This is a genomic window from Micromonospora sp. BRA006-A (assembly GCF_033433935.1).
In the GTDB taxonomy this organism is placed as follows: domain Bacteria; phylum Actinomycetota; class Actinomycetes; order Mycobacteriales; family Micromonosporaceae; genus Micromonospora; species Micromonospora aurantiaca.
The window spans coordinates 2,376,669-2,432,579 of record NZ_JANCLW010000001.1; the positions used below are offsets into that span (position 1 = coordinate 2,376,669).

The 55,911-nt window shown below is 72.7% G+C and carries 51 protein-coding genes (2 of these 51 running past the window's edge); 27 read left to right on the forward strand and 24 right to left on the reverse strand.

Annotated features, from left to right (window positions below):
* Both NMK34_RS11325 and NMK34_RS11330 read right to left on the reverse strand, forming a co-directional pair.
* On the reverse strand, positions 1–175 hold the 5' end (the start) of the coding sequence (locus tag NMK34_RS11325) for an isoquinoline 1-oxidoreductase (RefSeq protein ID WP_318333351.1). Its footprint begins 398 nt before the window's first position; 175 of the gene's 573 nt are visible here — the first part of the coding sequence; the start codon lies at positions 173–175; its stop codon lies off the left edge, out of view.
* A 22-nt stretch (positions 176–197) separates the two neighbouring features.
* Positions 198–1,421, reverse strand: coding sequence for an oxygenase MpaB family protein (locus tag NMK34_RS11330; RefSeq protein ID WP_318333352.1), 1,224 nt, complete (start codon positions 1,419–1,421; stop codon positions 198–200).
* A 137-nt stretch (positions 1,422–1,558) separates the two neighbouring features.
* Here NMK34_RS11330 and NMK34_RS11335 point away from each other — a divergent pair, with 137 nt between their 5' ends.
* Both NMK34_RS11335 and NMK34_RS11340 read left to right on the forward strand, forming a co-directional pair.
* A complete protein-coding gene (locus tag NMK34_RS11335) occupies positions 1,559–2,326 on the forward strand; it encodes a 3-oxoacyl-ACP reductase family protein (RefSeq protein ID WP_318333353.1) in 768 nt (255 codons plus the stop codon).
* Positions 2,327–2,531: 205 nt separating this feature from the next.
* The gene (locus NMK34_RS11340; protein ID WP_318333354.1) at positions 2,532–4,394 is read left to right on the forward strand and encodes an AMP-dependent synthetase/ligase; all 1,863 of its coding nucleotides are present in this window, start codon (positions 2,532–2,534) and stop codon (positions 4,392–4,394) included.
* On the opposite strand, the gene NMK34_RS11345 is transcribed toward NMK34_RS11340, so the two are convergent.
* Complete coding sequence (locus tag NMK34_RS11345) at positions 4,302–5,273, reverse strand: oxygenase MpaB family protein (RefSeq protein WP_318336322.1); 972 nt, start codon at positions 5,271–5,273, stop codon at positions 4,302–4,304. The genes NMK34_RS11340 and NMK34_RS11345 overlap by 93 nt on opposite strands.
* A gap of 153 nt (positions 5,274–5,426) precedes the next feature.
* Between NMK34_RS11345 and NMK34_RS11350 the strand changes: the two genes are divergently transcribed.
* On the forward strand, positions 5,427–6,644 hold the full coding sequence (locus NMK34_RS11350; RefSeq protein ID WP_318333355.1) for an oxygenase MpaB family protein: 1,218 nt from the start codon (positions 5,427–5,429) through the stop codon (positions 6,642–6,644).
* A 12-nt stretch (positions 6,645–6,656) separates the two neighbouring features.
* Here the strand turns inward: NMK34_RS11350 and NMK34_RS11355 are convergent, their stop codons facing one another.
* Positions 6,657–7,850 carry a TetR/AcrR family transcriptional regulator gene (locus tag NMK34_RS11355; RefSeq protein ID WP_318333356.1) on the reverse strand — a complete coding sequence of 398 codons (1,194 nt, stop codon included), beginning with the start codon at positions 7,848–7,850 and terminating at the stop codon, positions 6,657–6,659.
* A 63-nt stretch (positions 7,851–7,913) separates the two neighbouring features.
* The gene (locus NMK34_RS11360; protein WP_318333357.1) at positions 7,914–9,116 is read right to left on the reverse strand and encodes a TetR/AcrR family transcriptional regulator; all 1,203 of its coding nucleotides are present in this window, start codon (positions 9,114–9,116) and stop codon (positions 7,914–7,916) included.
* 164 nt (positions 9,117–9,280) lie between these two features.
* Here NMK34_RS11360 and NMK34_RS11365 point away from each other — a divergent pair, with 164 nt between their 5' ends.
* The gene (locus NMK34_RS11365; protein WP_318333358.1) at positions 9,281–10,495 is read left to right on the forward strand and encodes an acetyl-CoA C-acetyltransferase; all 1,215 of its coding nucleotides are present in this window, start codon (positions 9,281–9,283) and stop codon (positions 10,493–10,495) included.
* A 9-nt stretch (positions 10,496–10,504) separates the two neighbouring features.
* Positions 10,505–12,652, forward strand: a complete 2,148-nt coding sequence (locus tag NMK34_RS11370; protein ID WP_318333359.1) for a 3-hydroxyacyl-CoA dehydrogenase NAD-binding domain-containing protein — start codon at positions 10,505–10,507, stop codon at positions 12,650–12,652.
* Between the two features lie 54 nt (positions 12,653–12,706).
* Here the strand turns inward: NMK34_RS11370 and NMK34_RS11375 are convergent, their stop codons facing one another.
* A complete protein-coding gene (locus NMK34_RS11375) occupies positions 12,707–13,858 on the reverse strand; it encodes an acyl-CoA dehydrogenase family protein (RefSeq protein ID WP_318333360.1) in 1,152 nt (383 codons plus the stop codon).
* Positions 13,859–13,934: 76 nt separating this feature from the next.
* Here NMK34_RS11375 and NMK34_RS11380 point away from each other — a divergent pair, with 76 nt between their 5' ends.
* Positions 13,935–15,425, forward strand: a complete 1,491-nt coding sequence (locus NMK34_RS11380) for an aldehyde dehydrogenase family protein (protein ID WP_318333361.1) — start codon at positions 13,935–13,937, stop codon at positions 15,423–15,425.
* A gap of 1 nt (position 15,426) precedes the next feature.
* On the opposite strand, the gene NMK34_RS11385 is transcribed toward NMK34_RS11380, so the two are convergent.
* Positions 15,427–16,107: a GntR family transcriptional regulator gene (locus NMK34_RS11385; protein WP_318333362.1), complete on the reverse strand. Its 681-nt coding sequence runs from the start codon at positions 16,105–16,107 to the stop codon at positions 15,427–15,429.
* A 16-nt stretch (positions 16,108–16,123) separates the two neighbouring features.
* Here NMK34_RS11385 and NMK34_RS11390 point away from each other — a divergent pair, with 16 nt between their 5' ends.
* From NMK34_RS11390 to NMK34_RS11405, 4 genes are read left to right on the forward strand one after another with little or no spacing between them, the layout of a single operon-like run.
* Entirely contained in the window at positions 16,124–16,930 is an 807-nt protein-coding gene (locus NMK34_RS11390) for an enoyl-CoA hydratase-related protein (protein WP_318333363.1), read from the forward strand.
* Positions 16,927–18,087 carry a CaiB/BaiF CoA-transferase family protein gene (locus NMK34_RS11395; protein WP_318333364.1) on the forward strand — a complete coding sequence of 387 codons (1,161 nt, stop codon included), beginning with the start codon at positions 16,927–16,929 and terminating at the stop codon, positions 18,085–18,087. The genes NMK34_RS11390 and NMK34_RS11395 overlap by 4 nt, the downstream gene beginning before the upstream one ends.
* Positions 18,087–19,115 carry an LLM class F420-dependent oxidoreductase gene (locus tag NMK34_RS11400; RefSeq protein WP_318333365.1) on the forward strand — a complete coding sequence of 343 codons (1,029 nt, stop codon included), beginning with the start codon at positions 18,087–18,089 and terminating at the stop codon, positions 19,113–19,115. Before NMK34_RS11395 ends, NMK34_RS11400 begins: the two co-directional genes overlap by 1 nt.
* A 22-nt stretch (positions 19,116–19,137) precedes the next feature.
* Positions 19,138–20,271: an acyl-CoA dehydrogenase family protein gene (locus NMK34_RS11405; protein ID WP_318333366.1), complete on the forward strand. Its 1,134-nt coding sequence runs from the start codon at positions 19,138–19,140 to the stop codon at positions 20,269–20,271.
* Here the strand turns inward: NMK34_RS11405 and NMK34_RS11410 are convergent.
* The 4 genes from NMK34_RS11410 to NMK34_RS11425 form a co-directional block, all read right to left on the reverse strand.
* A complete protein-coding gene (locus NMK34_RS11410; RefSeq protein WP_318333367.1) occupies positions 20,257–20,964 on the reverse strand; it encodes a helix-turn-helix domain-containing protein in 708 nt (235 codons plus the stop codon). The genes NMK34_RS11405 and NMK34_RS11410 overlap by 15 nt on opposite strands.
* A gap of 135 nt (positions 20,965–21,099) precedes the next feature.
* The gene (locus tag NMK34_RS11415) at positions 21,100–21,852 is read right to left on the reverse strand and encodes a succinate dehydrogenase/fumarate reductase iron-sulfur subunit (RefSeq protein WP_013285329.1); all 753 of its coding nucleotides are present in this window, start codon (positions 21,850–21,852) and stop codon (positions 21,100–21,102) included.
* Positions 21,849–23,783 carry a fumarate reductase/succinate dehydrogenase flavoprotein subunit gene (locus NMK34_RS11420; RefSeq protein ID WP_318333368.1) on the reverse strand — a complete coding sequence of 645 codons (1,935 nt, stop codon included), beginning with the start codon at positions 23,781–23,783 and terminating at the stop codon, positions 21,849–21,851. Before NMK34_RS11420 ends, NMK34_RS11415 begins: the two co-directional genes overlap by 4 nt.
* 1 nt (position 23,784) lies before the next feature.
* Positions 23,785–24,468: a succinate dehydrogenase cytochrome b subunit gene (locus tag NMK34_RS11425; protein ID WP_318336323.1), complete on the reverse strand. Its 684-nt coding sequence runs from the start codon at positions 24,466–24,468 to the stop codon at positions 23,785–23,787.
* Between the two features lie 83 nt (positions 24,469–24,551).
* Between NMK34_RS11425 and NMK34_RS11430 the strand changes: the two genes are divergently transcribed.
* On the forward strand, positions 24,552–25,484 hold the full coding sequence (locus NMK34_RS11430) for a LysR family transcriptional regulator (protein WP_318333369.1): 933 nt from the start codon (positions 24,552–24,554) through the stop codon (positions 25,482–25,484).
* Here the strand turns inward: NMK34_RS11430 and NMK34_RS11435 are convergent.
* Entirely contained in the window at positions 25,481–26,059 is a 579-nt protein-coding gene (locus tag NMK34_RS11435) for a TetR/AcrR family transcriptional regulator (protein WP_318333370.1), read from the reverse strand. The genes NMK34_RS11430 and NMK34_RS11435 overlap by 4 nt on opposite strands.
* Positions 26,060–26,126: 67 nt before the next feature.
* Here NMK34_RS11435 and NMK34_RS11440 point away from each other — a divergent pair, with 67 nt between their 5' ends.
* Complete coding sequence (locus NMK34_RS11440) at positions 26,127–26,618, forward strand: FBP domain-containing protein (RefSeq protein WP_318333371.1); 492 nt, start codon at positions 26,127–26,129, stop codon at positions 26,616–26,618.
* 43 nt (positions 26,619–26,661) lie between these two features.
* Here NMK34_RS11440 and hrpA read toward each other — a convergent pair whose 3' ends face one another.
* Positions 26,662–30,657 (reverse strand): ATP-dependent RNA helicase HrpA, encoded by a 3,996-nt coding sequence (gene hrpA, locus NMK34_RS11445; protein WP_318333372.1) that lies wholly within the window; start codon positions 30,655–30,657, stop codon positions 26,662–26,664.
* Positions 30,658–30,797: 140 nt separating this feature from the next.
* On the opposite strand from hrpA, the gene NMK34_RS11450 reads away from it, so the two are divergent.
* Positions 30,798–31,271: a cytidine deaminase family protein gene (locus NMK34_RS11450; RefSeq protein WP_194800957.1), complete on the forward strand. Its 474-nt coding sequence runs from the start codon at positions 30,798–30,800 to the stop codon at positions 31,269–31,271.
* Positions 31,272–31,306: 35 nt separating this feature from the next.
* On the opposite strand, the gene NMK34_RS11455 is transcribed toward NMK34_RS11450, so the two are convergent.
* Positions 31,307–31,666: a YciI family protein gene (locus NMK34_RS11455; RefSeq protein ID WP_013285335.1), complete on the reverse strand. Its 360-nt coding sequence runs from the start codon at positions 31,664–31,666 to the stop codon at positions 31,307–31,309.
* Between the two features lie 4 nt (positions 31,667–31,670).
* Entirely contained in the window at positions 31,671–32,603 is a 933-nt protein-coding gene (locus NMK34_RS11460; RefSeq protein WP_318333373.1) for a MerR family transcriptional regulator, read from the reverse strand.
* Positions 32,604–32,708: 105 nt separating this feature from the next.
* Between NMK34_RS11460 and NMK34_RS11465 the strand changes: the two genes are divergently transcribed.
* The 4 genes from NMK34_RS11465 (at position 32,709) to NMK34_RS11480 (ending at position 36,737) form a co-directional block, all read left to right on the forward strand.
* Positions 32,709–33,755, forward strand: a complete 1,047-nt coding sequence (locus NMK34_RS11465; protein WP_318333374.1) for an iron ABC transporter permease — start codon at positions 32,709–32,711, stop codon at positions 33,753–33,755.
* A 140-nt stretch (positions 33,756–33,895) separates the two neighbouring features.
* Positions 33,896–34,906 carry an iron ABC transporter permease gene (locus tag NMK34_RS11470; protein ID WP_318333375.1) on the forward strand — a complete coding sequence of 337 codons (1,011 nt, stop codon included), beginning with the start codon at positions 33,896–33,898 and terminating at the stop codon, positions 34,904–34,906.
* The gene (locus NMK34_RS11475; RefSeq protein ID WP_318333376.1) at positions 34,903–35,760 is read left to right on the forward strand and encodes an ABC transporter ATP-binding protein; all 858 of its coding nucleotides are present in this window, start codon (positions 34,903–34,905) and stop codon (positions 35,758–35,760) included. Before NMK34_RS11470 ends, NMK34_RS11475 begins: the two co-directional genes overlap by 4 nt.
* A 32-nt stretch (positions 35,761–35,792) precedes the next feature.
* Entirely contained in the window at positions 35,793–36,737 is a 945-nt protein-coding gene (locus NMK34_RS11480; RefSeq protein ID WP_318333377.1) for an iron-siderophore ABC transporter substrate-binding protein, read from the forward strand.
* A 57-nt stretch (positions 36,738–36,794) separates the two neighbouring features.
* On the opposite strand, the gene NMK34_RS11485 is transcribed toward NMK34_RS11480, so the two are convergent.
* Both NMK34_RS11485 and NMK34_RS11490 read right to left on the reverse strand, forming a co-directional pair.
* Positions 36,795–38,054 carry an Nramp family divalent metal transporter gene (locus NMK34_RS11485; RefSeq protein ID WP_318333378.1) on the reverse strand — a complete coding sequence of 420 codons (1,260 nt, stop codon included), beginning with the start codon at positions 38,052–38,054 and terminating at the stop codon, positions 36,795–36,797.
* A gap of 302 nt (positions 38,055–38,356) precedes the next feature.
* A complete protein-coding gene (locus NMK34_RS11490; protein WP_043325072.1) occupies positions 38,357–39,004 on the reverse strand; it encodes a hypothetical protein in 648 nt (215 codons plus the stop codon).
* Positions 39,005–39,190: 186 nt separating this feature from the next.
* Here NMK34_RS11490 and NMK34_RS11495 point away from each other — a divergent pair, with 186 nt between their 5' ends.
* Positions 39,191–40,834 carry a peptidase gene (locus tag NMK34_RS11495; protein WP_318333379.1) on the forward strand — a complete coding sequence of 548 codons (1,644 nt, stop codon included), beginning with the start codon at positions 39,191–39,193 and terminating at the stop codon, positions 40,832–40,834.
* Positions 40,835–40,900: 66 nt separating this feature from the next.
* On the opposite strand, the gene NMK34_RS11500 is transcribed toward NMK34_RS11495, so the two are convergent.
* Positions 40,901–43,405 (reverse strand): DEAD/DEAH box helicase, encoded by a 2,505-nt coding sequence (locus tag NMK34_RS11500; RefSeq protein WP_318333380.1) that lies wholly within the window; start codon positions 43,403–43,405, stop codon positions 40,901–40,903.
* A 61-nt stretch (positions 43,406–43,466) separates the two neighbouring features.
* Positions 43,467–44,093 (reverse strand): tRNA (guanosine(46)-N7)-methyltransferase TrmB, encoded by a 627-nt coding sequence (gene trmB / locus NMK34_RS11505; protein ID WP_318336324.1) that lies wholly within the window; start codon positions 44,091–44,093, stop codon positions 43,467–43,469.
* 139 nt (positions 44,094–44,232) lie between these two features.
* On the opposite strand from trmB, the gene NMK34_RS11510 reads away from it, so the two are divergent.
* Together NMK34_RS11510 and NMK34_RS11515 are read left to right on the forward strand one after the other, a co-directional pair.
* Positions 44,233–44,799: a hypothetical protein gene (locus NMK34_RS11510; RefSeq protein ID WP_194800966.1), complete on the forward strand. Its 567-nt coding sequence runs from the start codon at positions 44,233–44,235 to the stop codon at positions 44,797–44,799.
* Between the two features lie 212 nt (positions 44,800–45,011).
* Entirely contained in the window at positions 45,012–45,800 is a 789-nt protein-coding gene (locus tag NMK34_RS11515) for a class F sortase (protein WP_318333381.1), read from the forward strand.
* A gap of 109 nt (positions 45,801–45,909) precedes the next feature.
* Here NMK34_RS11515 and NMK34_RS11520 read toward each other — a convergent pair whose 3' ends face one another.
* Genes NMK34_RS11520 through NMK34_RS11530 form a run of 3 tightly spaced genes read right to left on the reverse strand, consistent with a single transcriptional unit; the run spans position 45,910 to position 48,005 of the window.
* Positions 45,910–46,224, reverse strand: a complete 315-nt coding sequence (locus tag NMK34_RS11520; RefSeq protein WP_318333382.1) for an antibiotic biosynthesis monooxygenase — start codon at positions 46,222–46,224, stop codon at positions 45,910–45,912.
* Between the two features lie 25 nt (positions 46,225–46,249).
* The gene (locus NMK34_RS11525; RefSeq protein WP_318333383.1) at positions 46,250–47,047 is read right to left on the reverse strand and encodes an exodeoxyribonuclease III; all 798 of its coding nucleotides are present in this window, start codon (positions 47,045–47,047) and stop codon (positions 46,250–46,252) included.
* Between the two features lie 37 nt (positions 47,048–47,084).
* Positions 47,085–48,005: a proteasome assembly chaperone family protein gene (locus NMK34_RS11530; protein WP_194800969.1), complete on the reverse strand. Its 921-nt coding sequence runs from the start codon at positions 48,003–48,005 to the stop codon at positions 47,085–47,087.
* Between the two features lie 392 nt (positions 48,006–48,397).
* On the opposite strand from NMK34_RS11530, the gene NMK34_RS11535 reads away from it, so the two are divergent.
* From NMK34_RS11535 to NMK34_RS11545, 3 genes are all read left to right on the forward strand, one after another.
* On the forward strand, positions 48,398–49,249 hold the full coding sequence (locus NMK34_RS11535; protein WP_318333384.1) for a peptidase M23: 852 nt from the start codon (positions 48,398–48,400) through the stop codon (positions 49,247–49,249).
* Between the two features lie 95 nt (positions 49,250–49,344).
* Positions 49,345–49,491, forward strand: a complete 147-nt coding sequence (locus NMK34_RS11540) for a hypothetical protein (protein WP_318333385.1) — start codon at positions 49,345–49,347, stop codon at positions 49,489–49,491.
* 39 nt (positions 49,492–49,530) lie between these two features.
* Entirely contained in the window at positions 49,531–50,274 is a 744-nt protein-coding gene (locus tag NMK34_RS11545) for an EcsC family protein (protein ID WP_135239299.1), read from the forward strand.
* On the opposite strand, the gene NMK34_RS11550 is transcribed toward NMK34_RS11545, so the two are convergent.
* Together NMK34_RS11550 and NMK34_RS11555 are read right to left on the reverse strand one after the other, a co-directional pair.
* A complete protein-coding gene (locus NMK34_RS11550) occupies positions 50,251–51,105 on the reverse strand; it encodes a GDSL-type esterase/lipase family protein (protein ID WP_318333386.1) in 855 nt (284 codons plus the stop codon). The two genes, NMK34_RS11545 and NMK34_RS11550, sit on opposite strands and share 24 nt — an antisense overlap.
* A 98-nt stretch (positions 51,106–51,203) precedes the next feature.
* Positions 51,204–51,797, reverse strand: a complete 594-nt coding sequence (locus NMK34_RS11555) for an antibiotic biosynthesis monooxygenase (protein WP_318333387.1) — start codon at positions 51,795–51,797, stop codon at positions 51,204–51,206.
* A gap of 162 nt (positions 51,798–51,959) precedes the next feature.
* Between NMK34_RS11555 and NMK34_RS11560 the strand changes: the two genes are divergently transcribed.
* The 4 genes in view from NMK34_RS11560 to NMK34_RS11575 are tightly spaced (at most 41 nt apart) and all read left to right on the forward strand, a layout consistent with a single transcriptional unit that may run on beyond the window.
* Positions 51,960–52,223: a DUF6343 family protein gene (locus NMK34_RS11560; RefSeq protein ID WP_262012294.1), complete on the forward strand. Its 264-nt coding sequence runs from the start codon at positions 51,960–51,962 to the stop codon at positions 52,221–52,223.
* 12 nt (positions 52,224–52,235) lie between these two features.
* Positions 52,236–53,648, forward strand: coding sequence for an NADP-dependent succinic semialdehyde dehydrogenase (locus NMK34_RS11565; RefSeq protein WP_318333388.1), 1,413 nt, complete (start codon positions 52,236–52,238; stop codon positions 53,646–53,648).
* Positions 53,649–53,689: 41 nt separating this feature from the next.
* A complete protein-coding gene (locus tag NMK34_RS11570) occupies positions 53,690–54,655 on the forward strand; it encodes a TIGR03885 family FMN-dependent LLM class oxidoreductase (RefSeq protein WP_318333389.1) in 966 nt (321 codons plus the stop codon).
* Positions 54,656–54,692: 37 nt separating this feature from the next.
* Positions 54,693–55,911, forward strand: partial view of a Na+/H+ antiporter gene (locus NMK34_RS11575; RefSeq protein ID WP_318333390.1) — the 5' portion only. 362 nt of this gene lie beyond the right edge of the window; only the first 1,219 of its 1,581 coding nucleotides appear in the window; it begins with the start codon at positions 54,693–54,695; its stop codon lies off the right edge, out of view.

Genomic DNA, 55,911 nt, shown 5'->3' on the forward strand with positions numbered 1-55,911 from the left:
TCAGTGCCGCCCCGGGCAGGGCCGCCGCCGTCATGATCTCGCCGAGTCCGAGCAGCCCGGCCACGTCGGGCGACGGCGTCCGGGCGGCCGGGTATGCGGCGGTGAGTTCGGCAGCGGCCACGAGGACCGGCGCGGCCAGCACGTACCCCAGGAACGGGGGGAGGGGCGCGGTCATGGTGCTCACCGCGGCCCAGTGGTCAGAACTCGCGGTTGCCGAGCGGGATCTCGATGTTTATCGACTGCCCCTCGGACAGGAACAGCAGGGCGAGCTTGCGGAGGAACTCGTCGAACAGCCAGTAGCACTCCGGTGCGAGCGGGAACGGCAGCAGCGCCTCCCGGACCGCGATGAACGGGCCCCAGCTCGTCCGCAGCAGCGTGTCCCAGAGCAGGTCGCGCGGGATCTCCAGCCAGTTGGCGATCTGGTTGCCGAGCATGAACCGGGTGAACGAGCCGAGGATGGGCTTGCTGAGCAGCCCGGCGTCGATCTCCTTGCCGAGGCCGAGCAGGATGTCGGCGAGCGCGTTGCCCTCGCGGGTGGGCGCGAGGATCGGGTCGAGGACCTCGCCGGCCTGGGAGTTCGCCTCGCTCCAGGTGGCCGGGATGTACTCGTCCCTGATGCCGAGCATGTGCGCGGCCACCTGCCACAGGTGCAGGAAGGCCGTCGACTCGGCGGCGGGGATCGGCACCCGCCAGTCGGTCAGTTTCCGCATGACTGTGGTCGGCAGGCTGTGCCAGGTGACCATCATGTCCCGCTGGCTGATCGGGATGTCCTCGGGCGCGACGTCGGCCCAGTCGGGCGACTGCGGCAGGAGGTGACGCACGCCGGCGTGCGCGAGCCGGGTCTTCACGGCGGTCACGATCATCGAGCCGTCGGGCTGGTACGCGTTGGCGGTGCCGATGTCGTACCCGAGCTTGGCGGTCTTGGAGATGCGGTCCTTCATGTCCGCGCCGCCCTTGGAGTAGTAGACGGCGCGCGCCTCCTTCGGGATGACTGTGCTCATCATGCCGCTGGCCAGGCCGTAGAGCACGCCGAGGTAGAGGCCGCGCTTCTCGTTGAAGCGCACGGCGGTGGCCAGCTTGCCCTGGTCCACCCAGGACGGCAGCACGCGTGCGCGTTCGATGAACGCGCGGACGTCCGCCGGGAGGCCGGAGGGCAGCGGCTGGCCGTTCTTCGTCCACGTCCGCAGCAGTTGGTTGACCAGTGGTGCCTCGCCCCGGTCCAGGAGCGAGGCGACGAGCGGGTCGGCCTCCTCGTCCCACACCCAGCGGGGGTCCACGCCCGCGCCCGCGCCGGCCACTGATCCGGTCGGAGACCAGGTCCACGCCGACCGGGCCTGTGCCGGCGCGGCGACGCTGAGCGCGCCGAGCGCGCCCAGTGCCCCACCGGCCTTCAACATCTTGCGCCTGCTTACCGGTTCCACGTTCACTCCTCGGGGTCGAGGCCGCTGATACGGTGAAACAAATGTTGCGCCCGTGTATCACATGAGAGCACGTGGTAACGGTGTCCACAAGGCTCATGACGACAACTGTCGATGTTTCGCGATGAGGGGAGTCCACGGTGGCGCTGGTCGAGGGGATGCTGTCGGGCAGGGTGGCGTGGGTGACCGGCGCCAGTCAGGGCGTCGGCGCGGCGATCGCCGAGGGGTTGGCCCGGGCCGGCGCGTCGGTGATCCTCCAGTCCCGGCGGACGGACGCGCTGGACGAGGTGCGCGACCGGATCGCGGCCGGCGGCGGCACGGCGGAGGTGGTCGCCGGGGACGTCGCCGACGAGTCGGCCGCGAACGCCGTGGTGGCCCTGGCGCGGCGGCGGTGGGGGCGGCTCGACGTCCTGGTCAACAACGCCGGCATCAGCCCGGCGCTGCACCGCAGCGAGCGGCTCAGCCTCGGTGACTGGCAGCAGGTGATCGACACCAACCTGTCCGGGGTGTTCGTCTGCGCTCGCGCGGCCGGCGCGCTCATGGTCGAGCAGGGCACGGGCAGCATCGTCAACATGTCCTCCGTGCACGGTCAGGTCGGCTTCCCGCGCCTGGCCGCGTACAGCGCCAGCAAGGGCGGCGTCGAGCAGCTCACCCGCACGCTGGCGCTGGAGTGGGCGGCGGCGGGCGTACGCGTCAACGCGGTCGCGCCCGGCTACCTGGAGACGCCGATGACCGAAGGGCTGCGCGGCCACGAGCAGTGGTCGAAGCGGCTGCGCGACCGCATCCCGATGGGCCGGTTCGGCCGTCCCGAGGAGGTGGTCGGCGCGGTGCTGTTCCTGGCCTCGGACGCCGCGAGCTACGTCACCGGCAGCGTGTTGCACGTGGACGGTGGCTGGACCGCGCAGTGACCGGCGAACCGTTTGGTTAGTCGGCGTTCGTCGCCAGGTCGCCGTCACGGCGCGATGCCGCGCCGGATCACGGCCACTCCTTCCCAGAAAGTTAACCCTCGTTTACAGTGCTGCCATCGGCTGCGGAAACCCGCGCGGGCACCACGGCGAGGGGTGCGGCCAGCCCTGCCACCACCAGGCCCGGTTGCGTGTGAAGGAGTAGCCCATGGACCCCGCCCACGTCCTCGCCGAGGACTGCGCCAAGAAAGCCGCCGACCTGACCGTCCCGGCGCTGCTGCACCGCAACGCCACCGAGTACGCCGACCGGCCCGCCCTGACCACGCTCGGCCGCGACGACACCCGCACCTGGGCCCAGCTGCGCGACGAGGTCGCCGAGCTGTCCGCCGGCCTGGCCGAGATCGGCCTGGAAGCCGGGCGGCACATGCTGATCATGATGGCGGGCCGCACCGAGCACTGGCTCGTCGACCTCGCCGCGGTCCACCTGGGCGCGGTGCCGTCCACGATCTACCCGACGCTCAGCGCCGAGCAGATGCGCTACCTGGCCCGGCACAGCGCCGCCCAGGTGCTCGTGCTGGAAGGGCCGGCCGAGCTGGAGCGCTGGCGGCCGATCCTGGCCGAGCTGCCGGACCTGCTCCGGGTGGTACTGGTGGACGAGCCCGCCGAACCGGCCGGCGACGCGGTGCCGCTGTCGCGCGTGCGTACCCTCGGCCGGGCCGCCCGCGAGGCGGACCCGGACGCCTTCGAGCGGCGCTGGCGCACGATCCGGCCCGAGCAGCCGGTGACGCTGCTCTACACCTCCGGCACGACCGGTAACCCGAAGGGCGTCGTGCTCAGCCACCACAACGTGATCTACCAGGCGGTGGCGCTGGACGCGATGGTGTCCGTCCCCGACCACGCGCCGACGGTGGCCTACCTGCCGCTCGCGCACATCGCCGAACGGTTCCTCGGCATCTACAACCCGATCTACCGCGCCGGGCACGTGACCATCTGCCCCGACGCCACGCAGCTCGTCGCGGCGCTGCGCACCGTCGGCCCCGCCTCGTTCTTCGGGGTGCCGCGGGTCTGGGAGAAGATGGCCGCCGGTGTCCAGGCCCACCTGGCCACCGCCGACCCCGCGGTCCGCGCCGCCGTCGCCGCCGCGAGCGCTGTGACACTGGAGGCGTACGAGCTGCGCGCGGCCGGAGAGCCGGTGCCGGCCGAACTGGCCGCCCGGGTGGCGCAGGCCCGGGACACCGTGCTGCGGCCGTTGCAGGCCACCCTGGGTCTGCAGAACATGACCTGGCCCGGCAGCGGCGCCGCCCCGATCCCGGTGGACGTGCTGCGGTTCCTCGCCGGGCTCGGCGTCGACGTGCTGGAGGTGTGGGGTCTGACCGAGACCACCGGCACCGCCACCCTCAACACCCCCGACCGCTTCCGCACCGGCACGGTCGGCCGCCCGAACGTGGGCATGGAGGTACGCCTCGCCGACGACGGCGAGATCCTCGTCCGGGGTTCGCTGGTGTGCTCCGGCTACCTGCGCGAGGACGGCGGCGTCGAGCCGGTCGTCGACGCGGACGGCTGGCTCGCCACCGGCGACGTCGGGACGCTCGACGACGACGGCTTCCTCACCATCACCGACCGCAAGAAGGAACTCATCATCACGTCCAGCGGGAAGAACATCTCGCCGGCGCAGATCGAGAACCTGCTGCGGGCGCACCCGCTCATCGGTCAGGCGGTCGCGATCGGCGACCGGCGGCCGTACGTCACGGCGCTGATCGTGCTGGACGAGGAGGTCGCTCCGCAGTGGGCGCGCACGCACGGCGTCAGCGACCCGCACCTGCCCGCCCTGGCCTCGGACCCGGTGCTGCTGGCCGAGATCCAGGCCGCCGTGGACGCGGCGAACGCGCGGCTCGCCCGGCCCGAGCAGGTCAAGACGTTCCAGGTGCTGCCGTCGGCGTGGACGCCGGAGTCGGGCGAGCTGACCCCGACGCTGAAGCTACGGCGCCGGGTCATCGTCGACAGGTACGGAGACCGGATCGACGCCCTCTACCGGTCGGGCGACGCGGTGGCGGAGCCCGTCGCGGAGTAGCGCCGGGTCGATGCCGGGCGGGGGTGGCGGCGCGCCGAGGTCGGCGGGCCGGTACCCCCGCGGGTAGCCGGGATAGGTGCGGTTGCGCGGCGCGCGGGTCAGCCGGCTCACGGTCCGCGCGGGCAGCAGCCGCACCACGGCGGCCCGGGCGCGCAGCGCGCCGCCGACCAGCACGGTCAGCGCTCGTGGCGCGGCCGGCAGCCCGAAGGCGGCCCGCATCTCGGGCGGCAGCAGCGCGCGCACCGCGAGCCGCGCGGCCGGGCGCAGCGGTGCCGGGTACCAGGACGCGAACAGATCCAGCGTGTACGACGCGACCCGCTCGTTGCTCGGCGTGCGGCGGAACGTCTCCCGCTCGTACGCGTCCTTGAAGGCGCGGAACGCGTCGAAGTCCGCCGGGACGTCCCGGATGCCCATGCGCGCGCCGACCGCGCGGTAGTAGTGGAACGCGGCCAGCCGCTCGTGCTCGTGCAGCGGGCGCCAGCCGTACCGGTCCAGCCAGTCGATCGGCTCGTAGACGAACGTGGACAGCACGTACCGCATGTCGTCGTTCGAGATCGCGAACCGGCCGTGCGCCCGGTTGACCACCCGCAGCGCCTCCCGGCCGCGCGGTGAGTCGTAACCGTGCTCCAGCAGCTCGGCCATCAGCAGCGCGGTGTCGTCGTAGCGCTGCTGCGCCCGCAGCCGGAACTCGCCGGTCGCGTCGAGCAGCGCGGAGATGCTCGGCACGCAGTACGTGCGCAGCAGCGCCAGCTCCAGCGCCCGCTGGTAGTCGAAGGGGAACTCGTACCCGGCGGAGAGCCGGTAGATCTCGTGGTGGTCGCGGACCGGATCGAGCGTCTCGATCCGGCGCAACCAGCGGTACCGCCCCGCACGAGCCATCGCCACCACCCCCACCGTCCACCCTTGCCGATGCAGTCAAGCTCCTCTATGTTAATAGAAAATCACATCCCCGGATAACTCGAAACCTGCTTGTGCGCACCTCACGGGCCGGTGTTCAGGGCGATGTCCGGTCGAAACCGGGAAGTGGTGCTAATGGAGAATCTCAGTAGACGAAGCGTCCTGACGCTCGGCGCCGCGCTGGGACTGGTAGCGGTGGCGGACGCCCCGAAGGCGTGGGCGTGGTCGTCGTCCGGCTCGATCGCCGGGACCGACACGGTCACCGATCCGTGGGACGTCTGGGACGACGACACCGACCCGCTCGTCGCCTCGATGCTGGACGCCGGTCAGATCCCGGCGGTGAACACCGCGTTCGCGTCCTGGATCCGCAACGGCGACGCGCTGCCCGCCGGCCTGCCCCCGGCGCTCACCACCTACCTGCGACAGGTCAACACGCTGCCCTCCTGGGCCGACCAGGCCAAGCTGGACCGCGCCGCCCAGTTCAACAAGCGCATGAGCATGTACCTGTTCCTGCTCTACGGCCTGGGCAGCGGGATCATGAGCACGGTGATCCCGCGCGAGGCCCGCAACGTCTACTGGTCCGAGGGCGGCGCGGACATGAAGTCGCGTGCCGCGAAGACCTTCACCTACGGCTACGACCTGAGCGCCCCCGACGCGTTCAAGGCCACCGGCAGCTTCGTGGTCACCTCGCACAAGACGCGGCTCACCCACGCGGCCGTACGGCACCTGCTGCCGCAGTCCGCGCCATGGCGCGGCGTCACCGACCACCCGATCCCGATCAGCAACGGCGACATCCTCATCACCTTCCACAGCCTCGGCACGTACGTGCACCGCAAGCTGCTCGACTGGCGTCGCTGGGGACTGCGGATGTCGGCCGCGGAGGAGGAGGCCTACCTGCACATGTGGCAGGTCGCGCTGCACCTGCTCGGGGTCCGCGACGAGTTCATCCCGAACAGCTGGGCCGCCGCCGAGGAGCAGTCCCGGTACGCGCTGTCCCCGCTCCTCGCGCCGACGCCCGAGGGCATCGACCTGGCCGACATCCTGCTGAACCTGACGTCCTCGGTGGACCTGGGCGTCACCCGGGGATTCCAGCGGGAGTTCGCCCGCTACGTGCTCACCGACCGGATCGGCGACTGGCTGCGGCTGCCCCGCGACTACCTCTCCCGGGGCGTGATCGAGGCCGGCTGGCCCACGTACGTGATGTTCCGCGAAGGGCTCTCGCCGCTCATGCCGGAGACGTTCGGCCTGTTCGACAGGTTCATCCGCGGGCTGGCGATGCTGTTCCTCAACAACGGCTCGTCCGCGTCGCACACCCCGATCACGATCCCGGTCATGAACCGGCCGGGCACCTGAGTCCGTGCCGGCTCAGAGCGTCAGGGCGCCGGTGACCAGCGCGGTGACCGCGTCCCGGTGGCCGGGCGAGTCCTGCCAGCGCAGGGCGCGCCCGGCCTCCACCGCCACGCCGAACCCCGCGTGCACGAGCAGCCGGGCCTGCCGCCGGTCCAGGTCCGGCCGGACCGCCCGCAACTGCTGCTCCCAGACCGCGATGTGCTCCCGCTGGGCGAGGATGAGCGGACGCCGGACGTCGTCCGGAAGTCCGGCCACCTCGGCCTCGGCGACGCTGTTGAGGGTGTTGTGCTCGAAGCAGTAGGCCACGTACGCCGCCGCCAGCGCGACCACCGCCTGACGCGGGTCGGCAGCCCGCTGGAGGCTGCGGTCCACCGCCTGGGCGAGCAGCTCCGCCGCCTGGAGGCAGGCGGCCACGAGGATGTCCACCTTGCCGGGGTAGTGGCGGTAGATCGCCGACGGCGCCAGCCCCACCGCCTGGGCGATCTGCGCGTTGGTGACGGTGGCGAACCCGTCCCGGGCGAACAGCGGTACGGCCGCGGCCAGGATCTCCGCGCGCCGGGTCCGGGGCACCGGCTGGGCGGGCAGCTCCACCAGCCGCGCCGTCCCGGCGGCGGTGGCCGGATCGGTGGCGACGACCCGCATCGCGGACCGCAGCACCAGATCCTCGATCCGGCGCTGGGCGATCGAGGTGCGGTGCATGGTCACCGAGCCGATCACCCCGAGCGCGGCCACCGCCCGCAGCCGCTCGCCGGGCAGCGGGTACTCCCGTCGTACCATCTCGGTCACCCGGCCCACGACGTGGCCGAACTTCGCGCGGAGCAGGTGGCGGTCCGCGCGGCCCAGGTAGCGGGCCTCCCACCGGTAGAGGCCGCCGGAGGCGCGGTGCGCGACGGTGACCTTGGTGAGGGCCAGCAGCACGTCGGCCAGCGCCGCGTCGGGCGGCCACTCGTCGACGGCCCCGACCAGGTTGTCCACCATCACGTTGGCGCACTCGGCGAACAACGCGTACTTGTTCGGGAAGTGCCGGTACAGCGCGGGCGCGCTGATCCCGACCGCCGCGGCGATCTCCTCCATGGACGCGCCGTGGTAGCCGCGCTCGCTGAACACCTGCCCGGCCGACTCGACGATGACCTGTCTGCGGTTGCGAGGCCGGGTGGCCGCGGCCGGCCCGGTGGTCACCGGATCGTCCGGGCGGACGCGGACGGGCACGGGACCATGGGTGTCAGTCAACCACAGCGCTTCACGCCGCCCGCGCGCTTGCGGTGACGCCGGTCAGGCGTGCAGGACGGCGAGCGCGAGCCGGGCGGTCTGGTCGTCGTAGCCGGCGGTGCGGTCGAAGCGGCCGAGCCGTCCGACGTCGGTGACCACGTTCAGCGCGGCGTGCACGAGCACACGGGCGTCGGCGGCCGGCAGGTCCGGACGGACCGCCCGGACCAGCCCCACCCACTCCTCGACGTGCAGCCGCTGCGCGCCGCGCAACTGGTGGCGGTCCCGGTCCGGCAGGTTGTTGTTCTCCGCCAGGTACACCGCGATCAGATCACTCTGACCGAAGGCGAAGTCGACGTACGCGCGTACCACCCGGTGCAGCGCGTCGGCCGGGTCACTCGCCTCGGCGATCGCCGCGGTGGTGGCCCCGGTGAGCCGGTCGGTGGCCCGGTAGTAGGCGGCCGCGAGCAGGTCGGCCTTGCCGGGGAAGTAGCGGTACACGCTCGACGCCTGCATGCCCGCGGCGCGGCCGATGTCCTCCACCGCGACGGCGTGGTAGCCGTGCCTGTGGAACAGGCGCATCGCCTCGACGAGCAGCAGTTCGCGCCGCGAGACCGGGCGCACCGGCCCGGTGGCGGGCGTGTCCCGCGGGGCGGGACGCCGCCGGGGCGGCACCGTGGGCGCGCCGGTCCGCAGCAGCGTCCAGGCGACGCGGGTGAGCAGGTGCTCGGTGTCGGCGCCGGCGGTCCGGTACGTGGTCACGCTGCCGAACGCGCTCAGCGCCGCGTTCACCAGCAGGCCGGCCTGCGCGGCGGTCAGCTCGGGGCGCAGCTCGCGCAGCGGCGCGGCGACGCGGCCGACGAGCGTGGCCATCGAGGCGGCGAACTCCTGCCGGTGCTCGGGCGTCAGGTAGCGGCCCTCCCACTGGTACAGCCCGGCCACCCGCCGCCTGCTCACCGCGACCTCGGCGAGCGCGCGCAGCAGTTCGTCGAGCAGCCCGTCCGCGCTGCTCGCCGCCGGCTGCTCGGTCGCGGCGAGCAGGGCGCCGACGACCTCCCGGGTGGCGTGCACGAGGATCGCGTACTTGTTCGGGAAGTGCCGGTAGACGGCCGGCCCGCTGATGCCGACGGCGGCGGCGATCTCGTCCACCGAGACACCGTGGTAGCCCCGCTCGCAGAACAACTCGGCCCCGGCGAGCGCGATGCGGGCCTTGCGGTCCTTGGGCCGCTTGACCGGTGCCGGGGCGGTGTCGCCTGCTGCTCGTCGCACCCGTACACGTTAGCGCTCCCTCGCGTGCCCCAGGTGACACCCCTCGGCGGTTCTCGTCGCCCAGGTTCGGAGCCGGACAGCGCCTGACGCTTCTTGACAAGCGGCGGCAGGCTCAAGAAAAGTTAGGCGAAATTCGCATGCGGGTGAGCGATGAGGAGCTTGGCATGACGACCGATGCGTTCATCTACGACGCGTTGCGCACGCCGCGCGGGCGGGGCAAGCCGACCGGATCGCTGTACGGGGTGAAGCCGGTTTCGCTGATCACCGGCCTGATCGAGGAGACCCTGCGGCGGATGCCCGGCCTCGATCCGGCGCTGATCGACGACATCGTGCTCGGGGTGGTGTCCCCGCTCGGCGACCAGGGCGCCGACATCGCCCGGACCGCCGCCGTCGCCGCCGGCCTGCCCGACACGGTGGCCGGCGTGCAGCTCAACCGCTTCTGCGCCTCCGGCCTGGAGGCGGTGAACATCGCCGCGCAGAAGGTGCGCTCCGGCTGGGAGGATCTCGTCCTCGCCGGTGGCGTCGAGTCGATGTCCCGGGTGCCGATGGGCTCCGACGGCGGGGCGTGGGCGCTCGACCCAGAGGTCAACTTCACTACCGGGTTCGTGCCGCAGGGCATCAGCGCCGACCTCATCGCCACCATCGCCGGCTTCGACCGGGAGACGGTCGACGCGTACGCGCTCCAGTCGCAGGCGCGGGCCGCGAAGGCGTGGGCGAACGGCTACTTCGCCCGGTCCGTGGTGCCGGTCCGCGACCGCAACGGGCTGACCGTGCTGGACCGGGACGAGCACATCCGGGCCGACTCGACGGCGGAGAGCCTCGGCGCGCTGCGCCCCTCGTTCGCCGAGATCGGCGAGAAGGCCGGCTTCGACGCGGTCGCGTTGCAGAAGTACCACTGGATCGAGCGCATCGAGCACGTCCACACGGCGGGCAACTCCTCCGGCATCGTCGACGGCGCGGCGCTCGTCACGATCGGCAGCGAGGCGGCAGGCGCCGCCGCCGGTCTCACCCCGCGCGCCCGCGTCGTGGCCACAGCGCTCAGCGGCGCCGACCCCACCATCATGCTCACCGGCCCGGCACCGGCCGCCCGCAAGGCGCTCGCGAAGGCCGGTCTCGGCGTCGACGACCTCGACCTGGTGGAGATCAACGAGGCGTTCGCCGCCGTGGTCCTGCGGTTCGTCGCCGACCTCGGCCTGAACCCGGACATCGTCAACGCCAACGGCGGGGCGATCGCGATGGGTCACCCGCTCGGCGCGACCGGCGCCATGATCCTCGGCACGCTCGTCGACGAACTGGAACGACGCGGCGGCCGCTACGGCCTGGCCACGCTCTGCGCGGGCGGCGGCATGGGCATCGCGACAGTGATCGAACGAATCTGAGGAGCACGAATGGCAAACACCATCCGGTGGGAGCACGGCGACGACGGCATCGTGCTGCTCACCCTCGACCACCCCGGCCGCTCGGCGAACGTGATGAACGCGGAGTTCGGCGAGAGCCTGGCGGCCACCGTGGACCGGCTCGAAGCCGAGCGTGACCGGATCACCGGCGTGATCGTCACCTCGGCCAAGCAGACCTTCTTCGCCGGCGGCGACCTGGAGACCCTGGTACGGCTCACGCCCGCCGACGCCGAGGCGTCAGCGGCCGACGCGGCCGCGCTCAAGAAGGCCGTACGCCGGCTGGAGACGCTCGGCCGCCCGGTCGTCGCCGCCGTCAACGGCACCGCCCTCGGCGGCGGGCTGGAGCTGGCCCTGGGCTGCCACCACCGCATCGTGCTCGACGACCCGGCCATCGAGATCGGCTTTCCCGAGGTCACACTCGGCCTGCTGCCCGGCTGCGGCGGCGTGGTGCGTACCGTCCGGCTGCTCGGCGTCACCGCCGCGCTGACCGACTGGCTGCTGCGCGGCCAGCGCCGCCGGCCGCAGGACGCGCTCGCGCACGGGCTCGTCGACGAGCTGGCCGCCGACCGGGACGCCCTGATGGCCGCCGCCCGGGAGTGGATCGCCGCGAACCCGGACGCGACCCAGCCGTACGACCGCAAGGGCTACCGGATGCCCGGCGGCACCCCGTCCAGCCCCGGGCTCGCGATGCAGTTGCCGGCCATGCCGGCGCTGCTGCGCAAGCAGCTCAAGGGTGCGCCCTACCCGGCGCCGCGCAACATCCTCGCCGCCGCCGTCGAGGGCGCCCAGGTCGACCTGGACACCGCGTTCGTCATCGAGGGGCGGTACTTCACCGATCTGGCCACCGGCCAGATCGCCAAGAACATGATCAAGGCGCTCTTCTTCGACCTCCAGGCCGCCCGGTCCCGCACCGCCGGAGGCGACCACGAGCCGGTACGCAGCGTCGCCGTCGTCGGCGCGGGCATGATGGGTGCCGCAATCGCGTACGTCTGCGCCCGCGCCGGGATGCGGGTGGTGCTCAAGGACGTCACCGCCGAGGGTGCGGCGCGCGGCAAGGCGTACTCGGCAAACCTGCTCGACAAGGCGGTCGCGCGGGGCCGGTCCACGCCGGAGAAGCGGGACGAGATCCTGGGCCGCATCCACGCCACCGGCGACCTCGCCGACCTGGCCGGCGTCGACCTCGCGATCGAGGCGGTCTTCGAGGATCCGGCGCTCAAGCACAAGGTGTACGCCGAGATCGAGCAGGTCGCGCCGGACGCGCTCATCGCCTCCAACACCTCCACGCTGCCCATCACGCTGCTCGCCGAGGGCGTCAGCCGGCCGGAGGAGTTCGTCGGGCTGCACTTCTTCTCCCCGGTGGACAAGATGCCGCTGGTCGAGGTGATCCGCGGGGAGCGGACCGACGAGGCCACGCTGGGCCGTGCGCTGGGTGTCGTCCGCCAGTTGCGTAAGACGCCGATCGTCGTGAACGACAGCCGGGGCTTCTTCACCAGCCGGGTCATCGGCACGTTCACCAACGAGGGCGTGGCGATGCTGGCCGAGGGCATCCCGGCGGCGACCATCGAGCAGGCCAGCAGCCAGGCCGGCTATCCCGCGCCGGTCCTCGCGCTGATGGACGAGTTGACCCTGACCCTGCCCCGGAGGATCCGCCTGGAGACGGCCGCCGCGACGGTGGCCGCCGGGGGCACCTGGCAGCCGCATGCCGCCGACGCGGTGATCGACCGGATGATCGACGAGTGCGGCCGGACCGGGCGCTCCGGCGGCGCCGGCTTCTACGACTACCGCGACGGGAAGCGGGCCGGGCTCTGGCCGGGGCTGCGGGAGCAGTTCGGCGGCACGAACCTGGACACGCCCTTCGAGGACCTCAAGGAGCGGATGCTCTTCATCGAGGCGATCGAGTCGGTGCGGTGCCTCGACGAGGGCGTGCTGACCTCGGTGGCGGACGCCAACGTCGGCTCGATCCTGGGGATCGGCTATCCGAGCTGGACCGGCGGCGTCCTGCAGTACGTCAACCAGTACGACGGCGGGCTGCCCGGCTTCGTGGCCCGCGCCCGGGTACTCGCAGGGCGCTACGGCGAGCGGTTCGACCCGCCGCCGCTGCTGACGGCCATGGCCGAGCGGGGCGAGCGGTTCGAGTAGACGACCACGCGGCCCGGCCGGTGGTATGCCCCTCACCGGCCGGGCCGCGTCGGGTCAGGACATCTGCTCGGACAGGCCGTACGTCTTGGCGATGATCTCGCGCTGGATCTCGCTGGCACCGCCGTACACGGTGGACACGATCGCCGAGCGGACCAGGCGCTCCATGTCGAACTCCGTGGTGTAGCCGTAGCCGCCCATCATCTGCATGGCGTCCAGCGCGACGCGCCGGGCCGTCTCGGTGGCCTTGAGCTTCGCCATCGAACTCTCCCGGGGCAGCACCGTGTCCGGCGCCTTGTCGACCTTCGCGGCGGTGTCGTAGACGAGCAGCCGGGCGCACTCGATCTCGGTGGCCAGGTCGGCCAGGCGGTGCCGGATCACCTGGAACGAGCCGATCGGCCGGCGGAACTGGCGGCGGTCCTTCACGTACGCCACCACGTCGTCGAACGCGCGCCGGGCGATGCCGAGCACCACGCTGGCGAGGATCAGCCGTTCCATGTTGAGCCCGGCCATCAGCTGCCGCCAGCCGTGGTCGACCCGGCCGACCACCGCGTCGGCGGGCAGCACGCAGTCGGTGAAGTAGAGATCGTTGACCTCGCGGCCGCCCATGGTGTCGATGCCGGAGACGGTCAGGCCGGGCGCGCCGGCCGGGACCAGGAACATGGTCAGGCCCTGGTGGTCGCCGGCCCGGCCCGAGGTGCGCGCGACGAGCAGGATGTGCTCGGCCAGGTGGGCGTTGGAGCACCACGTCTTCTGCCCGTTGACCACCCACCCGTCGCCGCGCCGCTCGGCCCGGCAGCTCAGGTTCGCCACGTCGGAGCCGGCCTCCGGCTCGGACATCGCGACCGCCTCGACCACGCCGCGGGCCACGCCGGACAGGATCAGCTTCTTCTGCTCCGGCGTGCCGAACCGCTGGTAGGTGGCGGCGACGATGATCGAGGTGGTGAAGCCGCCGATGGGCACCATCGCCCGGCTGGTCTCCTCCAGGAACAGGCACAGCTCGGTCATGCCGGCGCCGCCGCCGTCGAACTCCTCCGGCAGCGACAGGCCCAGCCAGCCGAGGTCGGCCATCCTCCGGTACAGCTCCGGGCTGTGCGGTTCCCGCCCGCCGTCGGTGAGACGGTGCCGTTGCTCGCGGGTGCCGACCTCGCGGCGGCAGAAGTCCCGCACCGCCTCGACAAGTGACAGTTGCTCGTCGCTCCAGTCCACCGCGGTACCTCCAGCGCATCGTGAGGGATTGACAGCAAGGCTAAACTATCGAATATCAAATGTCAGGAGGTCGCCGATGACGTCCCTCGTTGAGCACCCTCGCCGGCTGCGCGTCGTCGACCCGGTGACAGGTGAGCACCGCGCCGACTACGACATCGCCGACGACGCCGCAGTGCGCGCCGCCGTGGCACGGGCCCGCGAGGCGGCCGGCTGGTGGGCCGGTCTGGACGCCAGGCAGCGCCGCCGGCACCTGCTGGCGTACAAGGCGGCGGTCGCGAGCGGCATCGAGGAACTCGCCGGGATCGTCCGGAGCGAGACCGGCAAGAGCCTCGCCGGGGCGCAGCTCGAGGTGATGCTCGCGGTCGAGCACCTGGACTGGGCGGCCCGGCACGCCGCACGGGTGCTCAGGAGGCGGTCGGTCTCGTCCGGTCTGCTCGCGTTCAACCAGGCCGCCTCCGTCGAGTACGTGCCGTACGGTGTGGTCGGCGTGATCGGGCCGTGGAACTACCCCGTCTACACGCCGATGGGTGCGGTGTCGCACGCGCTCGCCGCCGGCAACGCGGTGGTGTTCAAGCCCAGCGAGTTCACCCCGGGCGTCGGGGTGTGGCTGGCCGAGCGCTGGCACGAGCTGCTTCCCGGACACCCGGTCCTCCAGGTGGTCACCGGTGACGGCACGACCGGCGCCGCGTTGTGCCGCGCCGCGGTCGACAAGATCGCGTTCACCGGCTCGGCAGCGACCGGGCGCGCGGTCATGGCCGCCTGCGCCGAGAGCCTGACGCCGGTGGTGATCGAGGGCGGCGGCAAGGACGCGCTGATCGTCACCGCCGACGCCGACCTCGACGCGGCGGCGCAGGCGGCAGTCTTCGGCGGCCTGGGCAACGCCGGGCAGACGTGTGCCGGAGTCGAGCGCGTCTACGTCGAACGGTCCGTCTACGAGCCGTTCCTGGCCACGCTCACCGAGCTGGCGCGGCAGGTCCGGCCTGGTGCCGAGCCGGACGCGCCGTACGGGCCGATGACCACGCCCACCCAGCTCGAGGTCGTGCGGCGCCACGTCACCGACGCGCTCGACCGGGGCGGCCGGGCGGTGGTCGGTGACGCGGCTTCGGTACGGCCCCCGTTCGTGGAGCCGGTCGTGCTGACCGACGTGCCCGAGGACAGCACCGCCGTCACCGAGGAGACGTTCGGCCCGGTGCTCGTGGTCAACCCGGTCGCCGACGCCGACGAGGCGGTACGCCGGACGAACGCGACCAGCTACGGGCTCTCCGGCTCGATCTTCACCCGGGACCGCCGCCGTGGCCTGGCGCTCGCCGGGCGGCTGCGGGCCGGCGCGGTGTCGGTCAACTCGGTGCTGGGGTACGCGGGCGTGCCGTCACTGCCCTTCGGCGGCGTGGGCGACTCGGGGTTCGGGCGGGTCCACGGCGCGGACGGCCTGCGCGAGTTCGCCCGGGCGCGATCGGTGACGTGGCAGCGGTTCCGGCCGCTGATCGAGGTGATGACACTCCAGCCGTCCGCCGCCGCGATGAAGCGTTCGCTGGCGATGTTCGCGTGGCGTCATGGCCGCCGATGACTCACTCGTTCCACACACCCAGGCCGTCCAGGTGCTTGACCAGCCGCTCCGCGCCGTCGGTGAAGTGCCGTGCCATGACCGGCCGGACCGCCTCCGGGTCGCTCGCCGCGAGCGCGTCGAGCAGCGCCTCGTGATCGGCGACCATGCCGGCCCGCCACTGGGCGTCGGCGGCGTAGAACCGCGACGGCGTGTAGCGGGTCACGGTGCGCAGCAGCCAGGACAGCTTGCGCGCGTCGGCGAGCCGGTTGATCCGGCGGTGGAACTCGTATTCGAGCTGCTCGACCCGGCTGACCTGCCGGGCCTGGGCGGCGCGGCGCAGCCGCTCGTGCTGCTGCCGCAGGTCGTCGAGCTGCTCCGGGGTGATGCTGACGGCGACCCGGGCGGCCAGCTCACCGGCGATGTGGCCCTGGAGGCTGAACACGTCGATGATGTCCTGCCTCGACAGCGGCGCCACCACGTGTCCCCGGCGCGGTTGCAGCTCGACCATGTCCTCCGCGCGCAGCATCAGCAGCGCCTCGCGTACCGGCGTGATGCTCAGCCCGGTCTCCTGGGCGACCTCTTCGAGCCGGATGCGTTCGCCGGGGCGCAGCTGGCCGGACATGATCCGGTCGCGCAGCAGGCTCGCCACGGTCTCGGAGAGCTGGGGCTGAGAGACGTTCTGGATCCTGCCGCGGTCCACCACCAGTTAAGGGTATCAAATGTCAAATGTCACGATAGGCGCCGGCCTGCGGGCCGCCACCGCCGATGGCGTGCGCACCATCTGGTTCGACCGGCCCGACCGGCGCAACGCGATGTCGCTGGACATGTTCCGCGACTACTACGCGGCCCTGGTGGCGGCCGACGCCGACCCGGAGGTCCGGGCGGTCGTGGTCACCGGCTCCGGTGACTGGTTCTGCGCCGGCGCCGACCCGGAGGCGCTCGCCGCGCTGCTCGACGAACGCAACCGCGACCTGCTCGCCGGCGAGTTCGGCTTCCCGCCGCACCTGCCGCTGACGCTCGGCACGCCGATCGTCGCCGCGATGAACGGCGGCGCGGCCGGCCTCGGCCTGGTCCACGCGCTCTACGCCGACGTGCGCTTCATGGCAGCGCAGGCGCGCCTGTCCACCTCGTTCAGCCGGCTCGGCCTCGTCGCCGAGTACGGTAGCGCCTGGCTGCTGCCCCGGCTGATCGGCGTCGGCGCCGCGCTGGACCTGCTGCTGTCCGGCCGCAAGGTCGACGCCGCGGAGGCGTTCCGGATCGGGCTTGTGCAACGCGTGCTCCCGCGCGACGAGGTGCTGGCCGAGGCACAAGCCTATGCCGCGGTCCTGGCCGAGCACTGCTCACCGGCGTCCATGGCGGTGATCCGGCGGCAGGTGTGGTCGGGCTCGGAGACCGGCGCCGCCGAGGCCGCGACCGACGCGATCCGGCTCATGGTCGAGTCCCTGGCCGGCGCCGACTTCGGTGAGGCCCTGCTCAGCCGGGCCCAGGGCCGCGCACCCCGCTTCGCCCCACGGGCCGGCGCGTGAGCGGGCCGCTGGACGGCGTCCGGGTCGTGGAACTGGCCGGGATCGGACCCGGCCCGTTCGCCGCCATGCTGCTGGCCGACCTCGGCGCCGACGTGGTCCGGGTGGACCGGCCGGAACCCGGCGCGCTCCCGGCCGGTGACCCCGCGCGGAACCTGCTCAACCGGGGCAAACGCTCGATCGTGGTGGACCTGAAGCACCCCGGCGGCGCCGAGGTGGTCCTCGCGCTGGCCGCCCGGGCCGCGATCCTGATCGAGGGCTGGCGCCCCGGCGTGGCCGAGCGGCTCGGCGTCGGACCGGAGACCGCGCTGGCCCGTAACCCGGGCCTGGTGTACGGGCGGATGACCGGCTGGGGACAGGACGGGCCGCTGGCCCGCGCCGCCGGCCACGACATCGGCTACATCGCCGTAGCCGGGGCGCTGCACCCGATCGGCCGCGCCGGCGGGCCGCCGCAGATCCCGCTCAACCTGGTCGGCGACTTCGGCGGCGGCTCGCTCTACCTGGTCGTCGGCATCCTGGCGGCGCTGCACGTCGCCGCCGCCACCGGCCGGGGGCAGGTCGTCGACGCCGCCATCGTGGACGGCGCGGCCCATCTCACCACCCCGTTCGCCGGGATGCTCGCGCAGGGCACCTGGCGACCCGAGCGGGGCCGCAACCTGCTCGACGGCGGCGCGCCGTTCTACGACGTGTACGCCACCGCCGACGAGGGCCACATGGCGGTGGGCGCGCTGGAACCGCAGTTCTACGCCGAGCTGCTGCGGCTGCTCGGGCTCGCAGGCGCAGACCTGCCGGCACAGCACGACGTGGCCGGATGGCCGGTGCTGCGCGCCCGCTTCGCCGAGGTGTTCGCCGGCCGTTCCCGCGCCGAGTGGACGGCGGTGTTCGACGGCACCGACGCCTGCGTCGCGCCGGTGCTGTCCCTCGCTGAGGCGCCGGGCCACCCGCACCTGGCCGCGCGCGGCACGTACGAGGAGCATTTCGGCGTCCGGCAGCCGGCCGTTGCGCCCCGCCTGTCCGGGACACCGGGCCGGGTCGGCGGCCCGCCCCCCGCGCCCGGCGCGGACACCGAGCCCGTCCTCACCGAGTGGGGACTGGGCGCACACCTACCGAGGTGGCTGGACGACGGCGTCGTCCGCCGGAAGCAGGAGGCAGCGCACTGATGCGTATCGGGACGACACTGGCGTACGCCGCCGACCCCCGTGGTGGCGCCGACGACGTGGCCGCCTGGGAACAGGACGGCCTGGACGTGGTCTGGGTGTCCGAGGCGTACGGCTTCGACGCGCCCACGGTGATGGGTTACCTCGCCGCCCGGACGAGCCGCGTCCACATCGGCTCCGCGATCCTGCCGATCTTCTCGCGTACCCCGGCTCTGCTGGCGCAGACCGCCGCGGGCCTGGACGCGATGTCCGGTGGCCGGGCCATCCTCGGCCTCGGCGCGTCCGGACCGCAGGTGATCGAGGGATGGCACGGCGTCGCGTACGACAGACCGCTGGCCCGCACCCGCGAGGTGATCGACATCTGCCGGCGGGTGTGGCGGCGCGAGACGCTGACGAACGACGGCCTCTACCGGCTGCCGCTGCCGCCCGGCGAGGGCACCGGGCTGGGCAAGCCGCTGAAGATCCTCACCCACCCGGTCCGCGACCGGATCCCGATCTACGTGGCGAGCCTGGGTGACCGGAACGTCCGGATGACCGCCGAGATCGCCGACGGGTGGCTGCCGTTCCTCTACGACCCGCGGCGCGCGGGCGACGTCTGGGGTGCCGCGCTGGCGGCCGGCCGGGCGAAACGGTCGGCTGATCTCGGGCCGCTGGAGGTGGTGGCCGGCGGGCCGATGGCGATCGGCCCGGACGTGACCGGGCTGCGCGACCTCGCCCGGCCGCTGATCGCCCTGTACGTGGGCGGGATGGGTGCCAAGGGCCGCAACTTCTACCACGACCTGCTGTGCCGCTACGGCTACGCCGCCGAGGCCGACCGCATCCAGGATCTCTACCTGGCCGGCCGCAAGGCCGAGGCCGCCGCCGCGGTGCCGGCGGAACTGCTGGAACGCACCAGCCTGATCGGACCGGAGAGCTACGTGCGCGACCGGGTCCAGGAGTACCGCGACGCGGGCGTGACGATCCTCAACGTCGCGCCGCTGGGCGAGGACCCCCGGCGCCTCGTCGCCGCCGTCGCGGACATGGCCCGGTAGCGCAGGGGAGGAGCCGACTCACATGGACCGCGCGATCTTCACCGCCGACCACCTGGCGTTCGCCGAACTGGTGCGCGCCTTCATCGACAAGGAGATCACCCCGCACCACGAGCGCTGGGAGGCCGACGGCATCGTCGACCGCGGCGTGTGGCGGGCCGCCGGCGCCGCCGGACTGCTCGGCTTCTTCGTCGACGAACGGTACGGCGGCGCCGGGGTCACCGATCGGCGCTTCCACGCCGTCCTGACCGAGGAACTCGCCCGGGCCGGTGCGAGCGGGCCCGCGTTCGGCCTGCACAACGACATCATCGGCCCGTACCTGACCGACCTGACCACCGAGGAGCAGAAGCAGCGCTGGCTGCCGGGCTTCTGCTCCGGCGAGATCGTCACCGCCATCGCCATGTCCGAGCCCGGCGCGGGCAGCGACCTTCAGGGCATCACCACCACAGCGGTACGCGACGGCGACGACTGGGTCCTCAACGGGCAGAAGACGTTCATCAGCAACGGCATCCTGGCCGACCTGGTCGTCGTGGTGGCCCGTACCGACCCCGGCGCCGGGCGGCGGGGGGTCAGCCTGCTCGTGGTCGAGCGTGGCATGCCCGGGTTCGAGCGCGGTCGCAACCTCGACAAGCTCGGGCAGAAGGCGCAGGACACCGCCGAGCTGTTCTTCGCCGACGTCCGCGTGCCGGCGGCCAACCTGCTCGGCACGGAGGGCGAGGGTTTCGCCTACCTGATGCGCAACCTGCCGCTGGAGCGGCTGTCGATAGCCGTCGCGGCGCTCGCCGGCGCCGAGACGGTGTTCGCGCAGACGCTCGGCTACTGCAGGCAGCGCCAGGCGTTCGGCCGTCCCATCGGCAGTTTCCAGCACAACCGGTTCGTGCTCGCCGAACTCGCCACCGAGCTGCGTCTGGGCCGGGTCTTCGTCGACAACTGCCTGGTCGCGCCGGACCTCACCGCGGAGACGGCGGCGATGGCGAAGTGGTGGTGCACCGAGTTGCAGCAGCGCGTCGTGGACCGGTGCCTCCAGTTGCACGGCGGCTACGGCTACATGCGCGAGTACCCGGTGGCCCGCGCCTACCTGGACGCCCGCGTCCAGACCATCTACGGCGGCACCACCGAGATCATGAAGGAGGTGATCGGCCGGTCACTCGGCCTGTGAGCCGCGCTCCAGCATCGGTACGAGGAAACGGCGGGCCATCTCCCGCAGCTCGTCGGCGTCGTCCAGGTCGATGACGTGGCTCGGGGTGAGCAGGAACGAGCAGGACAGCCGGGTCATCAGCTCGGCCACCACCTCCACGTCCACGGTGGCGGCGATGGTGCCGGCGCGCTGCTCGCGCCGCAACTGCCCGGCGACGAATCGCTGCACCGTGGCGAGCGTGCGTCCGCCATCGCTGATCATCGAGGGGATGAGCACGTCCGGTTCGACGCTCATCAGCCCGCCGATCAGCGGGTTGCGGCGGATCGCGTCCAGCGCGCTGACGAAGCCCAGCACCACCCGGTCACCGACGGTGGCCGCCTGCTGGATGTCGACCAGGAACCGGTCGAAGTAGCGCCGGAACTCGCGGCGGACCACCTGCTCGACCAGCCGGTCCTTGGTGGCGAACCGGCGGTACGCGGTGATCCGGGAGACGCCCGCCCGCCGGGCCACGTCCTCCATCGTGGAGCGGCGGATGCCCATGCGGCAGAACTGCTTGTACGCGGCGTCGAGGATCCGGGTGGCGACCTCGTCGCTGTCGCCGGGGCTGTGCAACGCCTCGGTGAAGGCGCGTTCCAGCAGCGACTCCGGCGGGCCGGCCGGTACGTCGTGACCCGCCTCGGGGGAGGACGCCTGCGGGGGAGCGGTCCGGGCCATGGGTGCCCTCCCGGGAGAGACGGTGACGCGGCTGGCGCTTCACCGTACCAATCGCCGGGCGTACCCCCGTGCGAGCGCGACCGCCGCGCCCCCGATGCGGGGACGCGGCGGTCGGGTCTGTCGTGCCGTGCCCGGTCAGGAACCGGAGCGCTTGGCGGTCGCCTTCAGGTAGTCCCGGTTGAGGCGGCCGATGGTGTTCAGCGGGATGCCCTTCGGGCAGGCCGCGGCGCACTCGCCGATGTTGGTGCAGCCACCGAAGCCCGCCTCGTCGTGCGCGTCCACCATGCCGATCACCCGGGTGTAGCGCTCCGGCTGGCCCTGGGGCAGCAGCGAGAGCTGGGTGATCTTCGCGGCGGTGAACAGCATGCCGGAGCCGTTCGGGCAGGCTGCCACGCAGGCGCCGCAGCCGATGCACGCCGCCGACTCGAACGCGGCGTCCGCGTCGGCCTTCGGCACCGGCACCGAGTGCGCCTCCGGGGCGCTGCCGGTCGGCGCGGTCACGTAGCCGCCGGCGGCGATGATCTGGTCGAACGCGTTGCGGTTGACCACCAGGTCCTTGACGACCGGGAAGGCCCGGGCCCGCCACGGCTCGATGTCGATCGTGTCGCCGTCGGAGAACTGCCGCATGTGCAGCTGGCAGGCGGTGGTGCCGCGCTGCGGGCCGTGCGCCTCGCCGTTGATCATGAGGCTGCACATGCCGCAGATGCCCTCGCGGCAGTCGTGGTCGAACGCGACCGGCTCCTCGCCGTCGAGGATGAGCCGCTCGTTGAGTACGTCGAGCATCTCCAGGAAGGACATGTCCGGGGACACGTCCTGCACCGGGTAGGTCACCATCCGACCCTTGTCCTCGGGGCCGGTCTGGCGCCAGATGCGCAGGGTCAGGTTCACTTGTAGCTCCGCTGCGTGGGGTGGACGTATTCGAAGGTCAGGTCTTCCTTGTGCAGCACGGGCTCACCGGTGCCGGTGAACTCCCAGGCCGCCACGTAGGCGAACCGGTCGTCGTCGCGCTGCGCCTCGCCGTCGGGCGTCTGGTGCTCGGCCCGGAAGTGGCCGCCGCAGGACTCCTCGCGGTGCAGGGCGTCGATGCACATCAGCTCGGCCAGCTCGAAGAAGTCGGCCACCCGGCCGGCCTTCTCCAGCGACTGGTTGAGGCCCTCGCCGTCACCCGGCACGCGCACCCGCTGCCAGAACTGCTCACGCAGCGCGCGGATCTCGTCGATCGCCTTGCGCAGCCCGGCCTCGGAGCGCTCCATGCCGCAGTGCTCCCACATGATCTGGCCCAGCTCGCGGTGGAACGAGTCCACCGTGCGGTCGCCGTCGATCGCCAGCAGCCGCTTGATCCGGTCCTCGACCTCGGTGCGCGCCGCGACCGCTTCGGGGTGGCTGGCGTCGACCTTGTCCAGCGAGTTGGAGGCCAGGTAGTTGGCGAGCGTGTTCGGCAGCACGAAGTAGCCGTCGGCCAGGCCCTGCATCAGCGCCGAGGCGCCGAGCCGGTTCGCGCCGTGGTCGGAGAAGTTGGCCTCGCCGATCACGAACAGGCCGGGGATGCTCGACTGGAGGTCGTAGTCGACCCAGAGGCCGCCCATGGTGTAGTGCACGGCGGGGTAGATCCGCATCGGCACCTCGTACGGGTCCTCGCCGGTGATCCGCTCGTACATCTCGAAGAGGTTGCCGTACTTGGCCTCGATGGCCTTGCGGCCGAGCCGGTTGATCGCGTCGGCGAAGTCCAGGTAGACGCCGAGGCCGGTCGGGCCGACGCCGCGTCCCTCGTCGCAGACGTTCTTCGCGGCGCGGGAGGCGATGTCGCGGGGGACCAGGTTGCCGAAGGACGGGTAGATCCGCTCCAGGTAGTAGTCCCGCTCGTCCTCGGGGATCTCCCGCGGGCTGCGCTGGTCGCCCTTGGCCTTGGGTACCCACACCCGGCCGTCGTTGCGCAGCGACTCGCTCATCAGGGTCAGCTTCGACTGGTGGTCGCCGGAGACCGGGATGCAGGTCGGGTGGATCTGCGTGTAGCAGGGGTTGGCGAAGTACGCGCCCTTGCGGTGCGCCCGCCACGAGGCGGTGACGTTGCAGCCCTTGGCGTTCGTGGAGAGGTAGAAGACGTTGCCGTAGCCGCCGGAGGCGAGCACCACCGCGTCGGCCATCTCGGTGCTGATCTCACCGGTGACCATGTCACGGACCACGATGCCGCGCGCCCGGCCGTCGACGATCACCAGCTCGAGCATCTCGTGGCGGGCGTTCATCTCCACGTTGCCCAGGCCGATCTGCCGCTCCAGGGCCTGGTACGCGCCGAGCAGCAGCTGCTGGCCCGTCTGGCCCCGGGCGTAGAAGGTGCGCTGCACCTGCGCGCCGCCGAAGGAGCGGGTGTCCAGCAGGCCGCCGTACTCGCGGGCGAACGGCACGCCCTGGGCCACGCACTGGTCGATGATGTTGACCGACACCTCGGCCAGCCGGTGCACGTTCGACTCGCGGGAGCGGAAGTCGCCGCCCTTGACCGTGTCGTAGAAGAGCCGGTGCACCGAGTCGCCGTCGTTGCGGTAGTTCTTGGCGGCGTTGATGCCGCCCTGCGCGGCGATCGAGTGGGCCCGGCGCGGGCTGTCCTGGTAGCAGTAGGACCGCACCTGGTAGCCCTGCTCGGCCAGCGTGGCGGCGGCGGAGCCGCCGGCCAGGCCGGTGCCGACCACGATCACCGTCATCTTGCGGCGGTTGGCCGGGTTGACCAGCTTCATCTCGAAGCGGTGGCGCTCCCACCGCGTCTCGATCGGGCCGTCCGGGGCCCGGGTGTCGGCGATCGGGTCGCCTTCGCGGTACAGATCCATGTCAGGACACCAATCCGGTGATCACGGCGAACGGGACCAGCAGGTAGCCGCCGACGAGCGCGACGGCGAAGACGAGCGCGGCGATCTTGGCCCGGCGCTCGCCCTTGGGCGTCTGCTGGCCGAGGCTGCGGAACGCGCTGAACGCGCCGTGGCGCAGGTGGAAGCCGAGGGTCACCAGCGCGAGGGAGTAGAAGAGCGTGACGTACCAGCGCTCCGGGGCGAAGTCCGCGACGACGTTGCCGTACGGGTTGGCCGGGTCTCCCTGCGGGTTCAGGTGACCCGTGGTCAGGTCGAGGATGTGGTAGATCACGAAGAGCAGGATGATCACACCACCCCAGCGCATCGTGCGGGCCGCGTAGTTCACGTGGATCTTGCGGCGGTGCGCGTACCGGACCGGGCGGGCGGCCCGGGACCGCATCGCGAGCACGGTGGCCGCGCCGATGTGCCCGAGGACGGCGACCGTGAGCACGGTGCGCTGGATCCACAGGAACCACGTCGTCGGCAGCAGCGGCGTGCCGATGTCCCGCAGCCAGTGCGCGTAGTGGTCGAACGACGTCTCACCCGTGAAGATCTTCAGGTTGCCGAGCATGTGCGCGATCAGGAACAGCACGAGGATGATGCCCGTCACCGCCATGACGGCCTTGAGGCCGACGTTCGAGCGGATGGGCGACCGAGTTTTCGTGATTACCACGCGGTCGACGCTAGGAGCACTTCGATCAGGCGTCCAATGCATCGAAATCGCAGCGTTGATAGCCGTAGGCTATGTAGATGCAGCTCCATCAGCTTCGGTACTTCGTGGCGGTCGCCGAAGTACGACATTTCACCCAGGCAGCCGATCTTGTCGGCATAACCCAGCCCTCGTTGAGTAAGCAAATTCACGCGCTGGAGACCGACCTGGGGGCCCCGCTGTTCGAACGGGTAAGGGGCAACATCACACTGACCGCGGCAGGTGAGGTGCTGCTGCCGCTGGCCAAGCGGATCCTCGCCGACGTGGAGACCGCCACCCGCGAGGTGCAGGAGCTGGTGGGCCTGCGCCGGGGCCGGGTCCGGCTCGGCGCCACGCCCAGCCTCGCCACCTCGCTCGCCCCGCCGGTGCTGCGCCGGTTCCGCGACGCGCACCCGACGATCGACCTGCGCGTGGAGGAGGGCGGCTCGCAGGACCTCGTCCGTGACCTGCTCCGCGGCGACCTCGACCTCGCCCTGATCATCATGCCGTCGGCCGGCACCGACCCGGGGCTGCGCGCCGACCCGATCCTGCGGGAGAGCCTGGTGGTCGCCTCGGTCGACCCGCTGCCCGGCGCCTCGGAAGCCGGGGAACTGCGGATCACCGACCTGCGCGACCAGCCGCTCGTCATGTTCCGTGAGGGCTACGACCTGCGTGACGCCACGCTCCAGGCGTGCCGGGCGGCCGGGTTCGAGCCGACTCTGTCCGTCGACGGCGGGGAGATGGACGCCGTGCTCAGCTTCGTCGAGGCCGGGCTCGGCGTCGCGCTGGTGCCCGGCATCGTGGTGGCCCGCCGCGCCGGCATCCTGGTCACTCGGCTCGTCCCGCCCGGCGTCCGCCGGACCATCGCGGTGGCCCGCCGCCGCGACGTGGTGCCCACCCACGCCGGGCGCGAGCTGCGCCGCATCCTCCTGGAGTACGTCCACGACGCCACCGCCACCGACCGGCTTCCGCCCGGCGTGGAGCCGCTGGCCTAGGTGGCGTCGGCCGTCGGCCAGTTGCACAGCAGGGCGTCGACGGCGTCCAGAACCCGCTCCCAGCTCTCCGGCGGAGCGGGTGCGCTGTGGTCGAAGCCGCCCCCCATCTTCAGGCCGACGAAACCCTGGAAGACGCTGCCGAGCAGGCGGACGGCGTGCGTCTGCTCCGGCTCGGGCAGGTGGTAGCCGCGCAGGATCGCCCGCATCATCTGGGAGTGCCTGATGCCGGCGCTGCCGGCCGCGGTCTGCGGGTCGAGCCGCAACTGGGCCGCGGCCCAGCGGCCCGGATGGCGGTGGGCGTAGTCGCGGTAGACGTTCGCGAATGCGGTCAGCGCCTCCTTGCCGGCCCGCCCGGCGAGCGCGTCGGCGGCCTCGTCGGCGAGTTCACCGAGTGCGAGCAGCGCGATCCCGACCCGCAGGTCATGGGAGTTGCGGACGTGCGAGTAGAGGCTGGCGACCGTCACGCCGAACCTCCTGGCCAGCGCCGAGACGGTCACCTGGTCGAAGCCGACCTCGTCGGCCAGCTCCGCCCCGGCCTGGATCAGACGTCCTCGATTGAGTCCCGCGCGGGCCATGAGTCTCCTCTCACCATGACTCATTATGCCTTTGCCTAATACCTTTAGGAAAATTACCCTCAGGTGTATGACTCCGTTGACCGAACCCGAGATCCGTGCCGCCTTCGTGAACTGCACAAAGGGCGAGGCGAAGCGGCTGCACGTCCCGCGCGACCTCGGCACCCGTCCCTGGGCCGACCTCGACTACCTCGGCTGGCGGGATCCCCAGGCGCCCGACCGTGCCTACCTGGTCGCCGCCCCGCAAGGCCGCCCGGTCGCCCTCGCCCTGCGCCGCTCGAGCCCCGGGCCCGGGCGGCAACGCCGCAACATGTGCTCGGTGTGCCTGACGAATCCGGTCGGCGGCGTCAGCCTGATGGTCGCGCGCAAGGCGGGCAAGGCGGGGCAGCAGGGCGACTCGGTGGGCATCTACCTCTGCGACGATCTCGCCTGCTCGCTCTACCTACGGGGCCGCAAGGACGCCGGCCCCGGCGCGCGCCTGCCCGAGTCGCTGACCCTCGAGGAGAAGATCGACCGGACCCTCTCCCACCTCACCGCCTTCATCACCCGCGTCACCACGTGACCCCTCCCCCCCCGCCCGCGGCGGGTGGGGTGGGGCGGGCGGGTCAGCGGGACTCGGCGTCGTCCATGGCTCGGTAGATCCGCTGCTCGGAGACCGGGTAGGGGGTTCCCAGGGCCTGGGCGAAGACGTTCACCCGCAACTCCTCGATCATCCAGCGGATCTGGCGGACCGCCGCCTCCTGGCGCCGCGACGGCGGTAGCGCGGCCAGCATGTCCTGGTACTCCTTCTGCACCACGGCGACCCGATCCTGCTGCTGTTTGTCCCGCTGCGGGTTGCCCGGCAACCGGTCCAGCCGCCGCTCGATCGCGGTCAGGTAGCGCAGCAGGTCGGGCAGGCGCGCGTACCCCGTCTCGGTGATGAAACCCCTGTGCACCAGGCCGGTGAGCTGGTTGCGGATGTCGGCCAGGGCGGCCACCACCGCGAGGTTCCGGGTGGCGCCGAGCCGCTGCTCCACCGCGTACCCGGCGGCGAGCACCCGGCGTACCCGCTCCATCACCTCGACCACGGTGTCCACCAGGTCCGCCCGGACCGTATTGCGCAGCGCGGCGAAGCCCTCGGCGTCCCAGGCGGGACCGCCCGCGTCGCCGATCAGCTTGTCGATCGCCGCGCCGGCCGCGTCCTCGATCAGCTCCGGCACGCTGCCGTGCGGGTTGCGCGACAGCGCCAGCTTCGCCTCGTTGCTCAGCCGCCCCTGGAGGAACTTCGCCGGTGACGGCAGCGTCAGCCGCAGCAGCCGCCGGGTGCCCGCCCAGTGCGCCGCCTCCTGCTCGGCGGCGGAGTCGAAAACCTTCACCCCGACCGTCGCGCCCTCGTCCACCAGCGCCGGGTACGCGGTCACCGCGAAGCCGGCGCGTACCTGCTCGATGCTGCGCGGCAGCGCGCCGATCGACCACTCGGTCAGCCCGGTACGGGCCACGTCGGGCGCGGCGGCGGCCACGACCTGGCGTACCTCCTGGCGCAGCTCGCGTTGCAGCGCCGGCAGGTCCTTGCCCTCGGCGACCGGCTTGTCGTCGTCGCCGAGCACCCGGAACGTGACCCGCAGGTGCGGCGGCAGCCTGCTCAGGTCCCACGCGTCGGCCGGAACCGTCACCCCGGTCATCCGGCGCAGTTGCCGGGTCAGCGCGGCCAGCAGCGGCTCCTCGCCCGGCGTGATCGCGGCGAGCGCGGCGCGGGCGTAGTCGGGCACCGGCACGAAGTTGCGCCGTACCGGCTTGGGCAGCGACCGGATCAGCGCGATCACCAGTTCCTCGCGCAGCCCCGGCACCTGCCAGTCGAAGCTCTCCGCCGGCACCTGGTTGAGCAGCGGCAGCGGGATGTCCACAGTGACGCCGTCGGTGGGCACGGTCGGGTCGAACGTGTACGTCAGCGGCAGCGTCACGCCGTCGGCCCGCCACTCGTCCGGGAAGTCCTCCTCGTCCACCCCGCCCCGGCCGTCGTTGACGAGCAACTCGCGGGTGAACGTGAGCAGGTCGGGCTGCTCCCGGCGGGTCTTCTTCCACCACGAGTCGAAATGCCGTCCGGAGACCACGTCGGCGGGGATCCGCTGGTCGTAGAAGGCGAAGATGGTCTCGTCGTCGACCAGGATGTCGCGACGCCGGGCCCGGTTCTCCAGCTCCTCGATCTCGGTCAGCAGCTTCTGGTTGTCCCGCCAGAACTGGTGGTGGGTCTGCCAGTCGCCCTCGACCAGGGCGTGCCTGATGAACAGCTCCCGGCTCAGACCTGCGTCGATCCGCCCGAAGTTCACCTTGCGGGAGGTGACGATCGGGATGCCGTACAGCGTGACCTTCTCGTAGGCCATCACCGCGGCCTGCTTCTTCTCCCAGTGCGGCTCGCTGTAGCTGCGCTTCACCAGGTGCTGGGCCAGCGGCTCGACCCACTCCGGCTCGACCCGCCCGGCCACCCGGCCCCACAGCCGGGACGTCTCCACCAGCTCGGCGGCCATCACCCAGCGCGGCGGCTTCTTGAACAACGCCGACCCGGGGAAGATCGCGAACTTCGCGCCCCGCGCGCCCAGGTATTCGTGCTTCTGCGCGTCCTTGAGGCCGAGATGCGACAGCAGGCCGGGCAGCAACGACTGGTGCACCTTCGGGGTGTCGATCTCCTCGGGCAGGTCGGCGCCGGCGCCGCGCCGGCCCTCACCCTTGTCGGAGGTACGCAGCACCTGGCGCAACTGGCTGACGATGTCCTGCCACTCGCGTACCCGAAGGTAGTTGAGGTATTCGGCCTTGCACATCCGGCGGAACGCGCTGGACGACAGCTCCCGCTGCTTGTCCCGCAGGTAACGCCACAGGTTCAGGTACGCGACGAAGTCCGACTCCTTGTCGGCGAACCGGGCGTGCGCCTGGTCGGCCTGGGCCTGCTTGTCGGCCGGGCGTTCCCGCGGGTCCTGGATGGACAGCGCGGCGGCGATCACCACGACCTCGGTGGCACAGCCGTTGCGCTCGCCTTCGAGGACCATCCGGGCCAGCCGGGGGTCGACCGGGAGCTGGGCCAGCCGCCGGCCCAGCGCGGTGAGCCGCTTCGCCGGGTCGCTCTCGGCCGGGTCGAGTGCACCCAGCTCGTGCAGCAGGTTGACGCCGTCGGTGACGTTGCGCCGGTCCGGCGGGTCGATGAACGGGAACGCCGCGACGTCGCCGAGCCCGATCGAGGTCATCTGGAGGATGACCGAGGCCAGGTTGGTCCGCAGGATCTCCGGGTCGGTGAACTCGGGGCGGGAGTCGAAGTCCTGCTCGTCGTAGAGGCGGATGCAGATGCCGTCCGACGTACGCCCGCAGCGGCCCTTGCGCTGATTGGCGCTGGCCTGCGAGACCGGCTCGATCGGCAGCCGCTGCACCTTGAGCCGGCTGGAGTAGCGGGAGATCCGGGCGGTGCCCGGGTCCACCACGTACTTGATGCCGGGCACCGTCAGCGAGGTCTCCGCGACGTTCGTGGCCAGCACCACCCGGCGGTTGGAGTGCGCGGCGAAGACCCGGTGCTGCTCGGCGGTGGACAGCCGGGCGTACAGCGGCAGGATCTCGGTGCCGAGCAGCGACCGCTTCTTCTGGACCAGCTTGCCCAGCGCGTCGGCGGTGTCGCGGATCTCCCGCTCGCCGCTGAGGAACACCAGGATGTCGCCGGGCCCCTCGGCGGCCAGTTCCTCGACCGCGTCGCCGATGGCCTGGATCTGGTCCCGGACGTTCTCCTCGTCGGCCTCGTCCTCCTCCTCGGCCTCGGTGACCTCGACCAGCGGCCGGTAGCGGACCTCCACCGGGTACGTGCGCCCGGACACCTCGACCACCGGTGCCGGGTTGCCCTCGGCGTCGGCGAAGTGCTTCGCGAACCGGTCGGTCTCGATGGTGGCCGAGGTGATGACGACCTTGAGGTCGGGGCGGCGGGGCAGGAGCTGTCTGAGGTATCCGAGGATGAAGTCGATGTTGAGGCTGCGTTCGTGCGCCTCGTCGATGATCAGCGTGTCGTACTGCCGCAGCATCCGGTCGGTCTGCAACTCGGCCAGCAGGATGCCGTCGGTCATCAGCTTGACCAGGCTGTTGTCGCCCACCTGATCGGTGAAGCGCACCTTGTAGCCGACCACGTCGCCCAGCTCGGTGCCGAGTTCGTCGGCGATCCGGTCGGCGACCGTGCGGGCCGCCAGCCGGCGCGGCTGGGTGTGCCCGATCAGGCCGGTGATGCCGCGCCCCAGCTCCAGGCAGATCTTGGGGAGCTGGGTGGTCTTCCCGGAGCCGGTCTCGCCGGCCACGATCACCACCTGGTGGTCGCGGATCGCGGCGGCGATGTCGTCCTTGCGCTCGCTGACCGGCAACTGCGGCGGATAGGTGATCGCCGGCACGGCCGCGCGGCGCGCCGCCAGGCGCGCCTCGGCCCTTGTCACCTCGGCCGCGATCTCGGCCAGCGCCGCCTCCCGCCGCTGCGGGTCGCGCAGCCGGCGCACGCCGTCGAGCCGCCGCTGGAGCCGGCGCTGATCGCGGAACATCAGGGGGGCGAGGCGGCGGTGCAGGTCGCGGGCGGTCTCAGGGGCGGCGGGTACGGCTGGATTCTGCATGTCGTCGCCAAGGATAGGCAGCCGCGCGGCGGACCGCCCCCGGGTTACCGGCGCTGGGCGTGCCCTCCCTGGTGCGGCCGTCCCCGCCGGATAAAGTTGCCGCCGACGAGGCCGACGGACGAGGCCGACGAGGGGCGGGGATGATCATGCGGGACACCGACCGGGCGCTCGTGCAGGCCGCCACCGCCGTCGCGAAGCTGCGCTGCCGCAGCGACAACCACACCGTCGCCGCCGCCGTCCGCAGCACCGACGGCCGGGTGTTCAGCGGCGTGAACGTCTACCACTTCACCGGCGGCCCCTGCGCCGAGGTGGTGGCCCTCGGCGCCGCCGCGACCCAGGGCGCGGGCGAGCTGGAGGCGATCGTCGCGGTGGGGGACCGCGGCCGGGGCGTCCTCCCGCCGTGCGGGCGCTGCCGTCAGGTGCTGCTCGACTACTTCCCGTCGATCAAGGTGATCGTCGGCCCGCCCGACGGGCTGCGCGCGGTCCCGATCGCCGACCTGCTGCCCGAGACGTACGTCTGGTCCGACCAGCAGGTCGAGGTGCCGGCCGGACCGCGTGCCCCGCTGTGGCCGACCCCGGTGGTGCCGGGTGTCCGGCAGGCCGCGGAGGACTGACCGGCGCTCCGGTCCGGCGCGCTGATCCGCAACGCTCAGTCGCCGGCCGCGGCCTCCAGCATCGAGCGGGGGACCGGCACCTGCTCGAAACGGACCTGACCCTCCGGCACCATCCAGCTGCTCACCTGCGCGACGAGTCGTCCCGCGCGGACCGCCGGGTCGTTCGCGTACAGCTCACGGGCCATCTGCGGGTCCACCGACAGCACCACGAAACCGCGGACCCGCCCGTCGTCGCCGTCGAGGAACGGGCCCGCCGCGAGCACCGCGCCCTGCTCCACCAGCCCGGCCTGGTGCGCCAGGTGGGCGTCCTGGATCCGGTCGAGGGCGTCCTGCGGCAGGTCCGGCGCGTCGTCCGGGCGGACCAGGAGCACCACCGTGTGCCTGTCGAATCGCATGCCCTCAGGCTAGGTGCTGCCGGGCGCGCAGTGCCCGGATCGACCAGTCCAGCACCGGTGCCAGGCTCTCGGCCGGCGGCCAGCCGTTGATCACGGAGAGCAGCTCCAGGTACCGCTCCCGGCGAGGATCGCTCGCGCTCCGCAACCGGTCCAGCATCCGCCGGCGCAGGCCGGTGTCGTCCGGCCGGCCGCAGAGCCGTGCGTACCGGCCCGCCGCCCGGGCCACGATCGGATCGGCGCCCGGCGAGGCCGGCTCGACGCCGTCGGCGAGCGCGAGGGCCACCTCCTCCCGGACCACGGCGACCACGTCCCGGCGTACGCCCTCGGCGCCGTCCCGGTCCGCCGCGTGCTGCTCGGCCAGCCGGCGCAGCCCGGCCCGGAATCCCGGGTCCAGTGCCAGCTCGGCCAGCTCCACCCACGCCTCGATCCGGCAGTCGTCCGGATCGTCGGGCAGCTCCGGCGTGAGCGACCGGCGGATGCCGGCGAACCCCGGATCGGTCAGGCCGTCGAACGCCGCGTCGAGGAACTCGTCGACCAGCCGCCGTCGTTCCCGCAAGGCCAGGCCCGCCAGCCGGTGCAGCAGGTCGGCCTCGGACGGGCCGGCCCCGCGCCGGGCGATCACCGTCAGCACCGCGCGGCGCGTCCGCAGCAGGCGGATCTGCGCGGTCAACGCGTCCGCGTGCGCCGAGGCGACCTCGCCCAGGGTGACCTCCCGCGCCACCACCCGGCGCACGGTGGGCAGGTCCACGCCCAGCTCGCGCAAAGTCCGCACCAGGTCGAGCCGGGCCACCGCGGCCGCGTCGTAGCGGCGGTGGCCGGCCGGTCCCCGGCCGGTGGGCGGTACGACGCCGCAGTCGGACCAGAACCGGATGGTCTTCACCGGCAGTCCGGTCCGCCGGGCCAGGTCACCGATCGAGTAGCGCTCCGCATCGTCCATAGCATCCACCATCGTGCCTCCCCCTGGTGGAGGCGCAACCCGCTCAGGTACGCCTTAGCAGTTCAGCTAAGGTAAGGCGCACCTAACCGGAAGGCGAAACCCCTCGTGACCACCGTCGCCGTCCGGCCCGCGCGGGCCGGGGCTCCCGTCCGCCGCGGCACCGTCCGCCGCGTCGCGGTCACCGTGGCGGCGGCGCTCCTGCTCCTGCTGGCGCTGCTGGCCAGCCTCGCGCTCGGCAGCCGGCACCTCCCCGTCGACCAGGTGTGGCACGCTCTCGTGTCGCCGGACGGCGGCGACGCCACCACAGTGGTCCGGGAACTGCGGCTGCCGCGTACCGCCCTCGGGCTCGTCGTCGGCCTGGCGCTGGCGCTGGCCGGGGTGCTGTTCCAGGCGGTCACCCGCAACCCGCTGGCCGAGCCGCGCATCCTCGGCATCAGCGCCGGGGCGTCGTTCGGCGTGGTGCTGGCCATCGCCGTGTTCGGGGTGGGCACTCTCGCCGGGTACGTCTGGTTCGGCATCGCCGGCGCGCTGCTCGCCGGGCTGCTCGTGTTCGCCATCGCCAACCGCACCCGCGAGGGCGCCAGCCCGGTCACCCTCGCGCTCGTCGGCGCGGCCCTCGACGCGGGTCTCGGCGCCATCGTGTACGCGCTGCTCAGCATCGACGCCCGCACGTTCGAGGAGTACCGCTTCTGGGTGGTCGGCGGGCTGACCGGCCGGGGCGCCGGCGTGGCCGGACAGGTGCTGCCGTTCGTGGTGGCCGGGGTGGTGCTGGCCGCGCTCGCCGCCCGAGGCCTGGACGCGCTCGCCCTGGGCGACGACGTGGCCCGGGGACTCGGGCACCGGGTCGCGCTGGTACGGCTCGCCGCTGGTGCGGGTGGCGTGCTGCTCACCGGTGCGGCGGTGGCCGCCGCCGGGCCGATCGCCTTCGTCGGGCTGGCGGTGCCGCACCTGGCCCGGGCGCTGGTGGGCGCGGACCAGCGGTGGACGCTCCTGGTCGCCGCCCTGCTCGGCCCGGCGCTGCTGCTCACGGCCGATGTGGCCGGCCGCCTCGTGGCCCCGCCCGGCGAGATCCCGGCCGGCATCATCACGGCCCTGCTCGGCGCCCCGCTCCTGGCCTTCCTGGTCCACCGAGCCAAGACGGTGACGACATGACCACCCCCACCCCCACCCCCACCCCCGCCCCCGGCTCCCGCGATCTTGCACTTGCCGCCCCGACGGAAGGGGCATTCCGGGCACCCGAGGGGCTCGACGTGCAAGATCAACAGCGAGGGGTGCGGCCGCGGGGGCGTGGAGTGCTGCGGGCCGGGGCGGTGGTGGTGCCGTTCCGGTGGCGGCCGGTCGTCGTGGCGGCGGTGCTGTTCGTGCTGCTGTGCGCTGCGGTGGTGGTCAGTCTGTCGCTGGGAACGCCGTACGTCGCCCCGGTGGACGTGGCGCGGTCGCTCTCCGGCGCGGGCACCCCGTACGACCTCGTGGTGCGCGACCTGCGACTGCCTCGCGCGGTCCTCGCGGCGGTGGCCGGTGCGGCCTTCGGCGTGGCCGGCACGCTGATCCAGAGCGTGGCCCGCAACCCGCTCGCGAGCCCCGACGTCATCGGTGTCACCCAGGGTGCCGGTCTGGCCGCGACGATCGCACTGACCAGCGGCGCGGCGGCGGTGCTGGTGGCGCCGGCGGCGCTGCTCGGCGGCCTGGTCGCCGCGGTGGTGGTGTTCGCGCTCGGCGCCCGGCACGGCCTGGCGGCCCAGCGGTTCGTGCTCGCCGGCGTGGCGGTGGCGTTCGCGTTCCGGGCGCTGATCGAGGTGGTCATGCTCACCGCCGACCCGATCGACGGGCTGCGCGCGCAGATCTGGCTGATCGGCACGCTCGCCGGCAAGGGGTGGAGCGAGGCGGCCTGGATCGCCGGCACGCTCGCGGTCCTGCTGCCGGTGTTGCTCTGGGCCGGGTGGGCGCTGCGCAGCAGCGCGCTCGACGACGACACCGCGCGGGGGATCGGCCTGCGGCCGGTGGCCCGGCGCATGGGGCTGGCCGGCACCGGTGTGCTGGCCGCCGCCATGGTCACCGCCCAGGTCGGCGCCGTCGACTTCGTGGCGCTGGTGGCCCCGCAGGTGGCCCGGCGGCTGGTCCGCGCCGAGCGCCCGCCGCTGCTGTGCGCCGCGCTGCTGGGCGCGTTGCTGCTGGTCCTCGCCGACCTCGGTGCCCGCCGGCTGCTGGCGCCGACCCAACTGCCGGCCGGCGTCCTCACCGCGGCGATCGGCGGGCCGTACCTGATCTTCGTGCTGCTGCGCACCCGAGGGAGGCGGTCGTGACCGCGCTGCTGTCCACCCGCGACCTGGTCGTCGGCTACGAGGGCCGCACCGTGCTGGACGGACTCGACCTCGACCTGCCGGCCGACACGTTCACCGTGATCGTCGGCCCGAACGCCTGCGGCAAGTCGACGCTGCTGCGCACCATGGCCCGGCTGCTCACGCCCCGGCGCGGCGCGGTACTGCTGGACGGCGTGGCGATCCGCGATCTGCCGACCCGGGACGTGGCCCGGCGGCTCGGCGTCCTGCCGCAGAGCCCGCTGGTGCCCGAGGGGATCACCGTGGCCGACCTGGTCGGGCGCGGCCGGCAGCCCTACCAGCGCTGGTGGCGGCAGTGGTCGGCCGAGGACGGACGGGCGGTCGAGGAGGCCATGCGGCTGGCCGACGTGAGCGCGCTCGCCGACCGTCCGGTGGACACGCTCTCCGGCGGGCAGCGCCAGCGGGTCTGGATCGCCATGACGCTGGCACAGGACACCGACGCGCTACTGCTGGACGAGCCGACCACGTTCCTCGACCTGGCCCACCAGGTCGAGGTGCTGGACCTGCTGCACCGGCTGCGCGCCGAGCGGGGCCGGACCGTGGTGGCCGTGCTGCACGACCTCAACCAGGCCGCCCGGTACGCCGACCACCTGATCGCCATGCGCGACGGCGCGGTGGTGGCCGCCGGCGAGCCGCGCGAGATCCTCACCGCCGACCTGGTCCGCGACGTGTTCGGGCTGGACTGCGTGGTCGTGCCCTGCCCGGTCAGCGGCGCCCCGCTCGTGGTGCCCGCACTCACCCAGACCGGATCCGCCCAGACCTCGGCCGTTCCGGCCGTCACGCCGGCTCCGGCCGGCGCCCCCGTCGGCGACGCCTGAGCGCGCCGACCCGCACCACCGAAAGGAACCTGATGCGTCGTCTCGCCGTCGCACTCACCGCCGCCCTCGCTGTCGGCGTCGGCCTCACCGCATGCGGGGAGAGCGACCCCGTCGCCGGCACCGGCACCGGGGAGACCCGGGAGATCACCCACGCCATGGGCACCACGAAGGTGCCCGCCGAGCCCAAGCGCGTGGTCGTGCTCGACACCGACAAGATCGACACCGCGCTGTCGCTGGGCGTCACCCCGGTCGGCGCGGCGACCGCCGGTGAGGCGAAGAGCTGGCCCACCTACTTCGGCGCGGACAAGCTCGCCGGCATCACCGAGGTCGGCGTGCTCACCGAGCCGGACCTGGAGGCGATCAACGCGCTCAACCCGGACCTGATCCTCGGCAGCAAGTTCCGCCAGGAGAAGTTCTACGACGAGCTGTCCAAGATCGCCCCCACCGTGTTCACCGAGAAGGTGGGCATCACCTGGAAGGAGAACTTCCTCCTCGACGGCACGGCACTGGGCAAGGAGCAGCAGGCGAAGGACCTGCTGGCCGAGTACGAGAAGCGGGCCAAGGACTTCGGCACGAAGCTCGGCGACGCCTCGTCCCGAAAGGTCTCCATCGTGCGCTTCATGCCGACGGAGATCCGCCTGTACGGGCCTGATTCGTTCTCCGGCATCGTCGTCGGCGACACCGGCCTGGGCCGCCCCGAGCGGCAGATGCTCGCCGGCAAGGAGGACAAGCGGATGGACCGGGTCAGCCCGGAGCGCATCGCCGAGGCCGACGGCGACGTGGTGTTCGTGACCGCGTACGGCGAGAAGGCCGCCGCCGAGCAGGCCAAGGTCACCGGCGGCACGCTGTGGAAGGGCCTGTCCGCGGTCAAGGCCGGCAAGGCGCACGTGGTCTCCGACGAGATCTGGATGACCGGCATCGGCGTGGGTGCTGCCAACAAGATCCTGGACGACCTGGAGAAGTACCTGGCCGCCTGAGCCTCGAATCATCCGCGCCCGTCCAGCCCCACCGGGCCGGACGGGCGCGGGTGTGTTTCAGGCCGCCAACTGCCAGAGCAGGAACGCGTTGAGCGCCACCACGAACGCGGTGATCGCGACCGCCGTGGCGGTGGTGGCCCGGCGGTTGACCAGGCTGCCCATCAGGTCCCGGCGGCGCGTGAACATCACCACCGGGATCAGCGCGAACGGGATGCCGAAGCTCAGCACCACCTGGGACAGCACCAGCGCCCGCGTCGGGTCGACGCCGATCGCGAGCACCGCCAGCGCGGGCAGCAGCGTGATCATCCGGCGGACCGGCAGCGGGATCCGGCGGCGCAGGAAACCCTGCATGATGATCTCGCCGGCGTACGTGCCGACGCTCGTGGAGGCGAGCCCGGACAGGAGCAGGGCGACCGCGAAGCCGACCGCCGCCGCCGTGCCGAGCGTGGTGGCGAGCCCGGAGTGCACGCCTTCCAGGGTGTCGGTGCCGGGGATCGACGTGCCGTGGAAGCTACTAGCGGCGACCAGCAGCATGGCCAGATTGACCGCGCCGGCGATGCCCAGCGCGATCAGCACGTCGACCCGCAGGCCCTTGGCGACCAGCCGCCGCTGCGCCTCACCCTCGGCGGGTAGGCGGTTCGGGGTCAGCGCCGAGTGCACGTAGATGACGTGCGGCATCACCGTCGCGCCCAGGATGCCGGCGGCGAGCAGCATGCTGTCGGTGCCCTGCATCCGGGGCAGCAGTCCGGCCGCGGCGTCGGACACGTCCGGTTGCGCGCTGACCAGGTTGACCGCGAACGCCAGCACGATCACGCCGAGCAGCACGGCGATGGCGATCTCGAACGCCCGGAAGCCCCTGGCCCGCAGCGCCAGGATGGCGAACGAGGCGGCGCCGATGATCAGGCCGCCGGGCAGCAGCGGGACGCCGAACAGGAGGTACAGCGCGACCGCCCCGCCGATCACCTCGGCCAGGTCGGTGGCCATGGCGACCAGCTCGGCCTGCGCCCACATGACCCGGTTGAGCGGCCGGGGTAGGTGCTCCCGGCACAGTTCGGGCAGGCTGCGCCCGGTGGCCAGGCCGAGCTTCGCGGTGAGCGTCTGCACCAGCATGGCGGCCAGGTTCGCCGCCACGACCACCCAGACCAGCAGGTACCCGTACCGGGCCCCGGCGGTGGAGTTGGTGGCGAAGTTGCCGGGGTCGACGTAGGCGACCGCCGCCACGAACGCCGGTCCGAGCAGGATGAGGCGGCCGCGTACCGGGCGCGGGGCGCGAGCGGTCCGTAGCGGGGGTACGACAGGCGAGTCGTTTGTTACCACTGTTGCTCCTCGACGACGACTGACGACGAACGGCGGGGGTGCCGGGAGGGCGGGCCACGCGGGGGTGTTCCCGACGGATGCCCGCATATGCCACCAATCTGAGCCGGGAGGAGGAAAGCAGACACGGACGATGCCGTCCGCTGTTCGTCCACCGGGCGGAGTCCCCCTGCGGCGCACCGCTCGGGACGACGAACGGCCGCCCCGGGTAGCGGGACGGCCGTTCGGTAGGTGGGCGGTGCGGCGGTCGGGTACGTGGTCGGGCGGCGTCGCGGTGTGCCGGAATGCCGTGCCGGGGCGGTCGGTCAGGCGGCGGTGGACCAGATGGCGCGGAACGCGGCCGCCTCACCGGCCAGCCACTGCTCGATCTGCTCGGGCTTCACGTCGGCGGGCATCCGGTGTGCCTCGCCGCGACGCACGTCGACCAGGACCGGCTCGGCGTGCGGCAGCACCGCGTCCATGTGCCGGGCCATCAGGTGCAGCGTGGCGAGCGTCGCCTCCTCGCTCGGCGGCGCCTCGTCGAAGTGCAGGCGGATCGCCTCGGCCCGGCCGTCGGCGTACCGGACGCCGAACTGTGGGTTGATCTTCACGGGCAGGTCGCCCAGCATGGCCAGGGCGTCGCGGGTCTGGGCCAGGTCGACGCCGGCCGGCTCGCCGAGCGACTGCAGCCAGCGGGTCGCGCCCGGCACGAGCGCCTCGTAGAGCGGACGCCAGCGCGGCTTGACCAGGTCGGCGACCTGCGCGAGGTGGGTGCCGCCGGTGTGGAAGGCGACGTCGGCCTTGAGCGCCTTGACGAACTGGCCGTGCGGGTTGAAGCCGTGCCGGCTGGCCCGCTGCCGGCGCAGACCGCCGACGAAGGTGGCTTTCGTGGGGCCGGTGCGGTCGACGTACCGGGTGAATCCGAGGAGGGTGGCGTAGGGGGTGACAGGGGTCGCGGAGGTGGGCGCAGTCACGAGCATCCTCCCAGGTCAGCAGCTCGATTAGTACATACATTCTAATTGACGGGTCTGACATCGCCCAGGGTGCGAAAGGGGCATTGTCGATCCGTTCGCCGACGGCCTGCCGATCCGGACGGGACACCGCGCGATCGATCCGTCCCCTAGAGTGCGGTTCTTCCACACCTCTCTTTCGGAGTACCCATGCGATCCCTCACGGCCCGATGGCCCCGCCTCGCCGCTACCGCGGCGCTGCTGGCCACGACCGCGCTCTTCGCCCCGTCGACCCCGGCGCACGCCGCCGACGAGCTGCCCGACCTGTTCGTCTCCTTCAGCAGCGACCCCGTCGCGGAGATCGACAACAGTGGCACCACGGTCGGGATGTACGTCTACAACTACGGCCAGGCCGACGCGACGGCGGTGACCGTCACGCTCGACCTGGGCAAGCTGTCGTCCGACGTGGTCGCCTCGGTGCCGGACTGGAACGACTCCTGCAAGCTCGCGGCGGGAAAGGTCACCTGCACCGTCGGTGGCCTGGTGGCCGGCCAGACCGATCTCCTCTACCCGCTCTCGCTGGCCAGCCGCACCGGTGCGACCCCCGGTGACGCCGGTTCGGTCGGCGTGACCATCGCCGGCGCGCAGGACGACGCCAACCCCGGCGACAACACGATCAGCTTCCCGGTCACGATCCGCGCCTCGGGCCCCGATCTGGTCGCCGCCGCCGACGACCTGAACGACAGGTCCAAGCCGGTCGGTGAGGGCGACCGGGTTCCGCTCTACAGCGGTGTGCTCAACGAGGGCGACAGCCCGGCGACCGACTTCACCGTCCGGGTCGACCTGCCCACCGGCGCCACCTTCGTCGAGCGGTACAGCGACTGCACGTACGTCGGCTACTACCCGAAGGCCAGCGGTCCGCCGTACGTCTACGGGCCGAGCCAGGTCACCTGCACGGTGCCGCTGACGCTCAAGCCCGGCGAGGGGCTGCTGCTGTTCGACGACGAGACGGGCGAGTCGCTGTTCAACATCACGTTCGGCCGCAACCTGCCGGGTCCGGACGAGAACTACGCCCTGTTCAGCACCGCGCTGGCCGGTGAGGCGGAGGCGGCGAAGAAGGCCGCGGCGACCAAGGGCAACGGCCCGTCGTTCGCCACCGCCGCCGAGAAGCTGCACGCCAAGGCGGTCAAGGCGGGCCAGGCCCGCAAGGCCGTCGTGGAGCGCGAGCTCGACGAGTCGGACAACTACGCCGACTTCCGGTACTGGAGCAAGAAGAACAGCCTCGACGTCGCCGTCACCGCCGCGCCGGTGAAGGGGGCGGTCGGCCAGACCGTCGACCTCACCTACGAGGTCGTCAACCACGGCCCGTCCGACGGCGGCGGCCCCGGTGTCCTCATCACCGCGCCGAGCGGCACCGTCCTGCTGCCCAGCGAGTGGTGCTACACCGACGGCCAGCCGGGCACGACGTTGCCCGAGTCGGCGAAGCTGCGGTGCAACTTCGAGAGCGAGTTCCCGAGCGTGGCCTCCGGCTACGGCAGGATCAAGCCCACCGTCCAGCTGAAGATCAAGTCGACGCCGGGTACCGACGGCACGATCGTGGTCGACGGCGCCACGTCCTCGACCGAGTCGAAGCCGGCGAACAACACCGCTCGCATCGTCGTCGCCGTCGGCAACGGCGGCCCGGGCACCGGTGGCTCCGAAGACGGCAGCGGTGGCACCGGCGGCGGCCTGCCGATCACCGGTGCGCCGGCGGCCACGCTCGCGGGTGTCGGCGCCGCCGTGCTCGCGGCCGGCGCGGTCCTGTTCGTCGTGTTCCGTCGTCGTCGCGTGGCGTTCCAGGCCCCGCGCGACTGATCGGACACGATCGCGGGGGCGGGACCGGACCGGTTCCGCCCCCGCGGTGTACGTCAGCCGACGCCGCTACAACTGACCGACGTCGGTGATCCGGACCACCGCCGCGCCGGTCTCGTCCGAGGCGGCCAGGTCGATCTCGGCGCTGATGCCCCAGTCGTGGTCGCCGTCCGGGTCGTCCAGGATCTGCCGTACGGTCCACCTCTCGCGGCCCTGCTCGATCATCAGCAGCGCCGGCCCGCGCGCGTCCGGCCCCACCCCGATCGCGTCGTACGCCTCGAAGTACGGCTCCAGCGCGTCGGCCCAGGCGTCGGCGTTCCAGCCGTCGCCCGCGTCCAGCTCGCCGAGCAGGTCCCAGCGCCGCAGCGCGGCCAGCTCGACGCGGCGGAACATCGCGTTGCGCACCAGCACCCGGAACGCCCGCGCGTTGCGCGTGACCGCCGGCGGCCGGTCGTCCAGCGAGGCGGCCACCTCGGCCACGTCCGACGGGTTGCGCAGCCGCTCCCACTCGTCGATCAGGCTGGAGTCGACCTGGCGGACCAGCTCGCCCAGCCACTCGATGAGGTCGACCAGCTCCTCGGTCTTCGCGTCCTCGGGGACGGTCTGCCGCAGCGTCTTGTACGCGTCGGCGAGGTAGCGCAGCACCAGCCCCTCGGAGCGGGACAGCCCGTAGAACTGGACGTACTCGGGGAACGTCATGGCCCGCTCGTACATGTCCCGGACCACCGACTTGGGGGAGAGCTGGTGGTCGGCGACCCACGGGTGGCCCTGCCGGTACATCTCGTACGCGGACTCCAGCAGCTCGGCGAGCGGCTTGGGCCAGGTCACCTCGTCGAGCAGTTCGAGGCGTGCCTCGTACTCGATGCCCTCCGCCTTCATCGCGGCGACCGCCTCGCCGCGGGCCTTGAACTGCTGCGCGGACAGCACCTGGCGCGGGTCGTCGAGGATCGACTCGATCACGCTGAGCACGTCGAGCGCGTACGACGGGGACTCCCGGTCGAGCAGTTCGACGGTGGCCAGCGCCAGCGGTGACAGCGGCTGGTTGAGCGCGAAGTCGAGCTGGAGGTCGACGGTGAGCCGTACCCGGCGGCCGGTCTCGTCCGGCTCGGGCAGCTCCTCGACCACGCCGCCCGCGCGCAGCGCCCGGTAGATGGCGATGGCCCGGCGGATGTGCCGGCGCTGCGCGGCCGGGTCCTCGTGGTTGTCGGTGAGCAGGTGCCGCATCGAGGCGAACGCGTCGCCGGGGCGGCCGATCACGTTGAGCAGCATCGAGTGGCTGACCTGGAAGCTGGAGGTGAGCGGCTCCGGCTCGGCCTCGACCAGCCGCTGGAACGTCGGTTCGCCCCAGCCGATCGAGCCCTCCGGCGGCTTCTTCTTCACCACCTTGCGGCGCTTCTTCGGGTCGTCACCGGCCTTCGCGAGCGCCTTCTCGTTCTCGATCACGTGCTCGGGAGCCTGCACCACGACCCGGCCCAGCGTGTCGAACCCGGCCCGCCCGGCCCGGCCGGCGATCTGGTGGAACTCGCGGGCCTTCAGCAGGCGCGTCCGCACCCCGTCGTACTTGCTCAGGCCGGTGAACAGCACGGTACGGATCGGTACGTTGATGCCGACGCCGAGCGTGTCCGTACCGCAGATGACCTTGAGCAGGCCGGCCTGGGCGAGCGTCTCGACCAGGCGGCGGTACTTCGGGAGCATGCCCGCGTGGTGCACGCCGATGCCGTGCCGGACCAGCCGGGACAGCGTCTTGCCGAAGCCGGAGGTGAACCGGAAGTTGCCGATCGCACTCGCGATCATGTCCTTCTCGGCGCGGGTGCAGACGTTCACGCTCATCAGCGCCTGGGCGCGTTCCAGCGCGGCGGCCTGGGTGAAGTGCACGACGTACACCGGGGCCTGCTTGGTCTCCAGCAGTTCCTCGAGGGTCTCGTGCAGCGGCGTGGTCGCGTACGAGAAGAGGAGCGGGACCGGCCGCTCGGCCGAGCGGACGACGGCGGTCGGCCGCCCGGTGCGCCGCGTCAGGTCGTCGACGAAGCGGGTGGTGTCGCCGAGCGTGGCCGACATCAGCACGAACTGGGCCTGCGGCAGCTCGATCAGCGGCACCTGCCACGCCCAGCCGCGGTCCGGCTCGGCGTAGAAGTGGAACTCGTCCATGATCACCTGGCCGACGTCGGCGCGGCGGCCCTCGCGCAGCGCCAGGTTGGCCAGGATCTCCGCGGTGCAGCAGATGATCGGCGCGTCCGCGTTGACGCTGGCGTCGCCGGTGAGCATGCCGACGTTCTCCGCGCCGAAGACCTCGCAGAGCGCGAAGAACTTCTCCGAGACCAGCGCCTTGATCGGCGCGGTGTAGAAGGTCGTCCGGTCGTCGGCCAGCGCCGCGAAGTGCGCCGCGATCGCCACCAGGCTCTTCCCCGAGCCGGTCGGCGTATTCATGATCACGTTCGCGCCGGAGACGATCTCGATGACCGCCTCCTCCTGATGGGGATAGAGGTCCAGGCCGCGCTCGGACGCCCAGGAGGCGAACGCGTCGTAGAGGGTGTCGGGATCGGCGGTCTTCGGCAGCGCGGCGGTGAGAGTCATGGCGGCTCCCATCGTGCCTGGATCACACCACGCCGCGCCAACCGGGTTCAGCGCAACGGGTTCAGCGCCGCCGGTGGATCAGGTCGAAGACCTCCCGGCCGGCGGTCAGCGCGCGCCGCTCGAACTTCGTCACCGGGCGGTGCGCCGGACGCGGCGCGTAGCCGCCGTACACGTCGACCAGCTCCGGGTCGGCGGTGAGCGTCTCGCGCATCGACTCGGCGTACTCGGCCCAGTCCGTCGCGCAGTGCAGCGTGCCGCCCGGCGCCAGCCGGGACCGCAGCAGCGCCACGTGCGCCGGCGCGATGATCCGCCGCTTGTGGTGCCGGGTCTTCGGCCACGGGTCGGGGAAGAACACGTGCACCGCGTCCAGGCAGCCCTCCGGCATCGCCCGGACCAGGTCCAGCGCGTCGCCCTCGGCCACCCGTACGTTGTCCAGACCGTGGCGTTCCACCAGGTCGAGCAGGTTGGCGATTCCCGGCGTATGGACCTCGACCGCCAGATAGTGTCGGTCCCGGTCGGCCGCCGCCATGGCGGCGGTGGCGTCGCCCATGCCGGAGCCGATCTCCAGTACCAGCGGCGCCCGTCGTCCGAACAGCGTCGTCGGATCGCACGGCCCGTCGAGGGCGGCGATCTCCAGGCCGTACGCGGGCCAGAGCCGGGTGAGCGCGTCGCGCTGCCGCTCGCTCATCCGTCCGCGACGCGGATGGAAGGTACGGATGCGGCCGGCGGCGATGTCGGGGAGGGTCACAGCGACCCGAGCCTAGCCCGGATCGGATGTGATGTGCGCCCAGGGGTGAGAGGATTCATCCCGTACGCCGGGAGGGGTCATGGGGTCGTTCAGGGTACGTGAGGCGCTGCTGGTCGCGGCCGCCGCGTGCGCCGCCCCGCTGGCCGGCGCGCTGCCCGCCCAGGCCGAGCCGGTGCCGGAACAACCCCCGGCCGACGTGATCTTCGTGGAGGTCACCCCGGGCACCGTCTCGCCCGGCTACCTCGTCGGCATCCGGGCGAGCTGCCGGAACAACACCGTCCCGGCGATCGTCACCTCGGACGCGTTCGGCAGGATCCAGGTGCAGCCGCAGCGCGGCCTGCTCACCGCCTCGCCGATGGTCCACGAGCGCACCCGGCCCGGCAACTACCGGGTGAAGCTGGAGTGCCCGGGCGGGGAGACCGCCTCCACCATGCTCCAGGTGGTCAAGCAGGGGCAGCCCACCCGGCAGCCGACCCACCCGCCCAGTCACCTGCCCAGCCGCGGCCCGGCCACCGGTTTCGGCGGCACCGCCGGCCCCGGGCTCGGTGGCCTGCTGGTGCCGGTCGGGCTGGCGGTGACGGTGGTCGGCGCCGGGCTCGGCGTGGCCGCGTCCCGCCGGCAGGCCCGCGGCGCCGCCGGACGCTGAGGCCGGTCATGGCCGAGCACTTCGTTCCGCCGCCCGCCGGATCCCGGCGCCCCGGCCGGCCGTTCCTGGCCCTGCCTCCGCCCGCCGCGCCACCGACCGGCACCGCCCGGTTCTCCAGGGCTGATCCGGCCGCCGCGCCCCGGACCGGCCCGCGCTCGGGGAGTGGGTCTGCCGCCGGGACGGGTCCGGCCGCCGGGACCGGATCGCCGGCCGTGCCGGTCTCCGGGTCGCGGCCGTGGATGCCGCCGCCCGCCGCGTCGCGACCGTGGTATCCGCCGTCGGCCGATCCGCCGGCCCTGCGCCCCCGGCCCGCCGGGCCGCCGCCTGTCGAACCGCCACCGGCGTCGCCGGGCAGGGGAGACCGGGGCCGGGGCTCCTGGTCGAAGCCACTGGCAGTGGTGCTGGTGCTGGTCGGCGTGTTCGCGACCGGTGCCGGCCTCGGGCGCACGGCCGGGCCGTTCGACTTCGCCGACGCGTCCACCGAGTCGAGCCGGTCGAACGGGTCGGGCGCGGCAGCTCCGGCGAGCGCCGCCGCCCCGGTCCGGAAACCGGCGAGCCGGCCGGTACGCCTGGCCGTGCCGGCCATCAAGGTCAACGCGCCGGTGACCCCGGTCGGGCAGGCGAAGGACGGCTCGGTGGACGTACCGCCGCTGACCGAGCACGACCAGACCGGCTGGTACGACAGGGGAGCGGTGCCCGGCGACCCGGGCCGGGCGATCATCGTGGGCCACGTCGACACCAAGAGCGGGCCGGCCGTCTTCTACCGGCTGCGCTCGCTCAAGCCGGGCGCCCGGATCCAGGTGACCCGCGCCGACCGCAGCGTGGTGACCTTCAAGGTGGACAGCGTCGAGTACTTCGACAAGTCGAACCTGCCCGCCGCCCGGGTGTACGGCGACTCGGGCCCGGCCGAGCTGCGCCTGATCACCTGCGGCGGCGAGTGGGTCGGCGGCCGTACCGGCTACCAGGACAACGTGATCGTCTTCGCGTCCCTGGCCCGCTGACCGCTCACCCCGCCCGCCGACCGCCCGCGTCGATCATGAAGTTGGCGGTGACGAAACGGACGCTGAGTGCCGCCAACTTCATGATCGACCGAAAGACGAGAGGGCGGGGTCAGGGTTTGGCGGGAACCTGCTGGACCACCTCGAACTCCAGCAGGGTGGCGCCGGTGGCGACGGGCTTGCGGGGTTCGCCGCCCTCGGCGTGCGCGGCCCGCGACGGGCCCTGCGCCCACGCCTGGTAGGACTCCTCGCTCTCCCAGCGCGTGTACACGAAGTAGCGGGTGTCCCCGGCGACCGGGCGCAGCAGCTCGAAGCCGAGGAAGCCGGGGGAGTTCTCCACCGCGCCGGCCCGCGCCGCGAACCGCTTCTCCAGCTCCTCGCCGGCGCCGGACGGGACGTCGATCGCGTTGATCTTCACGACAGCCATGTGTCCACCCTAACCAGCGCCGCGCTCAGAACGTCTCGACGGCCGGTGCCAGGTCCGCGTCGACCACGATCGGAGCGTGGTCGGACGGGCCCTTGCCCTTGCGGGCCTCCCGGTCCACGTACGCGGAGCGGACCGCGCGGGCGAACGACGCGCTCGCGTACACCAGGTCGATCCGCATGCCCTTGTTCTGGTGGAACATGCCGGCCCGGTAGTCCCAGTACGTGAACGGGTGCGGCCCCTTCATCGGCGTCGGCACCACGTCCTCCAGGCCCAGGTCACGCAGCGCGGCCAGGGCGGCCCGCTCGGCCGGGGTGACGTGGGTGGAGGTGACGAACAGCGTCGGATCCCAGACGTCCGCGTCGGTGGGCGCCACGTTGAAGTCCCCGCAGACGGCCACCGGCAGGGGGCCGGCCACCTCCGGTTCCAGGGCGTCGCGCAACGCCGCGAACCAGGCCAGCTTGTACGCGTAGTGCGGGTCGTCCGGCGCGCGGCCGTTGGGTACGTAGACCGACCAGACCCGCAGCCCGTCGCAGGTGGCCGAGATGGCGCGGGCCTCGGGATCGGGGAACCCGGGTTCACCGGGGAAGCCGACGGCCACGTCGGCCAGCCCGACCCGGGACAGCACGGCGACGCCGTTCCACCGCCCGTCGCTGTGGCTGGCCACCTCGTAGCCCAGCTCGCCCACCTCGGCGACCGGGAACGCCCCGTCGGGGCACTTGGTCTCCTGCAGGCACACGACGTCGGGTTCCGTGGTGGCCAGCCAGTCGAGCAGCCGGGGCAGGCGGGCCTTCACCGAGTTGACGTTCCAGGTCGCCAGGCGCATGTCCCCAGCCTGCCGCATCGCCGCCCGCCCCGCCGCCTCAGCGCTCCGGGGTGTCGCCGGGGCGGGTCTGCTCGGCGAGGAAGCGTTCCAGTTCGGCGCCGAGTTCGTCGGCGGTGGGCAGCGGCCCGGTCTCGCCGGCGAGCAGGTTCTTCTCGCCCCGGCCGCGGGCGAACGCGTCGTACTGCTCCTCAAGCGCCTGGACCAGCGTCGCCGCCTCCTCGGTCTGGGTGACCTGGCGGTCGATCTCCACCCGGACCGCCTCGGCCGCGGTCCGCAGCGCCTCGACCGGCAGCAGCAGGCCGGTGCTGCGGGACACGGCGGACAGCAGCGCCTCGGCGGCGGCCGGGTACTCGGCCTGGGCCACGTAGTGCGGCACGTGCGCGGCGAAGCCGAGGGCGTCGCGCCCCTGCTCGCCGAGGCGGTACTCCAGCAGGTGACCGACGCCGGCCGGCACCTGCACCTTCTGCAGCCACGGCTCGTGCCCGGCGATCAGGTCCTTGCGGGTGGCGTGCGCGGTGACGCCGCTGGGCCGGGTGTGCGGCACCGCCATCGGGATCGAGTTGAGCCCGACGGTGAGCCGGACGTCGAGGCGGGCGCTGAGCCCGGCGACGGCGGCCACGAAACGCTCCCACTGCAGGTCCGGCTCGGGCCCGGTGAGCAGCAGGAACGGGGTCTCGTCGTCGTCGCGCAGCAGGTGCAGCTCCAGCGCCGGGGCGTCGTAGGACTCCCAGTGGTCCTCGACGAACGTCATCACCGGGCGGCGGGAGCGGTAGTCGAAGACCTGGTCCACGTCGAAGCGGGCGATGACCTGGGCGTCGAGCGAGGTGAGCAGCTGTTCCCGGGCCAGCCGGGTGGCGTTGCCGGCGTCGACGAAGCCGGTGAGCGCCTGGATCAGCACCGGCTGGCCGAGCTCGGGCAGCTCGTCGGTGAGTTCGTAGAGCTCGTGTGGATCGAGCACCGGTGGGTCCTCCCTGTCGACGCGTGCGGGGGAGCGCCGAGCGTGCGGACTCCCCGGTTCGGCAAACGTACCGGGGTGGGTGGTCCATTCCGTTACGGCCACGTCCGATGCCCGGATGATGATCACGATTCGGCTACGCCCCGGTCCGGCGACCCATATCCGGATCGTCCGAACGGACGAGTTAGTCGATCATCGGGCGGGACCTGGAGGTCTGCGGCGTTCCTGCCCGCGCCGCCGCGCGCGCCGTCGCCCGGGTGATTGGTCCGGTTCCTGAGGTCCGTGGTCCGCCGGCCCGCGCCGGGGTGGGCCGTCCGCTTCGGAGCGGCCAAAGTGTGGCGAGGGCCACCCTTTCGGCCTGGGTGATCCCGGTTTGCCCTGCCTAGCCTCGTCGGATGCGTAACGACGGCAACCTCGACGACCCGTTCGGCTCCGGCCGCCCGGCTGACCGTTCGGACGATACCCCCTCCACCGACCGTTCGGCGAAGCTCCAGGGACTCTTCCGGCGTACCCGCTTCTGGGCACCCATGAACCCCCGGCCCGGCCGGACGAAGCTGGCGGTCGCCACCGGCGCGGCCTGCTGCCTCGGCCTGGTCGGTGTCAGCCAGGCCGGCTTCGGCGCCCCGGACCGCGCCGCCGCCCCGGCGCCCTCGGCGGAGGTCGCCGAGCGCGCGGAGGTCGACCCGGCCTCCCGGGCCATGACCCGGCCGAGCACCGCCCCCGCCGCTCCCACCCCCAGCGTCACCCCGTCCGCGACGGCGAGCCCCAAGGCGACCACCAAGCCCAAGCCGAAGAAGACGGTCCGGCAGATCGTCCCGGTCGCCGGCCTGGACCGCACCCAGATGAACAACGCCAAGAAGATCGTGCAGGCCGGCAAGGAGATGGGCATGCCGCGCCGCGCCCTGGTCATCGCGGTGGCGACCGCCATGCAGGAGAGCACCCTGCTCAACTACGCCAGCGGCGTGCTGCCCGAGTCGCAGAACTACCCGCACCAGGCGATCGGCTGGGACCACGACTCGGTCGGGCTGTTCCAGCAGCGCCCCAGCAGCGGCTGGGGCACCGTCGAGCAGCTGATGGACCCGGAGTACGCGACGAAGGCGTTCCTGTCCGCGCTCGCCGAGATCCCCGGCTGGCAGAGCCTGCCGCTCTCGGTGGCCGCCCAGGCCGTGCAGATCTCCGCGTTCCCGGACGCGTACGCCCAGCACGAGTGGCGCGCCGGCGAGGTGGTGGCGGAGATCCTGGGCTGACCCGGACGGGTGGTTGCGGAAGGGCCGATTCGGGTATCAGAGGGCTTGCCGGTCCCAGGTACACATGAAGGGGACCGCGGGACGGGAGGACTCTCATGTCGCTGATGCAACGGATCACCGCCTTCCTGCGGTCGCCGCGGGGCCGGCAACTGGTCGATCGCGGCCGGCGTGAGATGTCGAAGCCGGAGAACCAGGCCCGGCTGCGGCAGATCGCGACCCGGCTGCAGTCGCGCCGGCGCTGACCCGCGTCACCCCCGCCGCACGAGCCTCCGGAGCCCTTCGTGACCGACCCCGCCCCCGTCGACGGGGAGCCCAACGCCGTCCCCACCGCCCCCGTCCCGCCGGTGGAGGTGCCCGAGGCGCCACCGGCCAAGCTGTGGGACCGGATGCGGGAGGACCCGCAGTACGCGCCGGAGCACCTGGCCCTGGAGGCGGTGCGCCGGCTCGGCCCGGAGGCCGCCCAGTGGGCCGCCCGGGAGCGGGCGCTGCGGCCGGACGCCCCGCCGGAGCACCTGGCCGACCAGGCGGTCCGCAAGTTCGTCAACCACGCCCGGCTCTCCGGTGCGGTGTCCGGCGCGGCCGGGCTGCCCGGCGCGGTGATCGACGTTGGGGTGCTGGCCTGGACCCAGGCCCGGCTGGTGCTGCACGTCGCGGCCGCCTACGGCGTCGATCCGGCCCACCCCGACCGGGCCACCGACCTGCTGGTGCTCCAGCGGGTGCACAAGGTCGCCGAGACGGCCCGCCTCGCGCTGGGCGTGGCCGCCGGCCGGGAGCGGGCCGGTGCCCTCTTCGGCTCCGCCGGCGACCGGGCGCTGGGCCGGGTGATGCTCCAGCTCGGGGTCCGGCTGGCCCGGATGGCCGGGGTGCGTGCCGCCAAGCGGATGTTCGCCAAGGTCGTGCCGGGCGCCGCGATCGTGCTCGGCACCTGGGCCAACTCGTCGGCCACCAAGGAACTGGCCGACCGTACGCGTGCCCTCTACCGCGCCGCCGGTCCCCGGCAGCTACCGGGCCCGCGTCAGCCCTGACCAGCCGGAGGCGTTCCAGGCCACCTCGGCCAGCCGGCCCTGCCCGGTCGCGTTCGGGTGGAACCAGTCGAGCGCGTTGACCTGGTCCAGGTCGAAGCGGTGGCGGTGCACCGCGCCGCCGTCCCACCGGCAGCGTGACCCGTACGCCCGGCAGGCGGCGCGCAGTTGCCCGTCGTACGCCTCGATCCGGTCCCGGACGCGGGCCCGGCGGGCCACCGCGGCGGGCGCGGTCGACGTGGCGCCTGCGAGCAGCGACGGGCAGACGCCCCGCGACCAGGCCCGCACGGCGCGGGGCTCGGTGTGCCCGATCTGCCAGAGCCGGTACAGGTCCGGGATGCTGGCCACCAGCACCCGGGCCTTCGGCCGGCCGTCGCGTAGCACGCCCAGCGCCGCGTCGACCTGGTCGCGGAACGTGGCGACCGGCGTCATGTCGTCGACGTCGCCCCGGCAGGCGTCGTTCGCGCCGATCAGCACGGTGACCAGGTCGGCCTTGTCGCGTACCGCCGACCGGGCCTGGCCGGCCAGCGCGGACGCGCGGGCCCCGGGCACGGCCCGGTTGTACGCCCGCAGCCCCGGCGTGTCGGCGCGCAGCCGCCGGTAGAGGCTCTCCACCCGCAGGCCGTCCCCGGTCGACCAGGAGTTGCGTTCGCAGCTCACCAGCACCAGGCAGGAGCCGTAGCCGGTGCTGACCGAGTCGCCGAGCGCGACCAGCACCCGGGGCTCGCCGGGGGCGGGTGTGCCGGACGGCCGGGGTGACGCCTCGCCGGAGCCGTCACAGGCGAGCGCGACCAGCGCCGCCAGGCAGGCCAGCGCGGCGATCCAGCGTCTCATCGGTCCCCCGTCCGGCGGCGGCAACGGGCGCGTCGACCCTATGCCCCGGCGGGGTTCCGGTGGCGGTTCTGTCGGCTATCAGCATCGACCACTGTCGTTCACATGTGTCGTGCCGGCGCAGGCCGGCCGTGCAGCCACCGGTGCAGCGCCCGGGTGATCCGGGGCAGCACCAGGTAGGTCATCAGCGGGGTGAGCACGAGCGTCATCAGCAGCGTCCGGCCGGCCAGCGGCACGCCGGCGAGGAACCGGGTGGTCAGCAGCGTGGCGGCCAGGCTGAGCGGGAAGAACGCCAGCCAGATCGTGACCGCCTGCTTCCAGCGCGGCGGCGCGGCCGGCTCCGGCTCGCCGAACGTCTCGACCACGTGGTCCACCGGCGGGTCGAACCAGCCCTCGATGCCGGTGCGCCGCTCGACCCGGGTGTGCTCGACGATGCCCTGGGCCGAGCCGAGCCACCAGCGCCGCTGCGGCGAGTCCTCCCAGTCGCGCAGCGTGTCCGCGTCGGCGAAGCGGTACATCACGTGCCACTCGCCGGAACCGGGGGCGCTGCGGACGAAACCGGCGCCGAGGAAGCCCGGGAAGCTCTCCGCGAGCGCCGTCCCGGCCCGCATCCACGCGACCACCTCGTCGGTACGCGCCGGGTCGGCGCGCCGGGACACGGCGACGGTAACGGGTACGGCCTGCGTCGTGGTCATGCCATCCTCTCCACCGTCCGCGGGATCTCCGCCGGTACCGGCGCACCGATGTAACGCACCCGCTGTCCGGGCGCATCCGGCGCCTGCCCGCCGGGTGTCCCGGATCACCGGCGTTCCCGCCCCGGCCGGTTATCCCCGCCCGTGCCGGGGTAGGCCCCAGGAATGACCCGATCACAGCCCCGCCGTGCCCGAGGCACGGTCGGCCACGCGAACAGCGCCCTGAACCTGCGGCTCGCGCTCGCCACGTTCGGTCTGGTCGTGATGACCGTCTTCGCGGTGCTCGCGTTCGCCGCGAACATCGCCTGGCTGGGTGTCGTCTGCGCGCTGCTCGCCGTGGTGGCGGTGGTCGACCTGGTCGTGATCCAGCGCCGCCGCGCCGCGCGCCGCCGGGAGGAGCCGGGCGTGCGGCACTCGCTGTTCGAGTGACAGGAGTACGAGATGCCCATCGCCACCACCAATCCCGCCACCGGACAGGTGCTCAAGACGTACGAGGCGATGTCGGACGAGCAGATCGACGCCGCGATCGAGCGCGCCGACCTCGCCTTCCGGCAGTTGCGCGACACCACCATCGCGCAGCGGGCCCGGTGGCTCGTCACCGCCGCCGACCTGCTCGACGCCGAGCGCGACGAGACGGCCCGGCTGATGACCACCGAGATGGGCAAGACGTACGCCGCCGCGAAGGCGGAGGTCACCAAGTGCGCCACCGCCTGCCGCTTCTACGCCGACAACGCGCCCCGGATGCTCGCGGACGAGCCGGCCGACGCCGCCGCGGTCAAGGCGAAGCGGGCGTACGTGCGCTACCAGCCGATCGGGCCGGTGCTCGCGGTGATGCCGTGGAACTTCCCGCTGTGGCAGGTGATGCGATTCGCCGCCCCGGCCCTGATGGCGGGCAACACCGGCCTGCTCAAGCACGCCTCGAACGTGCCGCAGACCGCGCTCTACCTGGAGGACGTGTTCCGCCGGGCCGGCTTCCCCGAGGGCGCGTTCACCACGTTGCTGGTCGGCTCCGACGCGGTCGACCGGATCCTCAGCGACCCCCGCGTGCGCGCCGCCACCCTCACCGGCAGCGAGCCGGCCGGCCGGTCCATCGCCCAGATCGCCGGCCGGGAGATCAAGAAGACGGTGCTGGAGCTGGGCGGCAGCGACCCGTTCGTGGTGATGCCCTCGGCCGACCTGGACACCGCCGCCGAGGTCGCCACGACGGCCCGCTGCCAGAACAACGGGCAGTCCTGTATCGCCGCGAAGCGGTTCATCGTGCACACCGACGTGTTCGACGCGTTCGCGGAGAAGTTCGCCGCCCGGATGGCGGCGCTGCGGGTCGGCGACCCGATGGACGACGGCACCGACGTCGGCCCGCTGGCCAGCGAGCGCGGTCGCGACGAGGTACACGCCCAGGTCACCGACGCGGTGGACCAGGGCGCGACGGTGCTCTGCGGCGGCGAGAAGCCGGCCGGGGACGGCTGGTACTACCCGCCGACCGTGGTCACCGACCTGCGCCCGGAGATGCGGATGTGGTCCGAGGAGGTGTTCGGGCCGGTCGCCGGGCTCTACCGGGTCGGCTCGTACGACGAGGCGATCGCTGTCGCCAACGGCACCAGCTTCGGCCTCGGCTCCAACGCCTGGACCAACGACCCGGCCGAGCAGGAGCGCTTCGCCGTCGACCTGGACGCCGGCAACGTGTTCATCAACGGCATGACCACGTCCTATCCGGAGCTGCCGTTCGGTGGTGTGAAGAACTCCGGGTACGGCCGCGAGCTGTCCGCCGCCGGGATGCGCGAGTTCTGCAACACCAAGACGGTGTGGATCGGCCAGGGCGAGGCCGGCGCGGGCGCCGGCGCGCACTCCGAGTAGACGCGATTGGCCGGACGCCGTCACGGGTAGGAAAGCCCACCATGACGGCGTTCGGCTTCCACGCATCCCACGAGCAGATCCACCCGGCCCGGCTGCTGGAGGCGGTGATCCACGCCGAGCGCGCCGGCTTCGACGCGGCCATGTGCTCCGACCACTTCTCGCCGTGGAGCGAGCGGCAGGGCCAGTCCGGGTTCGCCTGGTCCTGGCTCGGCGCCGCCCTCCAGGCCACGAACCTGTCCTTCGGCGTGGTGAACGCGCCCGGCCAGCGCTACCACCCGGCGATCATCGCGCAGGCCATCGGCACGCTCGGCGCCATGTACCCGGGCCGGTTCTGGGCCGCGCTGGGCACCGGCGAGGCGTCGAACGAGCACATCACCGGCGAGGTCTGGCCGCGCAAGGACATTCGTACCGCCCGGCTGCGTGAGTGCGTCGACGTGATCCGGGCGCTGCTCGCAGGCGAGGAGGTCAGCCACGACGGCCTCGTCACCGTCGACCGGGCGAAGCTGTGGACCCGGCCGGAGGAGCCGCCCGCGCTGGTCGGCGCCGCCGTCAGCGTCGCCACCGCGCGCTGGTGCGCCGAGTGGGCCGACGGACTGATCACCGTCAACGCGCCGGTCGAGCACCTGCGGCGGATGATCGACGCCTACCGGGACGCGGGCGGACGCGGCCCGCTGCACCTCCAGGTGCACGTGAGCTGGGCGCCCGAGCAGGAACAGGCCGAGGCGATCGCGTACGAGCAGTGGCGCAGCAACGTGTTCGCGCCGCCGGTCTGCTGGGATCTGGAGACCCCCGAGCACTTCGACGTGGCGAGCGCCGACGTGCCGATGTCCAAGGTCGCCGAGACCGTGAACGTCTCCGCCGACCTGGGCCGGCACATCGGCTGGCTGGAGGAGTACGTGGCGCTGGGCTTCGACCGGATCGCGCTGCACCACGTCGGGCAGGAGCAGCGCGCGTTCATCGACACGTTCGGCGCCGAGGTGCTGCCGAAGTTGCGCTCCGCTGCCTGATCACACATCTGCCCGTCGGCGCTTAGGCTCGTCGTTCGTGGATGCTCTGTTCGAGGTCGTGGTCTTCCTGGCCATCGCGACCTTCGGTGCGGCGCTGGCCCGCCGGCTCGGCCTGCTCGCGCCGATCCTGCTGGTGGTGCTCGGCCTCGCGTTGTCCTACCTGCCGTTCTTCCCGCACGTGCGGCTGGACCCGGACCTGGTGCTGGTGGGCATCCTGCCGCCACTGCTCTACGTGGCGGCGCTGGAGACGTCGGTGCCGGCGTTCCGGCTCAACCTGCGGCCGATCCTGCTGCTCGCCGTCGGGCTGGTCGTCTTCACCGCGTTCGCGGTGGGCACCGTCGTGCACTGGTTCCTGCCCGAACTGCCGTACGCGATCTGCCTGGCGCTCGGCGCGGTGGTGGCACCGCCGGACGCGGTCGCCGCCACGGCGGTGGCCCGGCGGGTCGGCCTGCCCCGGCGGGTCGTCACCATCCTGGAGGGCGAGAGCCTGGTCAACGACGCCACCGCGCTGGTGCTGCTGCGGGTGGCGATCGTCGCCGCGACCGCCACCACCGGCGGCGTCGGCGCCGGCGACGTGGCCCGCGAGGTGGTCGTCGCGGCCGGCGGCGGCATCCTGGTCGGCCTGCTGGGCGTGGTGGTCTTCGGCTACCTGCACAAGCGCATCACCGACCCGGTGCTGGACAACGCGCTGTCGCTGATCGTGCCGTTCGCCGTGGTCTTCGCCGCCGAGGAGATCCACGCCTCCGGCGTGGTCGCGGTGGTGGTGACCGGCCTCGGCATCGGGCACAAGCTGCCCACGCTGCTGTCGGCCGCCTCCCGGCTCCAGGTGACCGCGTTCTGGCGGCTGATCCGGTTCCTCCTCGAAGGACTGGTGTTCCTGCTGGTCGGCCTGCAACTGCCGGAGGTGGTCCGCGACCTCGACGAGCCGATCGGCTCGCTGGCCGCGATCACCGTCGCGGTGCTGGCCGCCGTCTTCCTGTCCCGGTTCGTCTGGGTGTTCCCGGCCACCTACCTGGCCCGGCTGGTGCCCCGGATCCGGCAGCGCGACCCGGCGCCGCCGGTGCAGTTCCCCGTCGTCATCGGCTGGGCCGGCATGCGGGGCGTGGTGACGCTCGCCGCCGCGCTGGGCCTGCCGCTCACGCTCGCCGGCGACGCGCCGTACCCGCGGGCGCTGCTCATCTGGCTCGCCTTCGCGGTGATCGTCGCGACGCTCGTCGGGCAGGGCGCCACGCTGCCCTGGGTGGCCCGGCGGCTGC

Coding starts and splice junctions, on each gene's coding strand:
- NMK34_RS11455 (WP_013285335.1), bottom strand. CDS start 31,666: ATGCGATTCGACAGGCACACGGTGGTGCTCCTGGTCCGCCCGGACGAC.
- NMK34_RS11450 (WP_194800957.1), top strand. CDS start 30,798: ATGATCATGCGGGACACCGACCGGGCGCTCGTGCAGGCCGCCACCGCC.
- NMK34_RS11430 (WP_318333369.1), top strand. CDS start 24,552: ATGCAGCTCCATCAGCTTCGGTACTTCGTGGCGGTCGCCGAAGTACGA.
- NMK34_RS11510 (WP_194800966.1), top strand. CDS start 44,233: ATGGGGTCGTTCAGGGTACGTGAGGCGCTGCTGGTCGCGGCCGCCGCG.
- NMK34_RS11500 (WP_318333380.1), bottom strand. CDS start 43,405: ATGACTCTCACCGCCGCGCTGCCGAAGACCGCCGATCCCGACACCCTC.
- NMK34_RS11550 (WP_318333386.1), bottom strand. CDS start 51,105: ATGAGACGCTGGATCGCCGCGCTGGCCTGCCTGGCGGCGCTGGTCGCG.
- NMK34_RS11460 (WP_318333373.1), bottom strand. CDS start 32,603: ATGGACGATGCGGAGCGCTACTCGATCGGTGACCTGGCCCGGCGGACC.
- NMK34_RS11525 (WP_318333383.1), bottom strand. CDS start 47,047: ATGCGCCTGGCGACCTGGAACGTCAACTCGGTGAAGGCCCGCCTGCCC.
- NMK34_RS11565 (WP_318333388.1), top strand. CDS start 52,236: ATGCCCATCGCCACCACCAATCCCGCCACCGGACAGGTGCTCAAGACG.
- NMK34_RS11340 (WP_318333354.1), top strand. CDS start 2,532: ATGGACCCCGCCCACGTCCTCGCCGAGGACTGCGCCAAGAAAGCCGCC.
- NMK34_RS11570 (WP_318333389.1), top strand. CDS start 53,690: ATGACGGCGTTCGGCTTCCACGCATCCCACGAGCAGATCCACCCGGCC.
- NMK34_RS11440 (WP_318333371.1), top strand. CDS start 26,127: ATGACTCCGTTGACCGAACCCGAGATCCGTGCCGCCTTCGTGAACTGC.
- NMK34_RS11480 (WP_318333377.1), top strand. CDS start 35,793: ATGCGTCGTCTCGCCGTCGCACTCACCGCCGCCCTCGCTGTCGGCGTC.
- NMK34_RS11560 (WP_262012294.1), top strand. CDS start 51,960: ATGACCCGATCACAGCCCCGCCGTGCCCGAGGCACGGTCGGCCACGCG.
- hrpA (WP_318333372.1), bottom strand. CDS start 30,657: ATGCAGAATCCAGCCGTACCCGCCGCCCCTGAGACCGCCCGCGACCTG.
- NMK34_RS11390 (WP_318333363.1), top strand. CDS start 16,124: ATGTCAAATGTCACGATAGGCGCCGGCCTGCGGGCCGCCACCGCCGAT.
- NMK34_RS11520 (WP_318333382.1), bottom strand. CDS start 46,224: ATGGCTGTCGTGAAGATCAACGCGATCGACGTCCCGTCCGGCGCCGGC.
- NMK34_RS11410 (WP_318333367.1), bottom strand. CDS start 20,964: ATGGCCCGGACCGCTCCCCCGCAGGCGTCCTCCCCCGAGGCGGGTCAC.
- NMK34_RS11405 (WP_318333366.1), top strand. CDS start 19,138: ATGGACCGCGCGATCTTCACCGCCGACCACCTGGCGTTCGCCGAACTG.
- NMK34_RS11370 (WP_318333359.1), top strand. CDS start 10,505: ATGGCAAACACCATCCGGTGGGAGCACGGCGACGACGGCATCGTGCTG.
- trmB (WP_318336324.1), bottom strand. CDS start 44,093: ATGAGCGAGCGGCAGCGCGACGCGCTCACCCGGCTCTGGCCCGCGTAC.
- NMK34_RS11435 (WP_318333370.1), bottom strand. CDS start 26,059: ATGGCCCGCGCGGGACTCAATCGAGGACGTCTGATCCAGGCCGGGGCG.
- NMK34_RS11420 (WP_318333368.1), bottom strand. CDS start 23,783: ATGGATCTGTACCGCGAAGGCGACCCGATCGCCGACACCCGGGCCCCG.
- NMK34_RS11495 (WP_318333379.1), top strand. CDS start 39,191: ATGCGATCCCTCACGGCCCGATGGCCCCGCCTCGCCGCTACCGCGGCG.
- NMK34_RS11345 (WP_318336322.1), bottom strand. CDS start 5,273: ATGGCTCGTGCGGGGCGGTACCGCTGGTTGCGCCGGATCGAGACGCTC.
- NMK34_RS11350 (WP_318333355.1), top strand. CDS start 5,427: ATGGAGAATCTCAGTAGACGAAGCGTCCTGACGCTCGGCGCCGCGCTG.
- NMK34_RS11365 (WP_318333358.1), top strand. CDS start 9,281: ATGACGACCGATGCGTTCATCTACGACGCGTTGCGCACGCCGCGCGGG.
- NMK34_RS11400 (WP_318333365.1), top strand. CDS start 18,087: ATGCGTATCGGGACGACACTGGCGTACGCCGCCGACCCCCGTGGTGGC.
- NMK34_RS11535 (WP_318333384.1), top strand. CDS start 48,398: ATGCGTAACGACGGCAACCTCGACGACCCGTTCGGCTCCGGCCGCCCG.
- NMK34_RS11380 (WP_318333361.1), top strand. CDS start 13,935: ATGACGTCCCTCGTTGAGCACCCTCGCCGGCTGCGCGTCGTCGACCCG.
- NMK34_RS11540 (WP_318333385.1), top strand. CDS start 49,345: ATGTCGCTGATGCAACGGATCACCGCCTTCCTGCGGTCGCCGCGGGGC.
- NMK34_RS11555 (WP_318333387.1), bottom strand. CDS start 51,797: ATGACCACGACGCAGGCCGTACCCGTTACCGTCGCCGTGTCCCGGCGC.